We start from the raw sequence: 57671 nt of genomic DNA, 5'->3' as shown, positions 1-57671 counted from the left end.
CAGGCAGGTTGTCACGCTCGCTCTGCCAGCGCGCCACGCTGGCCCAAGCCATGCGGTACTGGGCTTGCAGCGATTGCACATCGGCCTGGTTCTGGGTCTGGTCAAGACGGAACAGCGGCTGGCCTTGCTTGACCAGTTCGCCCTCTTTTACCAGGATGCGGCTGACCACACCGGGGCTGAAGGTTTGTACCGCCTTGCGCTTGCCCGACACCACCACGGTGCCTTGTACCGGGATGCCCTGGTCCAACGGTGCAAGGCTGGCCCAGAGGAAAAACCCACCGGCACCGACGATGGTCATCACCCAGCCCATTTTTACGAAAAAGCCGGCATCGCGTTCTTTAATTTGAGGTTCAACGGTAAGGCTGCTCATGCGCCTGGATTCCTTCCGGCCTGGTACTGACGACTGAAACTGACACCGGTTTTTTCTTTCGGCGCTTCCTGCTGCCCGGACAACGCCCGCAGCACCTCTTGGCTGGGCCCGAACGCTTGCAGTTGGCCTTCGCCGAGCACTAGCAATTTGTCGGCCTGGGCCAATGCCGAGGAACGATGGGTGACCAGCACCACGCTGCTGCCCTGGGCTTTCATCTGCATGATGGCGCTGGCCAATGCGGCCTCGCCGACGGTGTCGAGGTTGGAGTTGGGTTCGTCCAGCACGATCAGGCGCGGCCCGCCGTACAGGGCGCGGGCCAGGGCGACCCGCTGTTTCTGGCCGCCGGACAAGCCACCGCCGTTGTCGCCCAGCACGGTGTCGTAGCCTTGGGGCAGGCGCAGGATCAATTCATGTACACCGGCCTGTTGCGCGGCCTTGACCACCAACTCCGGGTCGGCCTCGCGAAAGCGCGCGATGTTGTCGGCGATGCTGCCGCTGAACAGCTCGATGTCCTGGGGCAAATAGCCGATATGCGGGCCGAGGTCTTCGCGGTTCCAGCGGTGAATATCCGCGCCGTCCAGGCGCACGGTGCCGGCCAGGGTCGGCCATACGCCCACCAGCACGCGAGCCAGGGTGGACTTGCCGGAGCCCGACGCGCCCAGCACGCCCAGCACTTCACCAGCGGCCAGGTTGAAGCTGACCTGATGCAGGGTCGCCATGCGTCGCCCCGGCGGGCCGGCGCTGACCTGCTCGAAACTGACCTGGCCGTGGGGCGCCGGCAAGGCCATGTGCTCGACCTCCGGCGGGAATTCGCGCAGCAGTTCGTCGAGGCGCTGGTAGGCCAGCTTGGCCGAGCTCCATTGCTTCCACACTGCAATCAGTTGGTCGATGGGGCTGAGTACGCGGCCCATCAAGATGGAGCCTGCGATCATCATCCCGGCGGTCATGTCGCCCTTGATCACCAGGTAGGCGCCCAGGCCCAGCACCAAGGATTGCAGGCACAGGCGCAGGGATTTGCTCAACGAGGTGATGATCGAACCGGTGTCGCTAGCCTTGTTCTGCAAACCCAGGAACTGCGAATGCACGCCAAACCAGCGTTGGCGCAGCGCACCAAGCATACCCATGGCCTGGATGGTTTCGGCGTTGTGCAAATGGCTGGTGGCCAGTTGGGTCGACTGCTGCGAAAAACCGCTGGCCTCGCCCAGCGGCTTTTTGGTCAGGTATTCATTCAGGCACGCCAGGCCAATCAACAGCACCGCGCCCGCCGTGGCCAGCACGCCGAGCCACACGTTGAACAGGAAAATCACGAACAGGTAGATGGGGAACCACGGCGCATCGAAAAACGCGAACAGCGCCGGCCCCGTGATGAATTGGCGCAGAGCGGTCAGGTCGCCCAAGGATTGCCCGGCATGCCCCTGGCCACGCTGCAAGTTGCGCTCGAAGGCGGCCTTGTACACGCGCAAGTTGAAACGTCGCTCCAACTGGCTGCCAATGCGGATCACGATAAAGCTGCGCACCACTTCCAGCAGGCCGATAAATGCAAAGAAGCCCACGACCATCAGCGTCAACATCACCAGCGTGGTTTCATTCTGGGAGGACAACACACGGTCATACACTTGCAGCATGTAAATCGAGGGCACCAGCATTAATAGGTTAATCAATGCCGTGAAACAGCCAACGCTGATCAAAATACTCTTGTATTCACCCAGCGCCCTGAATAAGGGCGCCACCCCATGGGACTTCGCCATATTAATTGTTTTTCCTTGCAGCGAATTACGCAAAAGGGTCACCCCTACCGAGTAGGGTACGGCCATCTAATAAATCGAGTTATATGCTTATAACTTTTAATTAAGGCTTGCGTTGCAGCGTTACAACTTCGCCAGTTTTAGTGCGGGCTTGATAGTCGCCCTCTTTCTGGCGATTCAAATGGGTGATCCCCGAGCCTTCAGCGTTAAACAGCCAAATACCATCCGGCGTGGGCGACCACGTCAGCGGCTTGTCGCCCAGCCATTGCTCGGCACAGGCAATATCGCCCTCCAGGGCGTTGGCTTGCTCCACTAACTTGAGCGCGCACACCTGATCCTGCTGCTTCAGCTCCCACTGCCCGGCAAGCTGCGCGGAGGTGGGTAATACAAGACTGCTAGCCATTGCGTGGGCTCCTGCCGACACGAACAACACCTGCACAACACAGGCGATCAAATGGGAAAAACGTGGCATATCCAACTCCAGCCTGGAGCGCGGCGCCGAAGCGCCGCGCGCTTTACATCAGGCTACGATGTCACTGGCAGCCGCCTGGCCAACGGTGGTGACGAGGAAATCCGCCACGCCGTGCCCGGAGAAGTCCACCGCCAAGGTGCCCAGGTTGGTACCTGAGGCATAGGTCAGTACAGCATCGCCGGCATGCCCGGTAAATGTGTTGACGAAGGTCACGCCCGCACCCTTGGTGATACCGGACAGGTCGATCTTGTCCGAACCGGAGGTGAAGTCGAAGATCTTGTCCGCAGCCCCTGGCTTGGAGTCGGAACTGGCACCGTACACGAAAGTGTCGCTGCCAGCGCCGCCCCACAGCTGGTCCGCACCGCCGCCGCCGTAGATGAGGTCGTTGCCGGCCCCGCCCTTGATGGTGTTGGCGGCTTGGTTACCAATGATCAGGTCGTTACCCGAACCGCCGAACGCGTTTTCGATGGTGACGCCCTTGGCGATGGACACGTTGCCCACCAGGCCGCCCACATCAGAGAACGAGGTGGCCGTGAGGTTGATCTTCTGGTTCTGGGTGAAACCGGAGAAGTCCAGGGTGTCGTTGCCGCCACCGTCCCATACCGAAAACACCAGCTTGTCGGCATTGGAAGTGGCGCTGAGGAAATCACGCCCGGTGTTGGAGTTGAACCCGTAAGTGGTGTCCGTGGCGCGGGTGTTGAAGTTGGCACCGTAGAGCTTCTGGATCGCCGCAATGTCGTCGATCAGCGGGCCGGAAGCGTAAGCCTCGACGCCGCCCTTGCTGAAGTTCTGGTTGGTGTTGCTCTCGCTCCAGTAACTCATGAGGCTATAGCCACGCGTGTCCTGTCCATAGGTTGCGTCGTTATAGGTCGGGTTGCCATTCCCGGCGTTGTAGTCGCCAGGGTGAGCCAGGCCCAGGGTATGGCCGATTTCGTGGGTCAGGGTCTGCCGGCCATAGTTGTTCAGGTCCGGAGTCTTGTTCGGCGTGTAGCTGTTGTTGGTCAGGTACCACGAAGTGCCGTCGTAGCCTGCACCGGTACCGGGCAGGTAAGCGAAGGCCGCGGCGCCGTCCTGGCCGCTGCTGTAGTTGCCGAAGGTCATGTGGCCGTCACCGCCGGAAGCCTTTTCGGTAAAGGTCACGTTGGCAACATCCGCCCAGGATTGCATGGCCAGCGCGGCCTGTGCTTTCTGCTGGGTGTTGAATTGGCTGAACCCCGAGATGCCATGTTTGTTCATGGTGCTCTGGGTAGCCGAGGTGAGGAAGGTGTAGGTCAGATCGATCTTGCCGTTGCCATCAAAGTCCCGGTACGCAGCACCATCCCGCAGCAGCTGGGTCGCTGCCTGGTCCACGGTGTAGGACGGTTTGCCATTGACCGTGAGGTTACCGCCACGGTCATACAAATGGCTGAAGCTATCGATTTGCGAGTAAGCAGTGCTGGCTTGCGCGGCAGATACAATAGCCTTGTCTTTTACTTTTGACATAAACGTACTTCCTTGTTTGCAAGTGCATCAGTCTTTGTTCGATAGGAACCTCGCGGGCGAGGATAGTCCTATCACTCACCTCTTTTGAAGGCGTAAGAAAACTGACACAACTTGAAATCTTTCGTCTACATCTATTTCCATCGCACAATTGTGACGCAGGTTCAAGTTGCAGAAGTCGAGTGCAGTGTTTATTGGGGGCCGTTGCGTTTGCGTGGCCGAATCGGCACAGCGCACTATTTAAATATTAAATACAAGTAAAGCCGCTCTAAGCGAACGGCCCACTTAATTAATGGATCCAATATATTGTCACGGTGTCATTAGCAACATTAAAGAGCCACTATTCGCACTATTAAAGTGCGCTGTCCCCCATTACCGGGACATACTCCAGCCACACTGTTGCAGGGCTGCCAAGAGGGTATCACCAGCCAGGCCCGGCACCTCGACGCCGTCTTGGGTGGTCATGTCTTCACCTGCCAGAATGGCGTTGATGATCGCCTCCTCCACCGCCTCTGCCGCCGCGCTGAACAGCGGCGAAATATGGTCGTTGTTGACCATCTGCAACCCGGTACTGAGGGGCAGGTCCTTGCGCCCATAGTCGGCTGGCGGCAAATCACGGTTGCCGGTGGCAAACGCCAGGAACAGGTCGCCGCTGGAATCCTCGGTGCCGCCACCGGTGCGCGCAATGCCGATGGACGCGCGCTGTGCCAGGCGCTGGCATTGGTGGGGCAGCAAGGGGGCGTCCGTGGCGATGATCACCACGATGGAGCCCATGCCAGGGGTGCCTCGCTCGGCAAAGGGCGAGGCAATGCCCATCAAGTGACGGCCCACCGGGTAGCCATCGACCCGCAGCTCCTGGCGCTTGCCGTGGTTGGCCTGCACCAGTACGCCGACGGTCCAGCCGCCCTGCTCCGCTGGCAACCGCCGTGACGCGGTGCCGATGCCACCCTTGAACTCGTGGCAAATCATGCCGGTGCCGCCGCCCACCGCGCCTTCCTGTACCGGGCCGCTTTCTGCCTGCTCCAGGGCCTGGCGCACATGCTCAGGGCGCACATGCTGGCCCCAGATGTCGTTGAGCAGGCCGTCATAGGTCTCCATGACCACCGGCATGCACCAGTACACCGCAGGGTCTGCCACGCGCTCACGCTCCAGGGCAATCAGGGTGTCGCGTACGATGCCAATACTGTGGGTGTTGGTGATAGCCATCGGCGTGGTCAACAGCCCCGCCTCGCTGATCCACTCAAGACCGGTGGCGTCGCCGTTGCCGTTGAGCACGTGGTAGCCGGCAAAACACGGTTGCTGCCGCGCTTCCCCGGCACGCGGCTGGATCAGCGTGACGCCGGTACGCACCTGCTTGCCGTCGACATGCGCCTTGAGCGTGGCGTGGCCGACGCGAACCCCGGGAACATCGGTGATGGCATTCAATTCGCCGGGCATGCCCAGCCCCAAGGTGATGCCCAATTGACGTGCACGCATACCCACTCCTTACAATTTCTGAAACGCCGGACTCAACCGGCCACTGATGCAATACAAAATCACCGACAGGGCCAGCAAGCCGATGATGATCATGATGTCGCGTACCGAGGCCTCCAGGATCAAGGTCACTAGCAGGTAACCGGCACCCAGTACCGCCAGCAATGCCGGCAGCGGCCATAACGGCATGCGATAGGGATGCTCGCGATCACGCAGCAGCACCCGGCTCATCAGCGCGCTCAGCGCCACTACCAGGTACACCAGCATGATCAGCAACACGCTGAACGAGGTCAGGTCGGCCAGGTTCGAGCTGAAACTCAACAGCGCCGAGGGTATCGCCAGGAACAGTGTTGCCAGCCACGGCGAGTCCCAGCGCGGGTGGATACGTGTGAACAGCTTGTTGATGCTCGGCGTCCACAGCGCATCGCGCCCGCTGCTGAACACCACCCGGCCAATCTGGATCACGATGGCAACGATGGCGTTGAACACCGACAGGAAAATCCCGGCACTCACCAGCCGCGACAAGGTTTCATTGCCATGACTGGTCAACAGATAGCCGATCGGGTCGGGGCTGCTGATCATTGCGCTCAGGGACGGCGCGCCGATCAACAGCGCAGTGATCGGCACCAACTCGATGACCACCACCAACCCCAACGACCATAGCACCGCCTTGTGCACGCCCTTGCCGCCGCACTTCATGTCTTCGGCCAGCAACACCGCCGGGCCGTAGCCGTTGAACGAGAACAGGCCGATGCCGACGGCGCCGATCACCAAGGCCCAGGGTGCCAGGTGCAACACACCGTTTTCGACGATCTGCGGCTGCAACAACACACTGGCCGGTTGCACCGGGTTACCGAAGCCGATCACCACAATCACCAGCAACGCCGCCACTTCCAATAGCAGGCAGGTGCCGGTGATCCAGGCGTTGAGCTTGATGTTGAGGATGCCCAGGGCGTAGCTGCACACCACGATCACCAGGGCGACGGTTTGCGAATCGAATGTCGTGCCCAGGGCGTTATTCAGGTAAGTCGCCGCACCGGTCGCCAATACCGGCGGGATAAACAGCAACATCACCAACACCGTCAGGAAGGTGGCGTAACCGGCCATGCCGCCAAACACGCGCTTGGCATACACATACTCGCCGCCGGCGCTGTTATGGGCGCGGCCGAGTTCGGCGTAACAGAAGGCGAACATCAACGCGAGCAACGCCGCCATCACAAACGCCAGGAACACGCCACTGCCCGCCTGCTGGATGGCAAACGGGGCGATCACGAAGACGGAACTGGCCGGCGTTACCGCTGAAACGGTAATCGCCACGACATCAAAGACGCTCAGGGTGGGCTTGAGCACGCCATCGGGCGCAGGGGTGGCACTCATATCGTTATCCTCTGTCGTTGTTTTTGGTGTGAGGCAGAAACGAAAAATGATTGTTCCTCGGGATATGCTTCCCGTTGGACAGTGTCGACGTTATCGGCTGGTGGGGCTGCCGGCCAATTCCCCTATTGGCGTACTCCCCTTGACGGTGCCCGGCAGAAGCCTAACCCTTGGCCGATCATTTGAGGGTGGGGATGTTGAGATGAGCCTGTTCCGGGAAATCGGTATGCACGCGGGGTTGGGCCGCACCCTGTCACAGATCGGCACCGAGCGGTTCTGGAAGCAACTGGTGCTGTTATTGCACCAGTGCCTGCCCTTCGATAATGCCTTGGCGATTTTCTACCCGCTGGATGGCCCGCCCCAGGCCCTGGAGGAGTACGACGCCCAGCCCAGCAGCAAGCCGGCGTCGATGCTGGTGTACCTCAACGGCCTGTACCTGCTCGACCCGTTTTACCAGGCCTGCCGCGAAAACTATGCCAGCGGCGTATACCGCCTGGAGGAAGTGGCGCCGGACCATTTTCGCCAGAGTGAGTACTTCCTCAATTACTTCCACGACAATGTGCTGGAAGACGAAGTGCAAGTGATCCTGCAACTGCCCGGCGTGGGCACGCTGTCGCTGTCGCTGGGCATGCAGCGGCGCTTCAGCTTCGAAGAAACCGGGCTGTTGACCACGCTGTCGGCGTGGGTGTTGCCGCTCATGCACCAGCATTGGCAGCAAAGCACCCAGCGGGCACCGGCCATGGACAGCCAGATTCGCGATGCCCTGAGTCATTTCGGCAGCGGTGTGCTGTCGGACCGCGAGCTGGAAATCGCCCGGCTGGTGTTGCGTGGGTTCTCCTCCAAGGCCATGGCCGAACGCTTGAAGATCTCGCCGGACACCGTAAAAGTGCACCGCAGGCATTTGTACGCCAAGCTGGACATTTCCTCGCAGCCCGAGTTGTTTTCATTATTCATCCAGTCATTGGGGCATGACCTGGAGAACCCATGAACATCATTCGGGCTGAAAGCGTGGTTGGCGCCTGTCAACGCCCCGTCCGTATGGTATTCCATACCCGAGTACGCACCCGGTCGATATTCAACGGCATGGCTTGCAGTGCAAACAGCTTGCCCATCATCTCCGGGCTCGGATACACCTTGGTGTCGGCCTTGATCGCCGGGTCTACCAGGCTGTCGGCCGCCGCGTTGCCGTTAGCGTAGTGCACGTAGTTGGTGACACTCGCCATCACGTCGGGGCGCAGCAGATAGTTCATGAAGGCATAGCCGGCTTTCTCATCCGGCGCGTCGGCGGGCATGGCGACCATGTCGAACCAGATCGCCGCGCCTTCCTTGGGAATGTTGTAGCCGATATTCACGCCGTTCCTGGCTTCCTTGGCGCGGCTTTCGGCCTGCAGGATGTCGCCGGAAAAACCGACGGCTACACAGATATCGCCATTGGCCAGGTCGGCGGTGTATTTCGAGGAATGAAAATACGCCACGTAAGGCCGCACTTGCATCAGCAGGGCTTCGGCCTTCTTGTAGTCCTCGGCTTTTTTGCTGTGGTGCGGCAACCCCAGGTAATTCAGCGCGGCTGGCAGCAGTTCGGGGCCGTTGTCGAGGATGGCGACCCCGCACTTTTGCAGCTTGGCCATGTTTTCCGGCTTGAAGATCAAGTCCCAGGAGTCCACCGGGGCGTTGTCACCGAGTACCGCCTTGACCTTGTCGATGTTGTAGCCAATGCCGGTGCTGCCCCACAGGTACGGAAAGCCGTGAGCATTGCCAGGGTCATTGTTTTCCACGGCCTTGAGTAGCACCGGGTTGAGATTTTTCCAGTTGGGCAGCTGGCTCTTGTCGAGCTTTTTAAGGGCGCCGCCCTGGATCTGCCGCGCCATGAAATGGTTGGAAGGAAACACCACGTCGTAACCCGATTTACCGGTCATCAGCTTGCCATCGAGGGTTTCGTTGCTGTCGTACAGGTCATAGGTGAAACCGATGCCGGTGTCTTTCTGGAAGTTCCTGGTGGTATCCGGTGCGATGTAGTCCGACCAGTTATAGATCTTCACGGTCTCGGCAGCCTGGCTGATAGTAGCCAGCAACATCAAGGGCAACAGGGCAATGGCTTTCATGGTTCGATTTCCTGGCGGTTTTAGGGTGTTTTTATGGCAGGCGATCAAGGATCAAAGCGTTACAGAATCAGGACGTAGGTCTTGCGCACAGTTTCCTGGATATCCCAGATACCGGTGCTATTGGCTGGCAACATCAGTGCGTCACCGGCTTGTATGTACAGGGTTTCCCCGTTGTCGGGCGTGAAGGTGCAGCGCCCTTGGATGAAATGGCAAAACTCCTGGGATTTAATCTGCCGACGCCAGCGCCCCGGGGTGCACGCCCAGATGCCGGTCTCGACCCCGTCGTTGCGCTCCACGCTCAGTGTCGAGGCCACGGCGATGGGCTCGCTCAGGGGCACCGCCACCGGTGATGAATCTGGCAGAGCGGTGTTCAGCGTGTCTTTGAATTGCGTGATGCTCATGGGTTTTCCCCTGTGGGTGGAACGAGTCAGTGCATGAAGCCTTCCATGAAACCGGCAACGCCGGTTGCCAGCTTGCGGCGCCAGGGCGGAGTGTTGGGGTTGGCCAACACCTGGTCTTCATGGACAAAACTGCGAATGATCGCGTTGTAACCCAGCCAGCGGCACGGCTCGGGCTCCCAGGCCTTGAGCGCCTGGAGTCCGCCTTCGCGAATCACCCAGGGTTGTCGGGTCAACGGGGTGTCGCGGCCCAGGATCAAGTCGGCCAGGGTGCGGCCGCCGAGGTTGGTGGCGCCCACGCCCTCCCCGCCATAACCGCCGGACAGTGCGATGCCAGTGGCGTGGTCACAGAGCATGTGCGGACGAAAACGGCGCGACATGCCCAGGTTGCCGCCCCAGGAGTGGGTAATCCTGGCCTTTTTCAGCTGTGGGAAGAGTTCACCAAACAGGTAGCGACGCAACTCTACTTCGCTGTCCGTCAGGTCGAAGTTGTGCCGTAACTTGCCGGCAAATTGATAGCCACCACGGGCGCCGAACACCAGGCGATTGTCGGCCGTACGCTGGCCGTAGGTGACTTGTCGGCTGCTCTCGCCAAAGGCCTGGCCCTGGCTGAGCCCGATGCCCTCCCAGGTGCTGGCCGGCAGCGGTTCGGTGGCGACAATCAAGCTCTGCACCGGTAACTGGTAGCGGCCCAACGGCGGCAAGGTATTGGCGTAACCCTCGACAGCAGGCACCACCCAGGCGGCGCGCACGCAGGCCTTGGCAGTGCGCAGGCTGCCGGACTGCCAATGGGTCACGGGGCTGTTTTCGTAAATGGTCACGCCCAGGCTTTCAACCGCCCGCGCCAGGCCACGCACCAGCTTCGCCGGGTTGATCGTCGCGACGTGGGGGGCATAGATGCCGCCATAAGGCTTGGCAATGCGGACCTGCTCGGCCAATTGCTGCGGGCTGAGCCAGCGGTAGTCGTCTTCGGTGAGGCCCTGGGCGTACAGCTTGTCCAGATAGCGGCGCAGGCTGCCTTCCTGCTCGGGGTAGCGTGCGGCGCAATACAAGGCGCCGCCTTTGCGGTAGTCGCAGTCAATGCCTTCGCGAACCAGCACCTGTGCCACTTCATCAGGAATGCCATGCAAGAGGTCAAACGAAGCGCGACGCTGCTGGGGGGCAAGCTCAGCCAGCAGGCGGTCTTCCCCCAAGAGGTTGCCCATCAACCAGCCACCATTGCGACCGGATGCGCCGAAACCGGCCGTTTGCGCCTCGATGACTGCAATTTTCAGCTCAGGGGCTTGGCGCTTCAGGTAATAGGCGGTCCACAGGCCGGTATAGCCGGCGCCGATAATCGCCACATTGACGTCCAGGTCGTGCTCCAGCGACGGGCGCGCGACCAGCGGGTCGTCCAACTGGTCCATCCATAAACTGATACTGCGCCATGCCGGCATGCCAGGTTCCCCTACCTCGGTTCGATAGGGCCGATCCTAGAGTGCAGCGTCAGGAACTGTCTTGCGCGCGTGCACGCACAGAAATTTGTTTGAGGTACGCCTTGGGCGATTGCCCGGTGTGCTGGCGAAAAGCGCTGTAGAACGCCGAGAGTGAATTGAAACCGGCGGCAAAGGCCAACTCATCGACTTTGACCGGCGCGGTGGCGTTGTCCAGCGCGGCCAGTACATGCTGGAGTCGCGCCTGGTTGACGTAGCGATAGAAGCTCTGCCCCAGCACCTGGTTCAGCAGGTAGGACATCTGGTTGCGACTGTAGCCACAGGCTTTGGCGACCCGCTGCAGGTCCAGCTCTGGGTCCAGGTACGGCTGCTGACGCTCGAAATATTGTTGCAGGTCATTGGCCATATAACCCAACTGCTGGGGCGACAGGCCCAGGCGGCTGACCGTAGGACGCAGTGCCTGGGCCGGTTGCTCGTGCACCAGAGATGCATATTCATTCACCCGCCAGATCAACCCGTCGCGCACCGTAATGGCCTCACTGGTACGAAACGACACCAGGCCCTGGCCGCCACGCAAGGTAATGCGGTACTGGATAAACGCGGTATCGCCATCGGCGCGGATGCGATCAGTGTGTTCAATCGCCTCATCCGCCTCACGAGGCATGCTGGCCTGCAAGTACTCGCGCAACTCGGCATAGCCCACCACACGGTTCTGGAAGAAATCGTGGTACAGGATCTCGGGGTGGTAGTAAGCCATCACCCCGTCCAGATCGCGATGTCGCCAGCACAGGTGATGGCGCAGCACCAGCGCGCCGGTAGCGTGGGAATTGTGACACTCATCGTCTGGAGCGATGTCGGACATATCGGGCTCTACGGCGGGGAAAATTTTTGAGAATGCCGAAGTTTACCCTTGCCTTCAATGGTCATATCGAGTGTCTGACTAATGGCCTTTTGCCTATTCCTTTGTAGGACATGATCTATATCAAAACCAGGCGAAAGAACCGCCGAACGGGCCGAAAAAAGTCACCTTGCAGTTGCGAACGAATGCTATTTTTAAGCCCTTAGCTGTCATGACCAGTGAAGGTCCTGGCCTCTGCCGCGAGCTAAAGGAAGCGCTCAATGAACAAGGTGGGCAACATGAACAAAGTGACATTTCCCAACGCCTGCCAGCTGATGCGCTGGCATTTTCACCCGATGGGCTTCGAGGGCAGCATGGACGCCCCCGGCAGCATGATCGCCCGCCTGTTCGACCGGGCCAGCGGCGAGACATTGATCGCCATCGCGGGGATCCCGTGCGCTACGGTGATGAACGCGGCTGATGTGGAGCGCATCATCGAGGCAGTGGAGGATGAATTGGAGAGTTTCGTGCCGCCGGTTTCGTTGCGGGCGTGAGGCGGGGCTAACAGCCCACTCTGACGGTAACCACGATGCGAAGCGAGTCGCTCTTGATCTGCTTTTGATCTCAGGCGCCCCGTTCCAACTGTGTCGCCTGTCAGGCCGCCTTCGCGAGCAAGCCCGCTCCCACAGTTGGATCGTGAAGTGTCAGGTAGATAGGCGTCGGCGGTCAGGCAGCCATCGCAGGCAAGCCAGCTCCCACATGTTCGATCCCGTGTTGTCAGGTAGAGACGCGTCGGCTGTCGGGCTCTTATCGCAGGTCAGCCAGCTCCCTTCGGCGCACGCTGATCATCAAAAAACACCTTCCTGCCATCCACCCGCTCAGACGCCCTGGGCACATTCACACCCTGGCCTTCCGGCTTTTCCACATACCAATAACAATGGCTGACCGCCCGGGTAATCCCCACATAGGCCAGACGCAACACTTCGTCTCTCTGGGCATTGTCATAAGGCTCGCTATCGCCATCCTTACCCAAGCCCGCCATGCGATATACCTGGTTCTTGTACGGCGAGCTGGTCACATGCTGACAATCGCCCAGCAAAAATACCGCGTCCGCCTGCAGCCCCTTGGCACTGTGATACGTGAGCTGTTTCAACCTGCGCGCCTGAGGCGCCAAGCTAGAATCCACATTAACGACAGACTGAATATGCTCATTAATCAATAACTTATCGCTACCTTTTCGATAAAGCATCAGGATCGAATCGCCCCGCTGATAATGCTCCAGCAACCGCTGCGCCAGTGCCGCGTCGTCACGTTCCAACACCGTGACGGGCACCAGCGCCTTGGGCTCGCCACTGGCCCTGGCCTTTTTGCCCGGGATGGCCGGCGCGCTACGGACGATATGTTCGGCAGCGTCGATGATGTGCTGGTGGCTACGGTAGTTCTCCCCCAGCATCACGCGGGTCGTGCTGGGCGAAACGAACTCCTTGTTGAACTCCATGAAGTACTTGGGCGAACTGCCACGCCAGCCGTAGATGGATTGCCAGTCGTCCCCTACGCACAGCAACGATGAGCGTTGTGCACCGCGCCCGACGTGCATGGCCGGCCCACGGCTGCGAATTTCCCGCAGGCTGGCGCGGATCCAGGACACGATCTGCGGCGATACGTCCTGGAATTCATCGATCATCAGGTGCGACATCGGCCGCAGCAAGGGATCACTCAGCAGCTTGAGGTTCTCAGGGGTGCTTTCACCAAACAGGGAAAACATCCGGTTGTAGGTCATGATCGGCGGCGACTGCTCCAACAGGTGATCTTCCAGGGCCTTCCAGAAAATGCTCAGGGCCTCGAAGAACAGCCGGTCCGGGTCGTCCTTGGCGAAGCTCATCTGGCCAACCGCCGTAGGCACATCCAAGCCGAGGTTCTCGATAAACCCGGCCGCCATGACAAAACTGTCCAACAGGGGGGCTGAAGCGAGTTCACCTTTGACCTTGTAATCAAAGCCTGGCCCGGCCGTGGCATCGCCGCCCAGGCTGCTCAAAAGGCGCTTTGAAGATTCGTAATTATCCAGCCATATCAAAGGCTTACTACAGAAAGCTTGAAACAGAGTGCGCTTCACTGCCCATTCAGCGCGCACCGAGAGTTTCGAGTTCGGCCGACTGATGTGAGGGTTTTCGCGCCCATCGAACCCCAGCACCACCCAGGCATCCAGCTCCGCGATGTAGCCGTGGCAATGAAATTGCGCGCCGTTGATTTCAAAGGTCTGACGGCTGGGTTCGATGCCCTTGATCGGCCAGGCACCGGCGCGAAACCACAGGTCTTCAATCACATCACAGAGTTCTTCATCGCGCTTGGCCGCCAATTCAGTCACGGCCATGCGCTTTTGCACGTCCGGATGATCGCGTTCCAATTCCTTGAGCTGAAGGCCATGGCGGGCCAAGGGTGCAATCAACTCGCGAAAACGCTGATGGCGGCCATACAAGCGGTGATAACAAGCGTTCATCTGCTGCCGCTGGGCGTCACTGATACGCAGGTCGAAGGCGTTGCTGTCGGCGTCTTCAAAAGCACCGCTGAGGTTCTCAAAGGCCTGCAGCCGTTCCAAGCCCGGCAGGCTGCGCACCATGGGCAGGATGCGCGAGTGAAAGGTGCGCACCACCGCCTGGGCCTCCTTGCTGCCAAGAGGTTGGCCCCACAAGCTGAGAATTTCCATGAGTTTGTTGATGAAGTCCTTGCGCGACTCGCGGGTGAAGGTCACCACCGTCATGGAACTCAGTTCAAAGCCCAGGTAATGGCTGAGCAGCAGGATGCGCAGCACCAAGGACGTCGACTTGCCGGCGCCGGCACCCGCAATCACTGAGGTCGAGGGGGTGTCGCTGAAGATCATCTTCCATTGCGCCACGCTTGGCTGCGCATGGGCTGGCAGCAGGCGCGCGACATCGGCCTTCATGCGCTTCTTCACCTCTGCGATGAGCGGCAATCGCCAATCGTCGAACAGGCTGTCATCTATGCCTGGTGCGCGGTGCTCATCAGGGCGAAAGTCTCGAATCAGCAGGACTTGCCGGCCCTCCTCGATGCCATCGGCCTTGCCCTCGCGGTAACCGTATTCAACGCCCGCCTCATGCCCACTGCGAAAACCGTCGGCCTGGCCATGTAACCAGGAAAACCTGTGCTGCGCGCGCAAACGGGTGAGGCCATGGCCGAACAGGCGCGCGGCCAGCCGTTTCAGCAGCGGCATTTCAGCCAAGGGGCGCAGTTCGGGGGGCAGATCAGGCTGTTGTTGCGACACGCGGACTCCTGCGGTGAGCTTGTTTTGACCAAGGCGCCATGGTCGCCGGAAACGCCGCTCAGTTCCAGCCAATTGCTTTGCTGTCATGCAGTTAGGCGATGAAGTGAAAGTGAACACCAGGGTTAATCATCGAGTAAATGGATAATTAACCGGCAGTTTTTACGCTTTTTATCGATCATGCGCTGCAGGATGATGAGGCCATCAACAGGAGACGATCATGCTTGAACTTCGACCTTTCACCAGCCTGGGCGGCGCCCACCATGGCTGGCTTGACGCTCATCACCACTTTTCCTTTGCCGAATACCACGACCCCCAGCGCATGCACTGGGGCAACCTGCGGGTATGGAACGACGACATCATCGCCCCCGGCAGCGGCTTTCCCCAACACCCGCACCGCGACATGGAAATCATCACCTACGTGCGCGAAGGGGCGATCAGCCATGCCGACAATCTGGGCAATAAAGGCCGCACCGAAGCCGGCGATGTGCAGGTAATGAGCGCGGGCACCGGCATTGCCCACAGCGAATACAACCTGGAGGCCACGCCAACCAAAATCTTCCAGATCTGGATCATTCCCAATGAAGCCGGCTTGCCACCGTCCTGGGGCGCCAAACCGTTTCCGCAAGGCAACCGCGAGGGCTTTGTGACGCTGGCCAGCGGCAAGGCTGGCGACACTGAAAGCTTGCGGATTCGTGCGGATGCACGTTTGGTGGCAGCTAACCTGAAAGCTGGAGAAAGCGCGGAGTACCGGCTGGACAGCGGCCGCCGGGCGTACCTGGTGCCAGCCACGGGCGTGATTGACGTCAATGGTGTGCGGGCACAGGCGCGGGACGGCGTGGCGGCTGAGGATGAACAAGTGTTGCGGGTGACCGCAATCGAGGACAGCGAAATCGTGCTGGTGGACCTGGCCTGATCATGTAGGAGCGAGCTTGCTCGCGAAGAACTCACCGGCACCGCGTTCACTCAGGAAGCACGCGTTATCGTTGACGTTTTTCGCGAGCAAGCTCGCTCCTACATACAGTGTCAGTTATTGGCTGATTGCACCGTCAACCAACACCTGCGCCTCTTCCACCAGTTGCTTGAGGTGTTCTTCGCCAATGAAGCTCTCGGCGTAGATCTTGTAGATGTCCTCAGTGCCCGAGGGGCGTGCGGCAAACCAGCCGTTTTCGGTCATGACTTTCAAACCGCCAATCGCCTGGTTGTTGCCCGGCGCATGGCTGAGGATCTGTTGAATGCTCTCACCGGCCAATTGCGTGGACGTGACCTGCTCCGGTGACAGTTTGCCAAGCAGAGCTTTTTGCGCGGGAGTGGCCTTGGCATCGACGCGAATGGCGAAGGGCTCACCCAGGGCATCGGTCAAGCCACGGTAGATCTGGCTTGGGTCCTGGCCTTTGCGCGAGGTCATTTCTGCGGCCAGCAAGGCCGGGATCAGGCCGTCCTTGTCGGTGCTCCACACGCTGCCGTCCTTGCGCAGGAACGAGGCACCGGCGCTTTCTTCGCCGCCAAACCCCAACGAACCTTCAAACAAGCCATCGGCAAACCATTTGAAGCCCACTGGCACTTCGTACAGGCGACGGCCGATGCGCGCCGCGACGCGGTCGATCAGGCCGCTGCTGACCACGGTCTTGCCCACGGCCGCATCGGCACGCCAGTCCGGGCGGTTCTGGAACAGATAGTCGATGGACACCGCCAGGTAGTTGTTGGGCGCCAGCAAACCACCGGAAGGCGTGACGATGCCGTGGCGGTCGTGGTCCGGGTCGCAGGCGAAGGCAACGTCGAAACGCTCCTTGAGACCGATCAGGCTTTGCATGGCATAGCTGGAGGACGGGTCCATGCGAATCTGGCCGTCCCAGTCGACGCTCATGAAGCGAAAGGTGGCGTCGACCTCGGTATTCACCACCTTCAGGTTCAAGCGGTAGTGCTCGGCAATCGCCGACCAGTAGCGCACCCCTGCTCCGCCCAGCGGGTCCACGCCCAAGCGCAGGTCGGCGCTGCGGATCGCGTCCATGTCGATCACATTGATCAGGTCGGCCACATAGCTGTTGAGGTAGTCATGGCGATGGGTGGTGTCGGCCTTGAGCGCCTGGGCGTGAGTGATGCGCTTGACCCCGGCCAGCTTGTTGGCGAGCAGTTCGTTGGCCTTGGCTTCGATCCACTTGGTGACGTGAGTATCGGCTGGGCCACCGTTAGGCGGGTTGTACTTGTAGCCGCCACTTTGCGGCGGGTTGTGGGACGGTGTAATCACAATACCGTCCGCCAGACCGCTGGTACGGCCACGGTTATAGCAGATGATGGCGTGGGAAATCGCCGGCGTCGGCGTGTACTCGTCGCCCTCGGCCAGCATCACGTGCACGCCGTTGGCCGCCAGTACTTCCAAGGCGCTGGCACCGGCTGGCGTCGACAATGCATGGGTATCCAGGCCGACAAACAATGGCCCGGTGATGCCCTGTGCTTCGCGGTACAGGCAGATCGCCTGGCTGATAGCCAGAACGTGCCACTCGTTGAAACTCAGTTCGAACGAACTGCCACGGTGCCCGGAGGTACCAAAAGCCACACGCTGAGTGGAGATCGCTGCATCAGGCTGGCCGGTGTAATAGGCCGTGACCAGTCGCGGGATATCCACCAGCAACTGGGCTGGTGCCGGCTTGCCCGCAAAAGGACTGATAGTCATGCATAAACCTCGAAAAGAAGGATTCGGAAAAATGACAGTTTACTGAGACTTGGACTACTGCGCGACGGTATCGATCCGACGGCCTGAAGAGAAATTTCACGCATTAATCAGTCTGCGCCTGCAGGAGCGTCTGCGCCAGCGTATCCAGGGCGATGTCCAGGTTGGGATGGCCGCTGAAGGTATGGCTCAAGCGCATATGCTGGTGATGCAAACCACTGAGGCTGAACAGTTCGCCTGGAGCAATCACCACCTGCTGGGCGAGCATGCGCTGAAACACCAGGCGCATATCCACCGGCGCCGTCGACTGCAACCAGAAACTCGCCCCGGCCACAGGCATGCGGTAATGCACACACCCTTGCATACGCGCATCCAAGCGGTGACTCATGGCGTGCGCCTGCTCATGCAGGCGCTGGCGCAGCGTGTGCAGGTGCTGGTCGAACCGACCGCTTTCGTACAGCCGCGCAATGGCGCGTTGACGAATGGCGGACAGTCGAAACGAACGCAGCAAGAACTGGCGCTGCAATTCATTGCTCATCTGCCGCGCCAGCAGGTAACCAAAGGGCGCTTCCGGGCCCAAAACCTTTTCGAACGAAGAAAACACGATCAGCCGCTCTGGGTTGACCAGGCTGCGCAAGGCCGATCCGGGCGGCGCAAAGCTCAGGTCACCAAAGGTATCGTTCTCCAGCAACCAGCAGCCGTGCTGGTCGAGCAGACGCGCTACGTGCAGCCGCTCGGGGTCGGTCATGGCGTTACCCGAGGGCATGCTGACTACAGATGAGAGCAGCACGAGGTGCACTGGTTCATGACGCAGCAGGTGCTCCAATGTGGTCAAGTCCGGGCGGCCGTCGGCACGCCAGGGCCATTCAATGACCCGCACGCCAGCGGCCTGTAGCAGGCGCAGGACCAGGTAATCGCACGGCGATTCAACTACCACCACCGTGCCTTTAAGATCCAGGGCGTCAACGAGGATTTCCAGGACGCCCTGAAGGTCGGCACCGATATACACCTCATCAGCTTGCCAACAATGGGTGGGCGACGCGGTATAACGAGCTGCCAATGCAGCACGCAACTCCCACACGCCACAAGGTTGCGACGGTTGCAGATGATGGGGATACCGGCGCACCAGTTGGCGCTCCAGCGCCAGCAACGCGCCATCGAGGGACCCCAACAGCGCCGGTTCATCATTGCTGAGCACAACCATCGCCGGGCGCCGGGCGGCTGTATACAGGCGCTCGAGCAAGTCCGTACCCGCCATGATGGGCATGGTTGCGGCCACGGGCCAGGCGAAGTAGCCGGACTTGGCCACCGAATACACTCGCCCTTCTTTTTCCAACAGCGAGTAAGCGTACTGAATCGTCGAGATTGACACGTTCAACCGCGTCGCCAACTGGCGCAGGGACGGTAGCTTGACCGGTGCTTCCCGGCTGACTTCATTGATCAGGTTGATCATGTAGCGATACACCGCCTGATAGGCGAAGTCTGCCTGTCGCTCTCCCCTCAGGTTCATCGCTGATCACCCGCTTGCATAGGCGAGTACACGCGACTAGCGTCCCGACACTTGAGGGATACGAGACTTGGACCGCGTGAAACGAGGCTGGCATACACGCGCACTGCGTTTGCCCGGCAACGGGCATTTACGGTACAGATGCTGCAACAACGGCAGCGACAACCCGCTGATATCCGTCAGCCACTGGTGCAGCATGTCCGCGACGGGCTTGCCCTGCAGGGCCTTATGGAGCTCGGGGAGCGCTACCAGCATGCCGGGATGGCATTGACGCAAGTAACCCTCCAGACGTTCGCCATGCTGGACGAAGGGCGCGAACACCAGGCAGGTCAATTGGCTTTCGTCCAGGCCAGAGAACGCCTGAGCACAAGCTGTAGACAGTACCTGGCCCTGCAGAGCACACCCTTCGGTGATCAACGCAACAGGCACCTGTCTTCGATGCAGGTAGTCCGCCGCCTGACGCAGGAACCCTTCGACGCCATGTTCGTAGGAGAGTTCGCGCAGGCACTGGGCCTGCAACCCATGCAAATGCGCCATGAGCAAAGGGTTAGGGTAAGCAGGATGGCTGAAGTGGAACTCGAATGGGTCCCGCTTATGGGCGAGGAATTGAGTGAGCAGTGGCGCTTGGGCAACGTCCACGTCGTCAAGCAGGTCGGCAATGCCGATATATGCCACATGACGGTGCCCGCCCCGGCCAGGACTCTCAGCGCCTGCGTAGTGCTCGCCATACAGGTGGCGGTAGCAACCGACACTCCATTCCTCCATGCGTGCAAACCATGCACTGAGCGACGACGGGTTACCAGGTGCGAATGTCAGGCCGGTTGCCAAGGCGCTTTTTTTCAGCCACGCGATATATTGGCTTTGCTTGCGCACCGAGTCGCCGCTGACCAGAGCATGCACACCGCCGCTCCAGGTGGCGACCCGCTGGTAGAAATCGCCGAGGGCCAAAAAAGTGTCGTTGCACAGGGTGGCGCGAATGTCGCCGGACGTCAGGTGCCCGATCATCAGCTTGTTGCGCCGGCTCACTTCACGCCCGGCACTGGCCGCAGGCCGTTGATGATTGAAGGGCAGCACTTCCTGGTTTTCCACCATCAACAGTTCCACCCGTGGGTCATCGTGGAAAAATAGCGCGCCGTAGCCGTGGTGCAGCGAATCGAGCGTGGCCTGAGTCATACCCGCGTGCCGCAACGTGGCCACGCGCAAATGAAAAGTCTTGGGTGCTCGCCCAGCAATGGTCAGTTGCGCAGCGCGCAGCATCGCCAAGGTGTAGCTGCTGACTGCGCCGCCGCCGTGCCCGATCAGTACTTTGTAATTCCCCACTTGCTCCATGCCACCGGCGGCCACCACGATTCGCTGGATCAGCAATTGAAGCACCGTACGTTCAGCACGGGTAAAGTTCCCCACTAAACGTTGCAAAACTTGCTGGTAAACATAGCTCATGGCTTGTTCGTGAATAGTGCTCATCGTTCTACTACCTGAGTTGAAATATTAGTTTCGAGCAACTACCACACAGGAGCGCTCGACCTATTACACTTGTAGGCTTGTCATCCGTTGCGCAGCACGACATGGATTCAACATTAGCACTCTGCAACAAAAGTGCAGGTGCAACCAAAAGAACAGTCGATGACTATCCCAGGACAGAATCGCGTAGCTGCGCGCCTTACAGCGCCCAAGACCGTCAGCCCTAGGAAGGCTCTGACAACGTCCTACACTGCTTTAACTAAGCAATTAGAGAAGCATCCGACAAATATTAATCATCCACTCATCCTGGCTTCTTGCAAAACGACAGGGTGCACACTTTGTACTTTTCGAAAAAAAATCAGACCACCGTTAGTTCCGCAAGCGCGAGATGTTAATGCCCGGCATTCAATCATGGCTCAATCCTTGAGATGAGAAAGAAGGCTCAATTATCGGCACTCAAACAATGATTAACAGATACAGAACAGCGTCGAAAAGCAGTTCAGATGGCCTGCCAACCCAACTTAAATGACGCCCACACAACAGCGCCGCACTGGGTTTCAGGGCGGCGTAGGGCAATAACGGTATTGTTTACGGGGCGCAGCGCCCGTGCGGCGGCTCAACCCCGGTGCGGGTTAAGCCCTGTCAAATGGCGCATTTGCCTCATCAGCTCAGGCACCGGAGTATTCATTTGCGAATACTCCTACAGCTCAAACAGCTTCAACCTGCAACGCCACCCGTTCGCGGCAAGGGCATTCATCCATGTATCGGTGCGCTTCGACGAACTGACTGAACGGAAATACCGTGGTTTTCAGTGGGACAAGCACACGGTCGGCTGTCAGCTGGTTGATATCGCGCAATGCACGCTGCAACGCCACCTGGTCCTGGATAATGCCCAGCTCCGGCTTGCCGGTGAAGTTGCCGATACAGTGCACAAAGAACTGAATGTTCTTTTGGAACGCCGCACAGGCCGGAAATGGCGTCTGGTTGCCACCTTGCAGGCCATACAGCACCAGGCTGCCACGCGGCGCCAGGACGTCACCGAGCAGCGACATCTGCGGGCCACCCAGGCCATCGAACACCACGTCGACGCCACGGTTGTCCGTGAACTTGTTGATCTGCATCAGCAGGTCCTGCTCTTCGGTAACGATGACCTTTTCCGCCCCGAGAGACAGCAGGTATTCGCGCTCAGCACTGTCTTTGGTGGCAGCAATCACCCGCACACCCAGGGCCTTGCCCAGCTGCACAAACGAAGGGCCGGCACAGTGGCTGGCGTCGGTCACCAGGGCAAACTGACCGGGTTTGACCCGCGCCAGGTCCATGTAGGCAAAGTACGCGATGAGCAACGGCGTGTAATGCACGCTGGCTTCAATCGGGCTCAAGACATCCGGGTACCGGGTCAGGGCCGAACGGGGCAAGACGATCTGCTCGCCATACACCGGGTAATCATTGGGGCTCTCGGCCGGAAAACTGGCGACTTTATCGCCGACCGCCAAGTCATCCACGCCATCGCCCAGGGCAACCACAACCCCGGCCATCTCATGGCCCAGGCCAGAAGGCAGGCGTGCGTGGGAAGACGCCAGGTTCTGGCGCCACAGAATGTCGTACCAACTGATGCCGATCGCGTCGACACGCACCTGCACTTCGCCCGGTGCGGGCTGCGCGGCCGCATGCTCTTCGCATTTGAGCACCTCGGCCGGACCAAACTTGTGAAAACGGATCGTGCGGGACATCGCAAACCTCGTCAAAGTAACCTCTAATGCCATGAACTTTATCTGGGCTTTGGGGGTAAGACCACCGGTCACCATTAATAGTCGACATGCCTGTCATTGATTCCGCGAGCGAGGAACACACCTCAACTATCGTAGGAAAAATCAATTAGCCGGTGCAGAGTACCAGCCTTTCCCCGTAAGATTCATGCCGGTCATCCTTCTGAAGCGAACCTCAGGGGGTTGCTACGTGACCGCTCACATCAAGTTTGCTGACTCTTCCAGGACACAAGATGAACCGTAACGACCTGCGTCGTGTCGACCTTAACCTCTTGATCGTATTCGAAACCTTGATGCATGAGCGCAGTGTGACCCGCGCCGCCGAGAAATTGTTCCTCGGCCAGCCGGCCATCAGCGCAGCGTTGTCGCGCCTGCGCGGGCTGTTCGATGACCCTCTGTTCGTGCGCACCGGGCGCAGCATGGAGCCCTCGGCCCGCGCCGTGGAAATCTTCGCCCTGCTCTCCCCGGCGCTGGACTCAATCTCCACCGCCGTCAGCCGCGCCGCCGAATTCGACCCGGCTACCAGCACCGCCGTGTTTCGCATTGGCCTGTCCGACGACGTGGAGTTCGCCTTGCTCCCGCAGTTGCTCAAACGCCTGCGTTCCGAAGCCCCCGGCATTGTGCTGGTGGTACGCCGCGTCAATTACATCCTGATGCCCGGCCTGCTGGCCTCCGGTGAAATCTCCATTGGCGTCAGCTATACCGCCGACCTGCCCGCCAACGCCAAGCGCAAGGTACTGCGCCGCAGCCTGCCCAAACTGCTGCGCGCTGACAGCGTACCGGGCTCGCTGAGCCTGGACGACTTCTGCTCACGGCCCCACGCGCTCGTGTCCTTTGCCGGTGACTTGAGCGGGTTTATCGATGAAGAGCTGGAAAAACTCGGCCGCAAGCGCCACGTTGTGCTCGCGGTGCCCCAATTCAACGGCCTGGGTACGTTGCTGGCGGGTACGGACATTCTGGCCACCGTGCCGGATTATGCGGCGGAAGCGCTGACCTCGGCGGGTGGTTTGCGTGCCGAGGATCCGCCGTTGCCGGTGCGCTCGTTTGAGCTGCATATGGCGTGGCGGGGGTCGCAGGACAATGATCCGGGGGAGCGGTGGTTGAGGTCGCGGATTCAGATGTTTTTCGGCGATCCGGATAGCCTATAAACAGCCCTTGCAGGCCGAATAGCGCCTATCGCCTTGGCCAAGGCGCTCAGTCGCTCCTTCTCATGCTGCAGTGTCAGTGTGGCATGCGCGCGCGTGATCAGTTGGTCCGCCTGCCTAAGGCACGCCGTTTTGAACAGAACAGGGTTTATTTCGGCAAGGCTGATAAGGGCTTTCAACAGGCGAGCATCCACTTCGAACACACCTGCACCGTCTCTGCTGATCGGGGCGAAGAAATCCTCAAACAGATCATCGACGTTCAGCCCTCGAACAAATACCTGCTCACACTGCTGATCTGTCTGCCGGCCAGACCCGCCGGGCTTACCCCAGCATGCCAACGTTCTCACTCCCCGGCCAATCACATCAATAGCGGTACCTGGATCGTTGACGGCAGGTGACAACGCGCGCGAAGCGATTTCAGAGAGGACGCAGAGCCCGAAACGGGGATCGTGTTCGAATGTGCGACGGTTACCGATGGTCAGCGTAGACAGGATCTTTTCCCTGGTGGCCTGTGTGCCATCGTCTTGCCTGGTGCCCAGGCTGACAACGTGCAACAGCGGCATGCCTTCGTGTACGAAGGTTCCCGGCACCACCTCCAGGTAAATATGCGTGCAGTCGTGCTGCGCGATAGCGCCCAAGGCCAACACGTCGATATGTTGCACATAGCCCGTCTGCCCACTTTCGATGGTCATTGCGCCGGGTGCCAGAGCGTGATCGGCCGGGTAGGCTGCAGCGCCAAGGCAGGGCCATTGGGCGCGTTGGCTGATGGCCGCCATGGCCGCTTTTTCGACGCGGTCGATGGTTTCTCCTACCCTGCCGAGCTTGGACAAATGATCGATCCACCGCAGCAGGGTGTAGACCACCAGTACAACCACGGCGATGGTCACCGCGAACAGCAGCACGCGACCCTGCGCGCCGTAGGCGCCGGTGCTCAGGGCAATGATGCCTACCAGGCTGAAAAGAAATGAGCCAATAAACGTAGCGAGGGCGTTTTGCGTCGTAGTGTCTTCCATCACCAAAGTGGTGGCTCGCGGGGTCACACCACTACTTGCGGCACCGTACGCGGTGACCATCGTGCTCAACGAAAAGGTCGTGACGGCCAGCATGCTGGACGCAATGATGCCAAGAATCTTGTCCACCGCATCTGCACCGATGCGCGTTGGCAGGGACTCGGGAACGAAGTCTTTGAACACAACGGCAAGCAGTGCCGTAGCGACCCCTAGAAGCGAGAACAAGGAGGCTCTGAACCACAATCGCTTGGTGAGACGATGGGTTGCCCAGCGCAAACGGTCGATCATGTGGCGCCCTCGGTGACTGCGTCGATTTGAACGGAGTGTACATGGCTGTCGATACTGGCTAAGTTGAATTAATCTTGGCCATCTCAAAAATGGAACACTGCCCATGTTCGACCTCAACGAACTCTTCCTCTACGCCAAGGTGGTCGAGCACGGCGGCTTTGCGGCGGCGGGCCGTGCGCTGAACCTGCCCAAATCGACCTTGAGCCGCAGAGTCAGCCAGCTTGAAGCCAGGCTGGGGGCGCGGCTGATACAGCGTTCGACGCGCCAGTTCCAGGTCACCGATATCGGCCAGGCCTATTACCGCCATTGCGTGGCGATGATTGCCGAAGCCGAGTCGGCCGAAGATGTGATTGCCTTCAATAAATCAGAGCCGCGGGGCGTGATCCGCTTGAGTTGCACCACTGCGCTGCTCAACTATTGGGTGGCACCGATGCTCGCCCAATTCATGGCGCAATGCGCCAGCGTCGAACTGAACGTGAAAAGCTTCAACCGCAAGGTCGACATCATCAGCGAAGGCTATGACATGGCCTTGAACCTGTGTTTCCCACCGCTGGAAAGCAGCGAGCTGGTCATGAAGGTACTGGCGAAAAGCCCTCAGGTACTGGTGGCGAGCGCGACTTTTCTACAGGACGCTCCCCTGCCCTCGCTACCGGCTGATCTTGCCGGGCTGGCGACGATCCATTGGGGCAACCCGTTGCTTCAGTACCTGTGGGACCTGACCGGGCCGGGCGGCGCGACGGCCCAGGTCGCGCACACGCCACGCCTGGTAAGTGATGATATGTCGACCCTGAAAAACGCAGCACTGGCGGGCGTGGGCATCGCCAACCTGCCGAAGGTAGTCGTCAAAGACGAACTGGCCGATGGCCGCTTGATTGCCGTATTGCCTGAATGGCAACCCGCTGAAGGCGTGATCACCGCCGTGTTCCCCTCCAGGCGTGGGCTGATGCCGTCGGTGCGGTCCTTGATCGACTTTCTGGGTGATGCGTTTGAGGCGCCGTGATGCTCCCACGGGTTGCTGGGAAAGTTCCTTGCACCCTCAGCAACAGTCTTTTGTCATCAATCACATTGATAGCTCCCTAACAAAACCCCCATGCTAGAGGGCTGACTCCGCGCTTATATCATTCCGAATGATAGTTACCTTTGCTTCATTCGATTCGTGACATAGCACCTCCCCGCGCATGATCCGCCCATCTCAAATACATTGGCGGATGCACCTCATGGAACAGTCACTCAAACTTTTGCGCTTCCCCTTGGCGATCTTGGCCGTGGTGGTGATGAGCGCGTGCGGCAAGTCTCCCGAACAAGCGGCCGCCATGCCCCCAGCCAAGGTCAGCGTGGCCAAGGTGCTGGAACAGCCGGTCAACGAGTGGGACGAGTTCACCGGGCGCCTTGAAGCGCCGGAAACCGTGCAGATTCGTCCTCGGGTGTCCGGCCAGATTGACCAAGTCGCTTTTACTGAAGGCGCTTTGGTCAAGAAAGGCGACCTGCTGTTCCAGATCGACCCGCGCCCGTTCCAGGCCGAAGTACGCCGCCTGGAGGCCCAGCTGGCTCAGACCAAAGCCGCCGCCACCCGCAGCGAAAACGAAGCACAACGCGGCGAACGCCTGCGCCAGAGCAATGCGATCTCCGCCGAACTGGCCGACTCGCGCACCACCGCCGCCCAGGAAGCCCGTGCCGCGATGGCCGGGATCCAGGCGCAGTTGGACCTTGCCAAGCTGAACCTGAGTTTCACCCGCGTGACCTCGCCCATCAGTGGCCGCGTCAGCCGTGCCGAAATCACCGCCGGCAACCTGGTGACCGCCGATACCACTGCGCTCACCAGCGTGGTCTCCACCGACAAGGTCTATGCCTACTTCGATGCCGATGAGCGCGTATTCCTCAAGTACACCGAACTGGCCCGTGAAGGCCGGCGTGGCGCAACCACCCCTGTGTACCTGGGCCTGTCCAACGAAACCGGCAACCCGCACCTGGGCCAGATGAACTTTGTCGACAACCAGGTCAACCCATCCACCGGCACCATCCGCGGCCGTGCGGTGTTCGACAACAGCAAGGGCGAATACACCCCTGGCTTGTATGCGCGCTTGAAGCTGGTCGGCAGCGGTACCTATTCGGCGGTGTTGATCAATGACGAAGCCGTCGGCACCGACCTGGGCAAGAAATTCGTGCTGGTGATGGACGGCGACAAGCCGGCTTATCGCGCGGTGGAACTGGGGCCGAAAATCGAAGGCTTGCGCATCGTGCGCAGCGGCCTGACCAAGGACGACACCGTGATCGTCAAGGGCCTGCAGCGTGTACGCCCAGGCTCGCCGGTCGCACCGGAAACCATCCCGATGGCCAGCAAGGAAACCCTCGCCGCCTTGGCCCAACAACGACAAGCGCTTGAAGCCAGCAACCTGGAGCAAGTGGCGCCGGAAAAACCCGCGCCCAAGCTCGCAAGCGTCGCGACTCCACGCGGTTAAGGGATACGACTCAAGATGAATTTTTCCAAGTTCTTCATTTCACGGCCGATCTTCGCAGCGGTGCTGTCGCTGTTGATCCTGATCGCCGGTGCAATCTCGCTGTTCCAACTGCCGATCAGCGAATACCCGGAGGTGGTGCCGCCGACCGTGGTAGTGCGCGCCAACTTCCCGGGTGCCAACCCCAAAGTCATCGGTGAAACCGTGGCCGCGCCGTTGGAGCAAGCCATCACTGGTGTCGAGAACATGCTGTACATGTCCTCGCAGTCCACCGCTGACGGCAAGCTGACCCTGACCATCACCTTCGCCCTGGGCACCGACCTGGACAACGCGCAGGTGCAGGTGCAAAACCGTGTGACGCGCACCCAGCCCAAGCTGCCGGAGGAAGTGACGCGCATCGGTATTACCGTGGACAAGGCCTCCCCCGACCTGACCATGGTGGTGCACTTGACCTCCCCGGATCAGCGTTATGACATGTTGTACCTGTCCAACTACGCGATCCTCAATATCAAGGACGAACTGGCCCGCCTGGGCGGCGTCGGTGACGTGCAGTTGTTCGGCATGGGCGACTACTCCCTGCGCGTGTGGCTGGACCCGAACAAGACCGCCTCACGCAACCTGACCGCCACCGATGTGGTTACGGCGATCCGCGAGCAGAACCGCCAGGTGGCAGCCGGTGCCCTGGGCGCCCAGCCTGCGCCGAGTGACACAAGCTTCCAGTTGTCGGTCAACACCCAGGGCCGCCTGGTCACTGAGGAAGAGTTCGAGAACATCGTGATTCGTGCCGGCGCCAACGGTGAAATCACCCGCCTCAAGGACATCGCCAGGGTCGAACTGGGCTCCAGCCAATACGCGCTGCGCTCGTTGATCGATAACCAGCCCGCCGTTGCGATTCCGATTTTCCAGCGTCCAGGCTCCAATGCCATCGACATCTCCAACGATGTACGCAGCAAAATGGCCGAGCTGAAAAAGAGCTTTCCGGCGGGCATGGATTACCGCATCGCCTATGACCCGACTATCTTTGTGCGCGGTTCCATCGAAGCGGTGGTGCATACCCTGTTTGAAGCACTGATCCTCGTGGTGCTGGTGGTGATTCTGTTCCTGCAGACCTGGCGCGCCTCGATCATTCCATTGGTGGCGGTACCGGTATCCTTGATCGGTACCTTTGCGGTGATGCACCTGTTCGGGTTCTCGCTCAACGCCCTGTCATTGTTCGGCCTGGTGCTGGCCATCGGTATCGTGGTGGACGACGCCATCGTGGTGGTGGAGAACGTCGAGCGTAATATCGAGCTGGGCCTGGAGCCGTTCCCGGCGACCGAAAAAGCCATGAGTGAAGTGACCGGCCCCATCATCGCCACGGCGCTGGTGCTGTGTGCGGTGTTTATTCCAGCCGCCTTTATCAGTGGCTTGACCGGGCAGTTCTACAAGCAGTTCGCCTTGACCATCGCGATCTCAACCGTGATCTCGGCGTTCAACTCCCTGACCCTGTCCCCTGCCCTGGCCGCTGTGCTGCTGCGCGGTCACGACGCGCCGAAGGACCGTTTCTCCAAGTTCCTCGACAAGGTCTTCGGGGGCTGGCTGTTCCGTCCCTTCAACCGCTTTTTCGAAAAGGCCAGCCATGGCTACGTAGGCACCGTGCGCCGTGTGATTCGCGGTAGCGGTATTGCCTTGTTCGTCTACGCCGGTTTGATGGTGCTGACGTTCTTCGGCTTTGCCCACACGCCGACCGGTTTCGTACCGGCCCAGGACAAGCAATACCTGGTGGCCTTCGCCCAACTGCCCGACGCCGCGAGCCTGGACCGCACCGAAAACGTGATGAAGCGCATGTCGGAGATCGCCCTTAAACAACCCGGCGTGGAAGCTGCGATTGCCTTCCCGGGCCTGTCGATCAACGGGTTCACCAACAGCCCGAACAGCGGCATCGTGTTCGTGACCTTGAAGCCCTTTGATGAGCGCAAAGACCCAAGCATGTCTGCCGGTGCGATTGCCGGTGCACTGAACGGCCAATACGCCAATATCGAAGAAGCCTACATGGCGATCTTCCCGCCGCCGCCGGTACAAGGCCTGGGCACCATCGGCGGGTTCCGCCTGCAGATCGAAGACCGTGGCAACCTCGGCTATGACGAGCTGTACAAAGAAGTGCAGAACGTGATTGCCAAGAGCCACGGCGTGCCCGAACTGTTCGGCCTGTTCACCAGCTACACCGTAAACGTGCCGCAAGTCGACGCCGCCATCGACCGCGAAAAGGCCAAGACCCACGGCGTGGCGATCAGCGACATCTTCGACACGCTGCAGGTCTACCTGGGTTCGCTGTATGCCAACGACTTCAACCGCTTTGGGCGTACCTACCAGGTCAACGTGCAGGCCGAGCAACAGTTCCGTCAGGACTCCGACCAGATCGGCCAACTGAAAGTGCGTAACAACAAAGGCGAAATGATCCCGCTGGCGACCTTTATCAAGGTCAGCGACACCTCGGGCCCGGACCGCGTGATGCACTACAACGGTTTCATCACCGCAGAAATCAACGGCAACGCCGCGCCGGGCTACAGCTCGGGCCAGGCTCAGGCCGCGATTGAAAAACTGCTCAAAGATGAACTGCCCAACGGCATGACCTACGAGTGGACCGACCTGACCTATCAGCAAATCCTCTCGGGCAATACCGCGCTGTTCGTGTTCCCGCTCTGCGTACTGCTGGCGTTCCTGGTACTGGCCGCCCAATACGAAAGCTGGAGCCTGCCGCTGGCGGTGATCCTGATCGTACCGATGACGCTGCTGTCGGCCATTACCGGGGTGATCATCTCGGGCGGCGACAACAACATCTTCACCCAGATCGGCCTGATCGTACTGGTGGGCCTGGCGTGCAAGAACGCGATTCTGATCGTCGAATTTGCCAAGGATAAACAGCAGGAAGGCCTCGATCCGCTCGCCGCGGTACTGGAAGCCTGCCGCCTGCGACTGCGGCCGATCCTGATGACCTCGTTCGCGTTCATCATGGGTGTGGTGCCGTTGGTGCTCTCCAGCGGTGCCGGCGCCGAGATGCGCCATGCCATGGGCGTGGCGGTGTTCTCCGGGATGATCGGTGTGACCTTCTTCGGTCTGTTGCTGACACCAGTGTTCTACGTACTGATCCGTCGCTATGTCGAGCGCAGTGAAGCGCGCAAAGCGGCCAAGGCCTTGAAGCTGGAGACACAGCAATGAGTGTGAAAGTATTCCTGCCGAGCCTGTTGGTGCTGGCGCTCGCCGCCTGTGCCGTAGGCCCGGACTACAAGACCCAGCAACTGGAGGCGGCCAATATCACGGCCGCCGCCGACACCAAGAGCTACGACCACGCCAAATACGAAGGCATCTGGTGGCAGCAGTTCGACGACCCGACCCTCAACCAACTGGTGACCCAGTCCCTGAGCGGCAACCGCGACCTGCGCGTGGCCTTCGCCCGTCTGCGGGCGGCACGGGCCATCCGTGATGATGCGGCCAACGACATCATGCCGGTGGTCACCTCCCGCGCCAGCAGCGATGTGGGCAAAGGCCAGATTCCCGGCCAGACCACCAAACGCGTCAACAGCGAGCGCTACGACCTGGGCCTGGACATGGCCTGGGAAGTGGATTTGTTCGGACGTATCCGCCGCAACCTGGAAGCCAGTGACGCCGACCAGCAGGTGGCCGAAGCCGACCTGTACCAGCTGCAAGTCACCATGATTGCCGAGCTGGTGGATGCCTACGGCCAACTGCGCGGTGCGCAACTGCGCGAACGTATTGCCCTGGACAACCTGAAGAACCAGCAGGAGTCGCGCACCATCACCGTCAGCCTGCGAGATGCCGGCGTAGGGGACCAGCTCGACGTGGAGCGTGCCGATGCGCGCCTGGCGGCGGTGGAAGCCAGCGTGCCGCAACTGCAGGCCGAACAAGTGCGCGAGCGCAACCGCATCGCCACCCTCCTCGGCCAGCGCCCCGACAAGCTGAGCGTGGACCTGAGCCCGAAAGACCTGCCAGCGATTGCCAAGGCGTTGCCGATTGGCGACCCTGGCCAACTGCTGCAACGACGCCCGGACATCCTCAGCGCCGAACGCAAACTGGCCGCCGCCACCGCACGTATCGGCGTGGCCAAGGCCGACCTGTTCCCACGGGTGAGCCTCAGCGGTTTCCTCGGCTTCACCGCCGGGCGCGGTTCGCAGATCGGCTCGGCCGCCGCGAATGCCTGGTCTCTAGGGCCGAGCATCACTTGGGCCGCGTTTGACCTGGGCAGCGTACGCGCGCGTTTGCGTGGCGCGAATGCCGAAGCCGATGGCGCACTGGCGACCTATGAACAGCAAGTGTTGCTGGCATTGGAAGAGTCTGAAAACGCCTTCAGCGACTACGGCAAGCGCCAGCAACGTTTGGTCTCGCTGATCCGCCAAAGCGAATCCAGCCGCGCCGCCGCCGACCTTGCGGCGATCCGCTACCGAGAAGGCACCGTGGACTTCCTGGTCCTGCTCGACGCCCAGCGCGAACGCCTGGCCGCCGAAGACGCCCAGGCCCAGGCCGAAGTCGACCTGTATCGCGGCATCGTCGCAATCTACAAGGCCCTCGGGGGTGGTTGGCAGCCGGATACAGTGGTGGCTAGCAGCAAGTGATGTAAAGAGCTCCTTTGGTTGGTCGCATCCAGCCAATTTTTAGCCCTGCGATCCATTCGGTCGCGGGGCTTTTTTTTAGACTGGCATTAGCGGATCAAGCAATTTGGCCTACGTGTAATACTTATCTGAAAGAAGTTTCCCAAATATTTAAACAGGTTAAATATCTGTCGCAAGGGGTCGATAGCAGGGTGAACCTTTCATCCTATAAGGAGACGAGCATGGATATGAGATTGGTAATCCCCAATACACTTTCCAAACAGACAGATGCTTTTGTTATCAAAAATCCAGAGAAAACGACGAACACATTTACTTTTACTGAAGAGTCCAAAGCCGTTGATGAGCTGCGAATGTGGCAGCAAAGGGAGCTTGCCGATCTGAAGCAGTTTTTAAAGGGCTATGACATGACATCTATTAGTACTGACGAACTAAAGGTGGTCGGAAGGCGGTTGTACGAAAGCAATATCATTGATGCAAGCACTTTCGGCATATTCACATTTGGAGATGGTGCATTTGATGCCAACGGAAAACAAACAAACACACAGGTAAAATTCAACGCAATCGCTCTATTCAACGAAAAGCTGGATGACTACCTTGACTTTGTTAAAAGCAACCCAAGCGTGGGCCGTTCGCAAGGCATTCCTGAATACATAAAAGGGATGGTGGATGCTAATCGCGCAATTAATGCGTTGGCGTACTTCTCGAACTCCTCGAAAAATGATCTGTCGGTCGAAGAGCGTGCCTGATCCCGACGCAGAAACCCAAATCGAAGTGTGCCAGAACCTCTGGCACACCTTATTTATCTATGGGTCAGCGACTCAAGCGAAGAGCGCTGTCAGTTATTTCCTAATCCCGCCTGTAACGCCACTTTCACGCAAGTCAGGTGCCGTCCTGGCCGCCCATTCTAAAAAGAACCTTTTTTAAAATACCAAGTGCTCTTGCACATAGGCCTTGAACGCCTGGTCACGTGCCGGCTGATGCGTGGGCGGGCGCTCGGGAAGCACTGTACCGGGAGGCTGCTGCATTAATCGGTAAACTCCGATCAGCTTCCTGGAGCCCTGGTCCATCGCGTAGATCAACCCTGGCGCGGGGGCGCGCGCAGAGCGTTTGCTGACGATTCTTATGGGTACCTGATCGGTGATCGGTAATTCCCCAAAAGCCGCCTGCGCGGCTTCAATTATCGCGCGGTTCTGCTTGAACAAGTTGGGGTCTGTCTTGAGCTGAGACAGCAGGGCAACACTGGTCATCGTGGACTCCGCGTTGAGATTGCCGGCGCGGGAGCCATACATGTTGACGCCCGTCTTGCCCACAAGGACTGGTGCATCTTCACCTGGCAGGACCAACACTGCAGGGTCGGTATGCCCGTTGGCCAGGTTGAGCAAACCTGCCGCATTTTCTTCATCTGTTCTCAACCGCGTGAGGTAGGCGAGATCAAGCGTACCTCGGCTCACAGGGCCTGGCAGGTGGTCGAGTTCATGAATCAACGCGTTGCTCATAGCGCCTTCGTGGGAGCCGAAATGCTGGTAATAGCGCTTGGCACCATCAATGTTGACCTCCATGAATTTCCCTGTCTTATCGATCTCGAAATCTTCAGCGCTGACCTGCGCAACCCATCGTTGGTCCCGGGAGCGCATGAACCTTATATTTCTGGTAGTCAGCGCTTGAGCGTTGGTCTTGAGCCGTGTAAGGCGAGAGGTCATCAGTTTTCGTGCCTGATCAGGTCTAATGCCCTGGAAGCTCTTGAGCACAAAATCCACGTCTTCAGTCAGCGCAGGGTCTGCTAGCGCTTTAAGTGCATCGTCCACCTTGGACACCATCAGCGGCTGCGAACGCTCGATGAGTTCCTTGACCTCTGCGCGTGTGGCTCTCGGCCCTGGCTTGACCTTGCCTTCGTTCGGTTGCGTCTCCACCGGGCGCTCTTCCTGCGGTTTTTCTGTGCTTTTTAGCGAGTCGCGGCGCATTTGCCGAACGCGCCCGACCCGCTGTTCTTCGAGTTGCGCTTTCCAAGCGGCGCGCACCACGCTCTGGGACTTCTCTCCAAGCCGAAACAGGCGGCTTCCTACCCACTTGGCGACTTTGAGCAGAGGTTCAGAGAGGCCGGCGAATGGATTGAGCAAACCGTTGGTGACTGTCCCCACCGCCCGGGTAGCCGCCGCCAGCCTGGAAAAGCCGGCTTGCGCCTTATCGAACGCTGCAGCCCCCTCCGCTGCACCTCCTGCGACGACAGTAATGGCTACCGCAACGTCGGTGGCGCACCCTGTCAACGCTCTCAGGTCTTTTTTGACGTGCCCGGAGACAATGTCGTCGTAGCAAGCCTTGAAGGGAATCAATGTATTTACAAGTGTTTTACTGACCCGTTTGACCCGATCATCGAAACGCTCCGAGGCCGTTTGCCCCATTGCGGTAGTGAGGAGTTGTTCGGGATCCAGCACCAGATTGCGTTGGGCTACGTAGTCCGCAATCGCATTGGCCCGCTCCGAAAAAAAACCAAGCGGTGCCAGCGTTTGTGAAGATGTCGCCGCCGGCAGTGTTTCGCGCAATGCCCTGATCTGTACCTCGGATGCCCCCGCCCGTGGACCGTCCACGTGGGACTTCATACGGGTCACCCACAACCGCGCGACGATTGCCTCGCCTTTGTCCAACATCGCCTTGAAGTCGTGCCGTTCGACATAGGTCCCGCTCATGGGAAAAAACTCATAACACTTGGCATCTTTGCCCTGCCCGACGCCGATCAGGAAGCCATAGCGCCCCCTCACCGCCTGGAGTTGCTCATCGGCATCTGTTATGGAAGTACCTGCGCCATTAATGGACTCGGCCTCGACTCGATAAAAGGTCAGTTCCTGAGTGGCCAGTGCCTGCCGGTCCGCGTAGGGCATTTTGCTGAGAATGTCTTTCAGGCCCGTGGAGACGGCCTTTTGAAAACGCTCGGTATCACCCTTGACAGCCTCGGCAAGGGACTGCCCGGAATGTTTCAACCTCGTGAAGTGCACCCGCAGGGAAGCAAGCCTGGGGTCATATTCATCTTTGAACAACGTGGCGCCAGTCATATCCACAAGCCTAGTCGAGGCAAATTCACCGTACTTGAGATTGCCGCTCATGTGCAGGTCAACCAGGCTTTCCTTAAAGCCGAGACTGCGCTGCAACCAGGGTAACCCGGGCACCATATTAGACAGCAACTGGGGAAACCGGTACGCCACGGTATGCATCGGCTCGTTCAGATCGTGCCCCGGAAGCACGCGTTCGAGGTCAGCCCGCGCTCGCGCTCGCCGGTCTTTTATCGGGGTGCTCAGTGTTACAAGCGCCTGATGAGAGCTCTCGATATAGTCGTTGTATTTTGTCGCCGCGACTTGCAGGTCTTGGGCGGTGTACTGATCGTCCGCTCGCCGAGCAATGACCCCGTGCATCGTTGCCCAATCAAGCAGCGGTTCTGTTTCGATGGCATGAAACAACACCACTTGCTCCGGCGTCAGGGCCTGGAAGATGGCGCGCTCCAGCACCTGATCATAGGTGAGGGTGCGGCTGGAGCCCTCTGCTGACTCCTCCAGCAACGCGACAGTTTTCCTGAGTACCACCCAGGCAGGAGAGCCGATGCGCAACGTACCCGGCGTGTCTGGCAGCACAAACTCTGGAGCGACACTGGCCAGCATGATATGCACAGTGGCATCCACCGCCTCGGGCCGCACGCGCCCATTGCGCACCAGATGCGCCTTCAAGTCGCCCTTGACTTCTGCCAGGGTACGCCCGGCGTTAGCCGGTGAGTACAGGTCATAACCTGCGATATGGTTTCTACGCTGCCCCAGCTCGGGGTCGATGCTCAACATCAGGGCAGTCAGCAGCAGTTGGTTGCGCTGGTCGTTTGAAAACCCGGCAGGATCACGCCCAATCGCAGCCAGCAATGTGTTCTGCCGATAGCGATTGAGCGGTGCATGGCTACTCAGATGCCTAGTGATCTGATCATCCATGTTTTGCGTGGTCACGTTCATGCTGGTGAGGATGCCGTCGCCGACATAGGTTCTTAACGCCTCGACCAAGCGTTGGCGTTCGTCAAGGCTCAGGCTTGGGTGGCCTGGCTCGGGTGCCTGCGCAGATGCCCAGGTGTAGTTGCCCAAGGCAGGGCTCGATGGTAGCCCAAGACGCTGCCAATTGATCAGGTTACGCACCTGCGCGGCCGTTCGCGGCAGGTTTTCACCACTCAGCCCTGGAAAACGTTGTTGCAGAAACGCCAGCGCGGTGGTGTCTTTGTCGACGGCGCCAGGACGGGGTGCCAGGTTAAACCGCAGGTTCGCCAGGTCGACGAAGGCATAGTCAGCCTTATCGAGCACACTGCGCTCCAACACGGTCAACCAGGCTTGCCGGTCAATCGCGTCCGCCTCGGCTTGAGTGAGTCTGTGTTGCGCGGGATCCGACCCGGCAACCCACGATGACGAGACCTCAGGGGGGGTAACAAAAGGTGGGGGACCGAAACGCGCTGAAGAGAGAAGAGGTATTGCTGCAGGAACTTTTGATAACACGTCCATGACCCAGCGTTCAATAAGGGTTTCCAGACTGAGAGAAGGTCTGCGCTGGCTCCATAGGAAAAAGACGAGGCGCAAGCCAGACCTTTCGCTACGCTAATTGCCGCCGATTCAACTCGCGTCGCGCAGAATCAGGCTGCGCAAGTGCCCCGGATTGGACCCGGACCACTTGCGGAACGCCTTGTAGAACGAACTGGTATCGGCAAACCCCAACCGCGACGCAATCTCGGCAAAACTGATCTGCGGTTCAGCCAGCCACACAATCGCCAGCTCCTTGCGTACACCGTCTTTGAGGCCCTGATAAGTCTGCCCCTCCTCTGCCAGGCGGCGGCGCAGTGTGGAAGCGGAAATGCACAAGCTGGCCGCAAGGCCCTCGGTTTCAGGCCAGGTATGGGGCGGCATCTGGCGCAGGTCGTGCTTGATGCGGGTGGCGAGGCTTTCGGGATCGCGGTATTTGACCAGGATGTTGGCCGGCGCACGGGCAAGGAAGCGCTTGAGTTCTTCCGGACTGCGCTTGATCGGCAGGTCGAGACAATCGGCTGAAAAAATCATGCGTGTGCGTGGTCGGTCAAAGCGCAGGTTGTCAGAAAACATCACCCGGTAATCGTCACAGAAGTCCGGCTGCGCGCAACGCAGTTCAATGGCGAGGATCGGGATGCGCCGCCCCGCCAGCCAGCAGGCGACGCCGTGGACGATCATCCAATAAGTGAAATAGGTAAAAGCGCGTTTTGGCTCATCAGGTTCGAGCAGGACAATCTCCGCCAGACTCTGTTGGCGAACCAGTTGGGCCGGCAGATGCTCCAGCATCAACGAGAGAAACCCCAAGCCTGTTTCCAGGCCGGCCGCCAGGCTGGGTTGCGCCATGGAGGCGCGACACAGGAACGCCAGGCTACCGGACTTGAGTGTGCGTGGGTCCATGCCAAAAAACTCGTCGTCCCTGCGCCGCGCCAGCAAGCGCCACAGGCGTGCATAGGCCGTGGCCGCCACGCGAGCGTCGGGCTGCTCAAGCAACGCCGGGTCAATCCCGACTTTGCTCAATGCCTCAACGGTGGCCGCTCCCGGCGCGCAACTATGCAACAGCGCTTCGCGCACAAGGTGGATGGAGATAGTGTCTTTTTCCGACATGGGGCGTTGAACTGTCCGGCTGCAGTCTGGGTGGTCTGCATCATAAAGGCGGTTGCGCTTCGCCACCACCGTTCAGCCCACGTTCAGCAAAGGTCAATATTTCTTGTTTAGCAATGAGTATCATTATGTTACAACTTAGCTCCCTAACTAGTTGTGCCCGGGTGCCCGATGCTCGTTCCTTTTTTAATCATGCTGCGTGAAGGCATTGAAGCGGCATTAATCGTTGGCATTATCGCCAGTTACCTGCAACAGACCGGGCGTGGCCAGTGGATGCCTGCGGTGTGGATCGGCGTATTCCTGGCGGCAGCACTGGCGCTGTTGGTGGGCGGCGGCCTGGAGTTGGTCAGTGCGGAATTCCCGCAAAAGCAGCAGGAATTGTTTGAAGGTGTCGTCGGGCTGGTGGCCGTGGGCATCCTCAGTTCCATGGTGTTCTGGATGCGCAAAGTGGCGCGCTCGATTAAACACTCGCTGCATGAATCCCTCGACCATGCGTTGGCCGGCTCCAGGCACCAGGTGTTCGCCCTGATCGCCATGGTGTTTTTCGCCGTGGCCCGCGAAGGGCTGGAGACGGTGTTCTTCCTGTTGGCCGTGTTCCAGCAAAGCGAAGGTCCGGGCGCTCCGGTGGGCGCCCTGCTTGGCCTGGCCCTGGCCATTGTCGTGGGTTTGCTGATTTATTCCGGCAGCATGCGCCTGAACCTCAGTGCGTTTTTCCGCTGGACCGGCCTGTTCATCCTGGTGGTCGCGGCCGGCATTCTCGCCAATTCGGTGCAAGCCCTGCATGAAGCCGGCGTGTGGAATCACTGGCAGACCGTGCTATTCGACTTCAGCGCTGCGTTGCCCATGGACAGCCCGCTCGGTTCGGTACTGGCCGGTATGTTCGGTTACCAGGAGGCGCCGACCGTGAGCACCCTGGGCGCCTATCTGATTTACCTGGTGGTGGCCCTGGTGATGTTCTTCCTGCCCTCGGCCACCTCCCAGCCCGTTGCCAACACTTCTTCCGTTTCCAACCAGTAAGGACCGTCTCTTGTCCAACCCAACCCCTCAATCGGCCCCGCCGTCCCGCGCCCTGCGCTGGGGCGTGGCCGGCTCGGTGGTGGTGATGATCGCCGCCGGAGGCCTGTTCTACTACGCCTCGCAATTGGCCGCCGGCAAGCGCCAGACCAACCACAATGAAATCGCGGTGACCATCCACGGCCACGCCTGCGAACCCAACGCCCTGACGGTACCAGCCGGGCATGCCAGCTTTCGCATCATCAACCGCTCCGACCGCGCGGTGGAGTGGGAAATCCTCGACGGCGTGCTGGTGGTCGAAGAGCGGGAAAACATCGCCCCAGGCCTGAGCCAAGTGATCAACGCCAACCTGCTGCCCGGCGACTACGCCATTACCTGTGGCCTGCTGAGCAACCCGCGCGGCACCTTGCATGTCACGCCCACGGCAGAGTCTGACGCCCAGGCCAAGGCCAAGCCGTCGATGGTGGCCTTTATCGGCCCGTTGTCGGAGTTTCGCGTGTACCTGAGCAGCCAAGGCGGTGCGCTGGTCAAGGCCGTAACGGTCCTGCAACAGGCCATCGCCGCCGGCGACCTGGCCCAGGCCCAGGCGCTGTATGTACCGGCGCGCGAGGCGTATCAGCGCCTGGCGCCGGCGTCTCAGCGTCTGGCCGAATTGGATAACGCGATCAATGCCCGCGCCGATTATTTTGAAAAGCGCGAGCAGGACCCCGCCTTCAGCGGCTTCCACCGCCTCGAATACAGCCTGTTCCAGCAACACAGCCTTGATGGCCTCGCGCCGGTCGCCCAACGCCTGGTTACCGACGTCACCACGCTCAAGCAGCAATTACTGGCCCAGTCCCTGCCCCCGGAGCAACTGGTGAGCATCGTGGTCCGCAACCTCAACAGCCTGGCGGACGTGCGGGCGGCGAGCGGTGAAGAGGAACGCTACAGCCACATCGACTTGAACGGCTTTGCCGCCAATCAGCAGGTCGCGCGCAAGGTGGTCGACCTGATGCGCCCGTTGCTGGTCAAGTCCGCCGCCGACCTGTTGCCCGCTATCGACAGCGCGCTCAACGCCTTCGACAGCGAACTCGACGGGCTCAAGGTGAATGACCGCTACCCCAGCTACGACAAGGTTACAGCTGATCAGCGCAAGCAGATCGGCGACAAGGCCAAGGCACTGGCCGTTGCACTCGATGGAATCGACCCAGCCCTTGGCCTTTCCGGCCTGCAGTGAAGACGACCGCATACATGAGTGATACAGAACAGTTTGACCTCCAACGTCGCCGCGTCCTGTTGGGCATGGCGGCCACCGGCGCTGCGATTGCCGGCGGCAGCCTGACCTGCCCGGCGATGGCGGCAGCGGCTGAGCAAGTCACCACCGCACCGCGCAGTGACAAGACCCAGGACCACCAGGCGTTTTTCGGCAAGCACCAAAGCGGCATCGTCACCCCGCGCCCGGCCTGCGGCATGGTCGTGGCGTTCGATGTACTGGCCAGCGACCGCGAAGACCTGGAACGTCTGTTCCGCACCCTCAACGAGCGCATCGCATTCCTGATGACCGGCGGCACCGTGCCCCAGGTCGACCCGAAATTGCCGCCCACCGATTCTGGCATCCTTGGCCCTGTGGTCACACCGGATAACCTGACCATTACAGTATCGGTCGGTGAGTCGTTGTTCGACGAACGCTTCGGCCTTGCCGCCGCCAAGCCCAAGCGACTGAGTCGCATGGTCGGCTTTCCCAACGATGCACTGGAACCGGCGCAGTGTCACGGCGACCTGAGCCTGCAGTTCAGCTCCAACACCCCAGACACCAACATCCACGCGCTGCGCGACATCGTCAAAAACCTGCCCGACCTGCTGCTGGTGCGCTGGAAGCAAGAAGGCAGCGTGCCGCCCCAGGCACCGGCCAAGCCCGGCGAACCGGCACAGAGTGCGCGCAACTTCCTGGGCTTTCGCGATGGCTCGGCCAACCCCAACTCCAACGATGACAAGGCCATGGACCAGATCGTCTGGGTACAGCCCACCAGCGACGAGCCGGCCTGGGCCGCCCATGGCAGTTACCAGGCCGTGCGCATCATCCGTAACTTTGTCGAGCGCTGGGATCGCACCCCGCTGCAAGAACAGGAAAGCATCATCGGCCGTATCAAACCCACGGGCGCGCCCATGGACGGCCAGCACGAAACCCAGGTCCCGGACTACCGCAAGGACCCGCAAGGCAAGTTGACCAAGCTTGATGCCCACATCCGCCTGGCCAACCCGCGCACCCCGCAGACCCAGGCCAACCTGATCCTGCGGCGGCCGTTCAACTACTCCAACGGCGTCAACAAAAACGGTCAACTGGACATGGGCTTGTTGTTCATCTGCTACCAGGCTGACCTGGAGAAAGGCTTTATCAGCGTGCAAACCCGGCTCAACGGCGAACCGCTGGAGGAGTACCTCAAGCCAGTGGGTGGCGGGTATTTCTTTACCTTGCCGGGTGTCACCGGGCCCAAGGATTTCATCGGACGCACGCTGCTCGCCGCAACGCACCCTCACCCCCCTGCCAAGACCTAAAACACCCCACAGCGGAATGTCTCCCATGAAGAAGTCGTCTATCGCGTTGTTGTTACTCAGCCTTTCGCCACTGGCAAGCTTCGCCGCTACGGCGCCGTTGGACCTGGTGGGCCCGGTGTCGGATTACAAAATCTACGTCACCGAAGAAATCGCTGAGCTGGTCACCCAGACCCAGGCGTTTACTGACGCCATCAATAAAGGCGACCTGGCCACCGCCAAGAAGCTCTACGCGCCGACTCGCGTGCACTATGAGTCCATCGAGCCGATCGCCGAGCTGTTCAGCGACCTCGACGCGTCCATCGACTCACGCGTCGACGATCACGAGAAAGGCGTGAAGGCCGAAGACTTCACCGGTTTCCACCGCATCGAGTACAGCCTGTTCTCCGAGAACACCACCCAGGGCCTCGCCGCCCTGGCCGATAAACTCAACAAGGACGTGCTGGACCTGAAAACCCGGGTTGACGGCCTGACCTTCCCGCCGGAAAAAGTCGTCGGCGGCGCCGCAGCGCTGCTTGAGGAAGTCGCCGCCACCAAGATTTCCGGTGAGGAAGACCGTTACAGCCATACCGACCTGTACGACTTCCAAGGCAACATCGACGGTGCAAAGAAAATCGTCGACCTGTTCCGTGGCCAGATCGACCACCAAGACAAGGCATTTTTGGCCAAGGTCGATAAAAACTTCGCCGCCGTGGACAAGATCCTGGCCAAATACAAGACCTCGGATGGCGGCTTCGAGACCTACGACAAAGTCAAGGAAAACGACCGTAAGGCTTTAGTGGGCCCGGTCAATACACTGGCGGAAGATTTGTCCACTTTGCGTGGGAAGTTGGGACTCAACTGATCGAAAGCGCCCCCCGTACGTCACGGCGAGGGCGCTGCCTGAGTATTTCAGGTCGTCATGCGGGCAGTGCTTTAAACCCGTCCAGCGGCGTACCGGTCGGTAACCCGGTCTTTGGATGGGTCGCGTACCAACGTCCATCGGTCTGTACCGCGTACACCGGTATCGAATGATTGTGTCCGTTGTGAATAGCAGGCTGAACCGCCTGCTCCTGGACATTGTGCGGCGCCTGCAACTGGTTTGATACACCCAGGCAAGTGCGCAGTTTTTCTTCCACCACGCCAAGCTTTAAAAGCACTGAGGGGTTCGATGCCCTGCCTAACGCTTTAGGCAGCGCGACGAGCCCTTTCCCTCCAGCGGCCATCAAATCTGCCGCGCCATCCAGTGGGTTCAAGAAGCCACTGACCACCTCAACCCCCTTTTCCAGTACGCGAAACGCCTTGACGCCGAAGGGAGCCACAGCTTTTGTGGACTTGACGAGCGGTTTCAAGGTTCCAAATGCCCCACCTGCGAATGCCCCGGCGGTGTCGATGATCAGCCCGCGCATCCCTTCAACGATGTTGCCTTTGGTCAGGTCAATGACGGCCCCGACAAACGGGATCATGCTCAACAAAATACTGTCGTTGCGGCGCAACATTTCGCGCTTTTGTTCCAGCGGCAACATGCCGTGCGCGACCTTCAGCACGCTGGCACGATGATGGATAAAATTGCCCTGCATGATCCGATCGACAATTGACCGGGTGCGGGGCGACGAAAAACTGTTAGGCACCTGGTTGGATGCCTCGCCCTGTACAGAGACCGGCGTAGCGTGCAGGGTCTCGCCCAGCTTATCAATAATGACACCTGGCGAGGTCACACCGGGCCTGGGCAAGGCATTGGAGCTGTAAGCGGCAAAATCAAATGGTTCCACCGCGCCCAGCCGCACGGGAAGCTCTGACACCGCCCAAGGCCCATACGTCTTCGGCACCGTTTGAAAGGTCCCCCCGAGGGCCAAATCACGCGGCAGGTCTTCGCGCTTGACGATCAACAGCTTGTCCGGGAACACCTCGAAGTAGCTGATTACCCCGTTGTAATTACAGCGTATCAGCGTGCCCTTTCGCCCTCTGCGCTCCTCCACCTGCTCCGGTGTTACATCTATCTCAGGCACGCTATCGGTTGCCTCGCGCAAGGCAAACAGGTCCACGTCCCCCCACTCCAAGGCTTGGCGATCAGCCAACGGCAGTTGGGCGATCATGCGTCTTGTGGCGATGCTCAAACCCTGCTTGAGTTTGTCCAGGTAGGCATCGACTTCACCGGGCAACTGGGCCTGCACATCCGGTAAATGGGCGATCCTGGCGTTCAACGCTTGCACGTTGGCATCAACGGCTGCCTGGTCGGATGCGCTCAGCCGCGGTATGACAAATGGAGAGGTGCGCCGGGCTGGTTGTGGCGGCTGCTCCCCGGGCGCCAGCAGCATCCACCGGTCCCTTGTAAGGTCGCCGGTCATGTACGTCTCGATCAGCGTACGCGTTCTCGGCTCGGACAGCTTCATGTTGCGGCGTTCATCCGGGTCTGCGATGTATACCCGCATAGCTTTCAACTGTTCCGCGCTCAGGCCTGGAAATACTGTCTGCAAGTTCCTGATCGCCGAGTCTTCTCGTATAGGCAGCGGCAGGTTGAACTGCTCCAACGCATAAACGAGTTGCTCGCACTCCTCATTGAAAGCCGTGATGGCCTGCAGATGGTGCTGCTGTGTGTAGCGGCCATCCACTGGCTTTTCATAAAGCCCGCGCATCAAGCCCCAATCGAGTAACACGTCGATCCCATAATTATCCAATACCGCCGCTTCGCCCGGCGTACTGGTGCTCAGCCGGCTGAGCCCCATAATTTCGGTGTAGCTCATGCGCCGCGAGCAACCAGGCCCACCTTGACGCTCGGCAAACGTGACCCCCAGGCGAAAGTCGGCCCATTCCACCGAGCCTATCCGCATCGTGGAAGGGATATCCCGGACCAGAAACTCGGGCGCGCTACTGGCCAACAACAGATGCGCGGCCAGCGGTACCGTCTTTGGATCGAGCAAGGTGTTCTGAGCCAGTTGGGTCTCGATTTCAGCGCGTACCGACGCCATCGTCCGTCCACTGTTGGCGGGCTGATAGATGTCATAACCGGCAACGTTTCCAGGGCGCCGAGGCATCTCGGGGTCGATCTGCAGCAGAGCCGCCGTGAGTTCCCACTGCTTGGCTTCGAGGGTCGATAAGTCATAAGTACCGGACGTGCCCTGAAAATACAGACTGCGAGCAGCGGCCTTGCCCCAGTTCAGGGCTGACGGGTGGTCGAGGATCCGCTCCAGTATCTTGTCGGCGTTGGCAGGCACTTCTTGCGGGGTGTGCTCATCGAGTACGCCGCGAAAATCCAAGGCGCGCAATAGACTCGGTTCGCTGCGGCTGATGGCATCGTCGCGCATGAACTGAGCTACCAAACGTTTGTCATTTTCAGACAACATGCCCGGTGCCCATGGTCGTGCAAGCAATTGCGCGTAATTACCCAGCGCGGGGGCAGGCGCCACCGCAGCTTGCAACCAGCGAATGACATTGCGCACTTCCTTCGCGGTCTTGGGTACGAGGAAGCCGTGAGAAATCAGTACATCACGCACGGCTGCCTTGTCGGCACCGTCTGTGGCAAGCACCGACGTGGCGCCGATCGGCGTCTGCGCATCGGCCAGCGACACCTCTTCGTCGTCGGGTCGATTGCGAACCAGATCAGCCAGGCAACCTGCCAGGTATTGACGCTCATCCAACCGGTCGATGGTTTTTCTTGCCGCAAGGCTGCTGCCCTGCAGCCGGCCTTTTGTCTCGGTTGACCAACCGGACCATTCCTCCGCCAACAGATGTCCACGCACCAACGCCAACTCATCGGCATTCTTTGGCGGGGTGATGTCATGCCACTGCAAGACAGCATTGCGAGAAAACCGGTCGGACTGTTCCGGCACATAAGCCCCCCCATTACCCGCCCTATCCAGCGCCGTGGCAGCGGCGCGCAATCGGGCCCCGACCTGCCACCAGCCAGAATCGTCGTTCAGAGTGAACGTCTTTCGCGTTCCCACGCGACCGCTTAAGACCAGCCCTGTGATCGAATCCGGTTTTACCACCACGGTGTCCAGGGCCATGCCTTTGCTCATAATCCACGCCTTGACTTCATCAGTATTGAACGCACTGCGCAAAGCGGCAAAGCCTGCGTAGAAAGTGCTGTCGGTGGGGATCTGGACGAGGGAATCCCACGCGTGGCGCGTGGCTGATGTCGCCAGCTCGTTACGCAGGCGCTGATCACCCTCGCTCGACGCCAAGGGCACAGGTTGCAGCGTCCATCGGCGGGGACTATCTACAGCAGGATTTGAGGCTGCTTCGCGCTTGCTGCGAACAACGGGATCGGGGAAGGCGTTTGCCGCCGGGCTCACAGAATGTAGCGGCGGCGTAAACGCAAGGGTGTCGCGACTAGGGCTGATACTCGACATGTCTGTTTTCCTCTGAACCAATCAAGGGCAGAGTTCTCGTCCTAAGAACCGTCGAGAAGTAACGTAGCAACCAACGCAAGCTATGCGAGTAGGTAAACTCCTAAGGCGGTGAAAACAGTCCTACAGAATACGGTACAGCAACCGCTCGATGCGCACTCGACTGACCCGGCGCAGGAACTTGCCCACCGCGGGTGGATAATCCACCAGCGTTTGCAACTGTTGGTAGCCCTCGATACGGGTTACGTGCTGGAAGATCTGGGCCAACTCGGTACGCCGCGGCGCTAGCCACTGCCCTTGTGGATCATCGATCAGCAAGCCGTTTTCCAAATCGAGGCGAAACGCCCGAGGGTTGAGGTTGTTGCCAGTGAGCAAGGTGTAGCGCTCATCCACCCACATGCCCTTTACATGGTAGGTGTTATCGCCGTCGCGCCATAAGTGCAGGTTCAACTGGCCGCTGTTGATCATCGGCTGATGCCGCTTGGCAAAGCGTCGCAGACTGATCTCGTACAGGTACGGCAACGCCGCAATCACCTTGAAAGGTTCGGTGGGCGGAATGTAGAAATCGTTGGCGGTCTTGTCGCCCACCACGATGTCGATCTTCACACCGCGTGCCAGAGCGCGGTTGATCTCACGGGTCACCGGCAATGGGAGGTTGAAATACGGCGTGCAAATAGTCAGTTGCTGCTGGGCGCTGGCGATCAATTCGAGGATTACCCGGCTCAACGGGTTGTTCTTGCCGACGCCCAGCAATGGGCTGACCGACAGATGGCCGTTGGGCAACTGCCCGGCCGTAGTGTCGTAGGCCGCATGCTTGAGACGGCTGCGCAGGTCGCCGATATCGTTGCGCAGGCTGCGAGTGGTGGGCGGGTTCGGCAGGTCCAGGCGATGCACGGCCTTGGACGCCACCAGGCCGTGCTCCACCAGGTGCTGCATCGAATCGGCCAAGGGTTGGCTATGGATCAGATGGTAACGGTCGAAGCGGTATTTATCGAACTTGTGCAGGTACACATTGTTCAGGCTGGCGCCGCTGTACAGCACGCTGTCATCGATCACGAAACCCTTGAGGTGCAACACGCCGAACAGCTCGCGGGTTTGCACCGGCACGCCGTACACCGGTACTTCGGTGGCGTGGCGCTGGGTCATCGCCTGGTACCAGGCGCTGTTGCCCGGTTGCTTGCCCGCGCCGATCAACCCGCGCTGGGCGCGCAGCCAATCAACCATCACCACGATGTCCAGTTCGGGCCGTGCGGCCTTGGCGGCATGTAGCGCGTCGTAGATTTCCTGCCCCGCCTCATCCTGCTGCAAGTACAAGGCAACGATGTAGATACGCCGCGTGGCCTGGGCGATTTTCTCCAACAAGCAGCGACGGTAGGCGTCGGTGCTGGGCAGCACCTCAATGGCCTCGTTGGACAACGGGAAACCGCGCAGCTTGGGCAACAGGGAGCGTTTGAAGAACGACGGCATAGGGCTCGCAATGGGTCGAATCCGAAGAGGCCTAAAGCTTACACCATGAGGCTGCTCAGGTCTCGCAGTGGGCAATTCAAAAAACCAGTTGACCATGAAGAACGATCGTTCTACTGTGCGAAACATGAACGATATCACTCAGAATGAAACCCGCGACATCATCCTCGACGTCACCGAGAAATTGATCTATCGCCACGGCATTGCTGCCACCGGCATGGACTTACTGGTGAAAACCGCCGGTGTGTCGAGAAAGAGTATCTACCGCTACTTCGCCAACAAGGATGAGTTGGTGATTGCTGCCCTTCAACGCCGCGACGAGCGCTGGATGCAGTGGCTGCGCAGCGAAGTGGAACGCAGCGACGACAGCGGCGAGCGCCTGCTGGAGCTGTTCAGCGCGCTCAAGCGCTGGTTCGGCTCGGCGGACTTTCGCGGCTGCGCCTTTATCAACACCAGCGGTGAAACCGGCGACGCCCAGGACCCGGTGCGCCTGTTGGCCAAGGCCCATAAACGCAAACTGTTCGAGTACGCACTTGAACTGTGCCAAGCACATGGCACTCCCGACCCGGAGCAGCAGGCCGCGCAACTGCTGATCCTGATCGATGGTGCCATTACCGTCGCTCTGGTCATGGGTGATTCAACAGCTGCCGATAATGCGCAATGCATGGCGCGGACCTTACTGCAACTTTGAACTCACAGACCAGGCAACTTTCGACCCAACCTTAATTACTTTGAGGAGCCGCCCATGTCAGCCCAAGAAGAAGTCCGTCCACCCCTGCCGCCGTTTACCCGCGATTCGGCCATCGAAAAAGTCCGCCTGGCGGAAGACGGCTGGAACTCCCGCGACCCACAACGCGTGTCTCTGGCCTACACCCTGGATACGAACTGGCGTAACCGCGCCGAATTTGCCCATAACCGCGAAGAAGCCAAGCAATTCCTGAGCCGCAAATGGGCCAAGGAGCTGGATTATCGACTGATCAAGGAGTTGTGGGCCTTCACGGATAACCGCATCGCCGTGCGCTACGCCTATGAATGGCACGATGATTCGGGTAACTGGTTTCGCTCGTACGGCAATGAGAACTGGGAGTTCGATGAGAACGGCTTGATGGCCAACCGCTTTGCCTGCATCAACGATATGCCAATCAAGGAAAGCGAACGCAAGTTCCATTGGCCGCTGGGGCGGCGCCCGGATGAGCATCCAGGCCTGTCAGAACTGGGGCTATAACCCCGACTCTGCAGACCGAATGAGATCCAATGTGGGAGCTGGCTCGCCTGCGAAAGCGGTCGTGCAGTAACAGATTCAGCGCCTGACACACCGCCTTCGCAGGCAAGCCAGCTCCCACACTTGGATCGCGGGGCATCAATTAGATCAGCGTCTGCTGTCAGCGCCCTCCCACACGTTTAGTCCTGATTCAGCCAGACCTACGGCAACGAAAACTGGGAATTCGACGAGAACGGCTTGATCGCCAACCACTTTGCCTGCATCAACGATATGCCGATCAAAGAGAGCGAGAGCAAATTCCATTGGCCGCTGGGCAGAGCCCGGATGAGCATCCGGGCCTGTCAGAGCTGGGGCTATAACCCCGATTCTGCAGACCGAATGAGATCCAATGTGGGAGCTGGCTTGCCTGCGAAAGCGGTCGTGCAGTAACAGATTCAGCGCCTGAAACACCGCCTTCGCAGGCAAGCCAGCTCCCACACTTGGATCGCGGGGCATCAATTAGATCAGCGTCTGCTGTCAGCGCCCTCCCACACGTTTAGTCCTGATTCAGCCAGACCTACGGCAACGAAAACTGGGAATTCGACGAGAACGGCTTGATGGCCAACCGCTTTGCCTGCATCAACGATATGCCAATCAAGGAAAGCGAACGCAAGTTCCATTGGCCGCTGGGGCGGCGCCCGGATGAGCATCCGGGCCTATCAGAGCTGGGGCTATAACCCCGACTCTGCAGACCGAATGAGATCCAATGTGGGAGCTGGCTTGCCTGCGAAAGCGGTCGTGCAGTAACAGATTCAGCGCCTGACACACCGCCTTCGCAGGCAAGCCAGCGCCCACACTTGGATCGCGGGGCATCAATTGGATCAACGTCTGCTAACAGCCCCCACATTTCTAGTCCTGATTCAGCCCAACCCGATACAACACGCCGTCATCCTCATCGGTCAGCACATACAGAAAGCCATCCGGCCCCTGCCGCACATCGCGAATTCGCGCTTTCAATTCGCCCAACAAGCGTTCTTCGTGGATCACCTTGTCCCCCTCGAACTGCAACCGAATCAGCTCTTGGCTGGCCAGCGCGCCGATAAACAGGTTGTGCTGCCATGCCTTGAATCGGTCGGCGTCGTAGAACGCCATGCCACTGATGCCCGGCGATTTCTCCCAGACATGATGGGGCGCCACTGTGCCCTCTGCCGTTTTGCCCTTGGCTTCGGGAATCGGCAGCAGGGAATAGTTGATGCCATGGGTTGCCAACGGCCAACCGTAGTTCTTGCCACGCTCGATGATATTGACTTCGTCGCCGCCACGGGGCCCGTGTTCATGTTCCCAGATCGTGCCGCTCCAGGGGTTCAGGGCCAGCCCCTGGGGGTTACGCTGCCCGTAGGACCAGATCTCCGGACGCACGCCGGGTTGACCGACAAAGGGGTTGTCATCCGGCACGCGCCCATCCGGGTAGATGCGCACCACTTTACCTTGCAGCTTGTCCAGGTCTTGGGCCGTGGGGCGGTCGTTGTTCTCCCCCAGGGTCACGAACAGGTAGCCATCACGGTCGAAGGTCAGGCGCGAGCCGAAGTGGTTGCCAGTAGACAGCTTGGGCTCCTGGCGCAGTATCACCTTGAAGTCCTCCAAGCCGCTCAAGTTGGCCGCCAAACGCCCACGCCCTACGGCTGTGCCGGCCTTGCCACCCTCGCCGCCGCCTTCGGCGTACGACAGGTAAACCAGGCGGTCTTGCTTGAAGTCTGGCGACAGCACCACATCCAGCAACCCACCCTGCCCTTTGGCCCATACCTGCGGCACGCCCTTCAAGGGCGCAGACAGCTTGCCGTCCGGGCTGACAAAACGCAGGTTTCCAGGCAGTTCGGTCACCAGGAAACCTTGCTGGTCCGGCAAAAACGCCAGTGCCCACGGATGGTCAAGGCCCTTGGCAACCGGCGTGGCGGTGATGCTGCCTTGCTCGCTGGGGAACTGTTGGCTATCGGCGGCATACACCGCGCTCAAAGGCAGCAACGCGCTGGCGCACAGGGCGGCTAACAAGGTTTTACGTACAAACATAAGGCGAAATCCTTAGCGGCGATTGCCGTTGGCATCATAGGTGGGCGCTTTGGGTGCGGTGGCTGGTCGGCTGGGGGCCGCCTCCTGCTTGGGGTAGCGGTTGCCGATGCCGCCGTTTTCCAGCGTCGGCCGCGGGTTTGCCGGGACAGGCTGGATACTGCGAACCGCCGGTGCATTGGGCTGGGTGCCCTGCATGCTATTGGGGTTGGCCCGGTGAATAGGGCCGTAGTCGCTACGCCCTGGCAGGTTTTGCGCCTGGGCCAATGGCGCAAGGGCCAGGCCCAGCGCCAATGCTGCAAGATGACGTACACAACGGTTCATGGCCAAACCTCTCTATGCCAAGTACTACGTGCTTTCGATAACACGCTACGCCGTGGGTTCGCGTTGCGACACTAAATAGTTTCTCATCAGGTGTAACACGATCTGTCCGAGCATCTATCCGCCGAAACTTTTGCCGTGCTCTGCGAGTCACCAGCACACAGGCTCTTCGTTGAGGAATCACACCTATGCCACGGGCAATCTGGAAAGGCGCCATCAGTTTCGGCTTGGTTCACATCCCGGTATCTCTGGTCTCGGCGACCTCTTCACAAGGCGTCGACTTCGACTGGCTGGACAAGCGCAGCATGGACCCGGTGGGCTATAAGCGCATCAACAAAACCACCGGCAAGGAAGTCACCAAGGACAATATCGTCAAGGGCGTGGCCTTTGAAAAAGGACGCTATGTGGTGCTCAGCGAAGACGAAATTCGCTCGGCCCACCCCAAGTCCACCCAGACCATCGAAATCATCGCCTTCGTCGCCAGCGACCAGATCCCGCTGCAAAACATCGACACGCCCTACTTTCTCGCCCCGGATAAACGCGGCGGCAAGGTCTATGCACTGCTGCGCGAAGCGCTGAAAAAAACCGGCAAGGTCGCCCTGGCCAATGTGGTGCTGCACACCAAGCAACACCTGGCTGCGCTGATGCCGCTGGAGTCGGCGCTGGTGCTGGTCATGCTGCGCTGGCCCGCCGAAGTGCGCAGCCTGGATGAGTTGGAATTGGGCAGCGATGTGACAAAGCCGACCCTGGCCAAAGGTGAATTGGACATGGCCAAGCGCCTGGTGGAAGACATGAGCGCCGATTGGCAGCCCGATGAGTACCGTGACAGCTTCCAGGACAAGATCAGGGCGCTGGTGGCGAAGAAGGCCAAGGCCGGCAAGATCGAAGATGTGGAAACGGCCGAAGGCGGCGAAGAGCGAAAATCCGCGGATGTCATCGACCTGACCGAACTGCTCAAACGCAGCCTGGCGGGTAAACCTGCGGCGAAAAAGAGCGTCGCGAAAAAGTCCAATAACAAGGCCTCTTGAGCCTGCCATAGACGGGAGAACGACATGGCAAAGCCCCTGAGCGAGTACAACCGCAAGCGCGATTTCAAGATCACCGCCGAACCCGCCGGCAGCTCCCCCGCCAGCAAACGTAACGCTTCGGCCCTGAGCTTTGTGATTCAAAAGCATGATGCGCGCAACCTGCATTACGACTTTCGCCTGGAACTGGATGGCGTGTTGTTGAGCTGGGCGGTGCCCAAGGGCCCAAGCCTGGACCCGAGCCAGAAACGTTTGGCGGTGCATGTTGAAGACCACCCACTGAGCTATGGCAGTTTCGAGGGCAGTATCCCCACCGGCCAATACGGTGCGGGGGATGTAATCGTGTGGGACCGAGGCATCTGGCAACCCCACGATGACCCGCGCAAAACCTACGCGGCGGGTAAACTCAAATTCACTCTGGTGGGTGAGAAACTCTCCGGTGACTGGGCGCTGGTACGTACCCGCCTCAAGGGCAGCGGTGACAAGGAGCAGTGGCTGTTGATCAAGGAAAACGATCAGCAGGCGCGCCCGGCCTCTGAGTTCGATATTGTCGAGGCCGAGCCCGCCAGCGTGCTCAGCGACGCGGTCGTGGGCAAGCCAAAAGCCAAGGCCAAGGCCAAACCCAAGGCCGCGCCAAAAACCAAAGCGCCCAAGCGCAACGCTGCCCTGCCTGACGAGTTTGCCCCCCAACTGGCAACCTTGGTCGACCGCGCCCCCGAAGGTGATTGGCGCTACGAAATCAAGTTCGACGGCTACCGCATCATGGCGCGCATTCGCGACGGTGAAGTGCGCCTGTTCACCCGCAACGGCCACGACTGGACCGAGCGCCTGCCGCGTCAGTGCAAAGCTTTGCAAGCCCTCAAACTCAAAGACAGTTGGCTGGACGGCGAAGTGGTCAGCCTCAATGGTGACGGGCTGCCGGATTTCCAGGCGCTGCAAAACGCATTCGATATCGGCCGCAGCCTGGACATCGTCTATTACCTGTTCGATGCACCCTTTTTGAATGGCCGCGACCAGCGCGAAGAGCCGGTCGAAGAGCGTCGGGCTGCGCTTAAATCCGCACTGTCCGCCAGCCGAAGCAAACTGCTGCGCTTCTCCGAAGCCTTTGCCGCCAGCCAGCGCGATATTTTCGAGAGCGCCTGTGACCTGGCGCTCGAAGGCGTGATCGGCAAGCGCGCCGGCAGCCCCTACGTGTCGCGGCGCAGTGCCGACTGGATCAAGCTCAAATGCCGCCTGCGCCAGGAGTTCGTGATTGTCGGCTACACCCGCCCCCAAGGTTCGCGCAGCGGCTTTGGGGCGCTGCTGTTGGCGGTCAACGATGACACCGGCCTGGTATATGCCGGGCGCGTGGGCACGGGCTTTGATCAGGCGGCGTTGAAAACTATCTATGCCAAGCTCACGCCGCTCGAGCGCAAGGACTCGCCACTGCAAAAGCCATTGACCAGTGCCCAGGCCCGCGGCGTGCATTGGGTTGAGCCGAGCCTGGTAGGCGAAGTGCAATTTGCCGAATGGACCCGTGAAGGCGTGGTACGCCAGGCCGCGTTTGTCGGCCTGCGCACCGACAAGCCAGCCTCGCAGATTATTCATGAACAGCCGCGCGCGGCCAAGTCGGTCAAGGCACCCGAAACATCGAAAGCCGGTAAAGCGCAGGCAACGGTGAAGAACGTGAAAATCACTCACCCCGAGCGCATTATCGACAAGCACAGCGGCGCGCAAAAACAGCAATTGGCACAGTTCTACACCGATATCAGCGAATGGATCCTGCCCTTTCTGCGCGCACGTGCCGTGTCCCTGCTGCGCGCGCCAGAAGGGATCGAAGGTGAGCAGTTCTTCCAGAAACACTCAGAGCGCATGGCAATCCCCCACATCAAGCAATTGGACCCGGCGCTGGATCCGGGCCATGCCCGCCTGATGGAAATAGACAGCGTGGACGCACTGGTCGGTGCGGTGCAAATGGGTACGGTCGAGTTTCACACCTGGAGCGCTACCGCAGACAAGATTGAAACGCCCGACCTGTTTGTGCTCGATCTCGATCCGGACCCGGCCTTGCCCTGGAAAGCCATGCTGGAAGCGGCCCAACTGACCCTGTCGGTACTTGATGAGCTGGGCTTGCAAGCTTTCGTCAAAACCAGCGGCGGCAAGGGCCTGCACTTGATCGTGCCATTGGCCCGGCGCGATAACTGGGACACCGTCAAGGCATTCGCCAAAGCCATTGCCCAATTCATGACCCGCCAACTGCCCGAACGCTTTACCGCCACCAGTGGCCCCAAGAACCGCGTAGGCAAGATATTTATCGATTACCTGCGCAACGCCCGCGGCGCCAGTACTGTGGCGGCGTATTCAGTGCGGGCCCGCCCGGGCCTGCCAGTGTCGGTGCCGGTGAGTCGAGAGGAGTTGAAAGGATTGCGCGGCGCCCAACAGTGGACAGTGGCGAACCTGCACCAGCGGTTGCAGGCTTTGAAGGACGACCCGTGGGCGGGGTATGCCAATCGGCAGAAGATCAGCAAAAAAATGTGGGACAAGTTGGGCGCGCAACCCCCTGGGTGATCCGCGCCCTGAGCCAGGTCAGATAAGAATGAAGATCAGCGCCAGACCGGCAAAGATCGCCCACTTTTCCAGGTAGTAGCGCGTGCGGTTGCGCTTTTTGAGCTCCTTGCCACGCAGGCGAATCTTGTACAGCCGGGTGAAGGCACGGTTGAGGCCGCCGGTCTTGTCACCCTCATCGTTGGGCGAACCCGCGGCCGCCATCACATTGCGGCTGAACCAGCGGTTGAACGCAGCCGCCCAGCGGTACTTCATCGGCCGTTCGATATCACAGAACAGAATGATGCGGTTCTGTTGGGTGGTGTTTTCCGCGTAGTGAATGTAGGTCTCGTCGAACATCACCGCCTCGCCGTCGCGCCAGTAATAGCTTTCGCCGTCCACGTTGATGTAGCAGCCTGGATCGTTAGGCGTATCCAGCCCCAGGTGATAGCGGTACGAGCCCGCATACGGGTCGCGGTGACGCACCAGCTTGGAGCCCGGTGGCAGTTCGGCGAACATCGCGGCCTTGATCGAGCCGATGCTTTGCACCAGCTCGGTGGTGCGTGGGCACAGCTTCATCGCCGAGGGGTGACTGTCGCCGTACCACTTGAGGTAGAAACGCTTCCAGCCGGTCTTGAAAAACGAGTTGAACCCTACGTCGTTGTATTGCTCCGAGCGTTTGATCTCACCCGCCCGCATCAGATTCTGGCCTTCTTCGCGGATCTCTTCCCAGTGCTCCTGCAATGGGCTCAGGTCTGGAAAGTCGCTGGGCGAGAGGTAGGGACGGCTGGGCTGCTTGGAGAACAGGTACAGGAAACAGTTGATCGGCGCCAGGAACGTCGAGTGATCGCTAAGTTGGCGACCCAGCTTGTGTCGCACCCGACCGCGCAGGTGTACATACGCAATGGAAGCAACGTAGAGAGCAACAATGATGAGTTTCAAGGGATTCGTCACACGTCAGGGAGAGAACAGGCTGCTCCTGCGGGCCCACAACGGCCGAGGATGGATAAGCAGCACCTGAAATCACAATTCACATACAGGTGACACGGCTGGCGGGATAACCACCTGCGTGCGACCATTGGCAGTTATTTAGCCACACTTTGTAACCAAAGGTTAACTAAGAATTGTGAAAAGCTGTCTATTGAGTGTGATGGGGGTAGGAGCAGGCAGGCCCTTGAGCCTGCCTGTTTGAGGGCGTTTGAAGGGTTAAAGCGGCGAATCTTTACCCTCGCGGCGATCCCCTAATGCCGTATAGGGCACGGCCTGAGTGCGGTTGCGCACCAAGTAGCGGATCAGCGCAATCATCAGGCCCAGCAACAGGCCACCGACGAGGCTCAACGCGATAACCAGCGGCTTTTTCGGCTTTATCGGTGACAGAGGCTCCTGGGCTCGACGGTCAATCGTCACCAGCTTGAGGTTGCTCATATCGATATTCAAACCACGCAACCTGGCGACTTCAGCGCGAAGCGGCTCGACGTCCTGCAAGAAGATGTCTTCATTGCCACGCTTGCGCAGTACCTCAACCTCGCGGTTGCTTTCCAGCAGTTGCAGGTCTTTGCCGATCTCGGCAATGCGCGGGTTGGTGAAATCGTCGCTGGTACGCTGCTGCAATGCAGCGCGTTCGGCTTCCAGCGCCTCGGTCCCCATGAAATACAGCGGGATCTTCTGGTTGTTCACCTCAGTCCGCATGACCTGGCTCGAACCCGTGCGGGTGGAGTCGGCCATTGAGGACGGCGTTGTTGGTGTACGAATGCCCATGGACTTGGCAATGCTGATAGCTTCGGCCAACTCGGCGAGGCGGTTGGTGCGTTCCATCTTCATCTGCAGGCGCAGGGCGCTGAGTTCATCCTGCAGTTGGGCACGCTTGAGCCGGTCAGCTTCCAGCAGCTTGGCGATTTTCGATTCTTTATCGGTATCGTAGTTGGCGCGGGCAGCGTCGATCTTGCCCTTGAGCTCGCTCAAGCGGTTATTGACGATAACCTTCAGGTCGGCACCCACCTGCTGACGCTCGGCGGCAATGGCGTAGTCCACAAAACCGTTGAGGATCGCGACACCATCGACGTCGGTCGGGTATTGCAGCTCCAGACGGATATAACTGCTCAATGAATCGGATTTCTTGGGGTCGGGCAGAATCAGATTGACGGAATTGCGGTTGAACGCCTCAAAGCTCTGCTCAAGGGTTTGCCCCGGTTTCTTGAACGCCTTGAACAACTCCTCATGATCCTTGAAGAACCCCAGGCGCGCATCATAGGAATCCAACTGCGCGCCCACTTTCAGCAGCGCATCGGCAGGCGGCAACTTATACACTTCCGAACGGTTCAAGGCGTCCAGCTCGTTGATAGCCGCAGGCCGTAACACACTGCTGACCTCATAGGTCTTGGGTGCCAGGAAGGCATACCCCGCACCCAACACCCCTGCTAAAAGCGTACACCCGATCACCAGCTTCTTTTGTCGCCAGATGGCGTGAAACAATTCGAACAAATCAATTTCGTCAGACGCTGCGGAAGGCGGGAGCGGGGAAGTTCGATTCAAAATAAGAACACCTTAAAATAATACTAAAAGGCCATCACTTTCATAAGTCTGTATGACTTCGAAAATCAGGGACAACGCCCTGAATACGGCTGATCGATGGCGATGTGACCACTCAGTCCTCTGAAATATCCCACAGACTTAGGGATTATTTCGGTTTCATTTCGGTGAGTAAGCAAAATCACACAGCCATATCAGACTAATCTGGCTGCAAGCGTAGTCAATCCAACATGAAAAAGCTGTCAAATGCCTGTCTTATAAAGAAAAAAATTTCGCCTTCATGTGGGACAGTGGCAGCCTCAATACAATTGAACATTTTTTTGAACAGCAATAAGGAGTTTGCATGTCACCGCTTTCAGCCTCGGACTTTCACGCACTGCAAGGCACATGGGAACAAACAGCCCTTGAAGACAGTGGCGTGCTCAACCCCGTGGATGCCCACAGCGCACCGGGAGCGATGACGACAATTGCGGGGGATCGCTTCGAAGTGACCACGGTCAGTGGCGAAATATTATTGGCGGGACGGTTCGTACTGGACGCCAGTACCACGCCCAAAAGCATCACCTGGACGGACGCCATCGGCGAAGATGCAGGCAAGCAACTCCCCGCCAGTTACCGGCTCGACGGCGATGATTTCGTGTTTATCGCAGCGGATGAGGGCATGCCCAGGCCCACTGTATTCAGCACCGGCCCTGGGCAAACCATGCGCACCTTTGTGCGGCGGTCTTGATCAAATGTGGGAGCTGGCTTGCCTGCGATAGCGGTGGGTCAGTCAACTAATCTGTCACTGATACACCGCTATCGCAGGCAAGCCAGCTCCCACATGTTGGAACGCGGGGCGTCAAGCAGATAGACGGTGGCTGGCAGGCCGTTACGGGAGCAAGCTCCCTCGCCACAGGTGGACATATAAGACGTGGCTATCCGATTTGATCACGGCATTTTCACAAGGCCTTCACTTTTCGACCTATAAGGTCAGGCCTACCTACTCCAGTGAATCACTTGGCCCGCCCTCTCCTCGCGGGCTTTTTTTTGCGTGCTCCCACATGTTGGAACGCGGGGCGTCAAGCAGATAGACGGTGGCTGGCAGGCCGTTACGGGAGCAAGCTCCCTCGCCACAGGTGGACATATAAGACGTGGCTATCCGATTTGATCACGGCATTTT

42 protein-coding genes and 2 pseudogenes (1 of these 44 running past the window's edge) are annotated in these 57671 nt (G+C 59.6%); 20 read left to right on the top strand and 24 right to left on the bottom strand.

Going from position 1 to position 57671, the window contains the following annotated elements:
* The 6 genes from JJD66_RS19250 to JJD66_RS19225 form a co-directional block, all read right to left on the bottom strand.
* Positions 1–370, bottom strand: partial view of an HlyD family type I secretion periplasmic adaptor subunit gene (locus JJD66_RS19250; RefSeq protein WP_200648781.1) — the 5' end (the start) only. It extends 944 nt beyond the left edge of the window; only the first 370 of its 1314 coding nucleotides appear in the window; it begins with the start codon at positions 368–370; the stop codon falls past the left edge of the window.
* A complete protein-coding gene (locus JJD66_RS19245) occupies positions 367–2118 on the bottom strand; it encodes a type I secretion system permease/ATPase (RefSeq protein ID WP_200648780.1) in 1752 nt (583 codons plus the stop codon). Before JJD66_RS19245 ends, JJD66_RS19250 begins: the two co-directional genes overlap by 4 nt.
* A gap of 100 nt (positions 2119–2218) precedes the next feature.
* Entirely contained in the window at positions 2219–2587 is a 369-nt protein-coding gene (locus JJD66_RS19240; protein WP_200648789.1) for an AprI/Inh family metalloprotease inhibitor, read from the bottom strand.
* A gap of 48 nt (positions 2588–2635) precedes the next feature.
* Positions 2636–4069: a serralysin family metalloprotease gene (locus tag JJD66_RS19235; protein WP_200648779.1), complete on the bottom strand. Its 1434-nt coding sequence runs from the start codon at positions 4067–4069 to the stop codon at positions 2636–2638.
* A gap of 369 nt (positions 4070–4438) precedes the next feature.
* Positions 4439–5542: a DmpA family aminopeptidase gene (locus JJD66_RS19230; RefSeq protein ID WP_200648778.1), complete on the bottom strand. Its 1104-nt coding sequence runs from the start codon at positions 5540–5542 to the stop codon at positions 4439–4441.
* A 9-nt stretch (positions 5543–5551) separates the two neighbouring features.
* Positions 5552–6916 (bottom strand): APC family permease, encoded by a 1365-nt coding sequence (locus tag JJD66_RS19225; protein WP_034127698.1) that lies wholly within the window; start codon positions 6914–6916, stop codon positions 5552–5554.
* 199 nt (positions 6917–7115) lie between these two features.
* On the opposite strand from JJD66_RS19225, the gene JJD66_RS19220 reads away from it, so the two are divergent.
* Positions 7116–7901, top strand: a complete 786-nt coding sequence (locus JJD66_RS19220) for a helix-turn-helix transcriptional regulator (protein ID WP_054898104.1) — start codon at positions 7116–7118, stop codon at positions 7899–7901.
* A 34-nt stretch (positions 7902–7935) separates the two neighbouring features.
* On the opposite strand, the gene JJD66_RS19215 is transcribed toward JJD66_RS19220, so the two are convergent.
* From JJD66_RS19215 to JJD66_RS19200, 4 genes are read right to left on the bottom strand one after another with little or no spacing between them, the layout of a single operon-like run.
* Positions 7936–9015, bottom strand: a complete 1080-nt coding sequence (locus tag JJD66_RS19215) for a polyamine ABC transporter substrate-binding protein (protein ID WP_034127700.1) — start codon at positions 9013–9015, stop codon at positions 7936–7938.
* Positions 9016–9074: 59 nt separating this feature from the next.
* Positions 9075–9416: a cupin domain-containing protein gene (locus JJD66_RS19210; protein ID WP_105226789.1), complete on the bottom strand. Its 342-nt coding sequence runs from the start codon at positions 9414–9416 to the stop codon at positions 9075–9077.
* A 26-nt stretch (positions 9417–9442) separates the two neighbouring features.
* Complete coding sequence (locus JJD66_RS19205) at positions 9443–10849, bottom strand: NAD(P)/FAD-dependent oxidoreductase (protein ID WP_200648777.1); 1407 nt, start codon at positions 10847–10849, stop codon at positions 9443–9445.
* Between the two features lie 49 nt (positions 10850–10898).
* Positions 10899–11708, bottom strand: coding sequence for a helix-turn-helix domain-containing protein (locus JJD66_RS19200; RefSeq protein WP_200648776.1), 810 nt, complete (start codon positions 11706–11708; stop codon positions 10899–10901).
* Between the two features lie 257 nt (positions 11709–11965).
* Here JJD66_RS19200 and JJD66_RS19195 point away from each other — a divergent pair, with 257 nt between their 5' ends.
* On the top strand, positions 11966–12238 hold the full coding sequence (locus JJD66_RS19195) for a DUF1652 domain-containing protein (protein ID WP_014718395.1): 273 nt from the start codon (positions 11966–11968) through the stop codon (positions 12236–12238).
* 263 nt (positions 12239–12501) lie between these two features.
* On the opposite strand, the gene JJD66_RS19190 is transcribed toward JJD66_RS19195, so the two are convergent.
* Complete coding sequence (locus JJD66_RS19190; protein ID WP_200648775.1) at positions 12502–14964, bottom strand: UvrD-helicase domain-containing protein; 2463 nt, start codon at positions 14962–14964, stop codon at positions 12502–12504.
* Positions 14965–15181: 217 nt separating this feature from the next.
* Here JJD66_RS19190 and JJD66_RS19185 point away from each other — a divergent pair, with 217 nt between their 5' ends.
* Positions 15182–15877, top strand: a complete 696-nt coding sequence (locus JJD66_RS19185; RefSeq protein WP_200648774.1) for a pirin family protein — start codon at positions 15182–15184, stop codon at positions 15875–15877.
* Positions 15878–15991: 114 nt separating this feature from the next.
* Here the strand turns inward: JJD66_RS19185 and pgm are convergent, their stop codons facing one another.
* The 4 genes from pgm to JJD66_RS19165 all read right to left on the bottom strand — a co-directional run bounded on the left by pgm (position 15992) and on the right by JJD66_RS19165 (position 22330).
* A complete protein-coding gene (pgm, locus tag JJD66_RS19180) occupies positions 15992–17635 on the bottom strand; it encodes a phosphoglucomutase (alpha-D-glucose-1,6-bisphosphate-dependent) (protein ID WP_200648773.1) in 1644 nt (547 codons plus the stop codon).
* 103 nt (positions 17636–17738) lie between these two features.
* Positions 17739–19142 (bottom strand): aminotransferase-like domain-containing protein, encoded by a 1404-nt coding sequence (locus JJD66_RS19175; RefSeq protein ID WP_105226784.1) that lies wholly within the window; start codon positions 19140–19142, stop codon positions 17739–17741.
* A 36-nt stretch (positions 19143–19178) separates the two neighbouring features.
* Entirely contained in the window at positions 19179–20603 is a 1425-nt protein-coding gene (locus JJD66_RS19170; RefSeq protein ID WP_200648772.1) for a hypothetical protein, read from the bottom strand.
* A gap of 704 nt (positions 20604–21307) precedes the next feature.
* Positions 21308–22330: a zinc-dependent alcohol dehydrogenase family protein gene (locus JJD66_RS19165; RefSeq protein WP_032891964.1), complete on the bottom strand. Its 1023-nt coding sequence runs from the start codon at positions 22328–22330 to the stop codon at positions 21308–21310.
* Positions 22331–22599: 269 nt separating this feature from the next.
* Between JJD66_RS19165 and JJD66_RS19160 the strand changes: the two genes are divergently transcribed.
* Positions 22600–23514 carry a LysR family transcriptional regulator gene (locus JJD66_RS19160; RefSeq protein WP_014718389.1) on the top strand — a complete coding sequence of 305 codons (915 nt, stop codon included), beginning with the start codon at positions 22600–22602 and terminating at the stop codon, positions 23512–23514.
* Here JJD66_RS19160 and JJD66_RS19155 read toward each other — a convergent pair.
* Complete coding sequence (locus tag JJD66_RS19155; protein WP_200648771.1) at positions 23481–24809, bottom strand: DUF2254 domain-containing protein; 1329 nt, start codon at positions 24807–24809, stop codon at positions 23481–23483. The two genes, JJD66_RS19160 and JJD66_RS19155, sit on opposite strands and share 34 nt — an antisense overlap.
* Before the next feature lie 103 nt (positions 24810–24912).
* Here JJD66_RS19155 and JJD66_RS19150 point away from each other — a divergent pair, with 103 nt between their 5' ends.
* From JJD66_RS19150 to JJD66_RS19130, 5 genes are all read left to right on the top strand, one after another.
* On the top strand, positions 24913–25809 hold the full coding sequence (locus JJD66_RS19150) for a LysR substrate-binding domain-containing protein (RefSeq protein ID WP_198715469.1): 897 nt from the start codon (positions 24913–24915) through the stop codon (positions 25807–25809).
* A gap of 217 nt (positions 25810–26026) precedes the next feature.
* Positions 26027–27268 (top strand): multidrug efflux RND transporter periplasmic adaptor subunit MexE, encoded by a 1242-nt coding sequence (mexE, locus tag JJD66_RS19145; protein WP_105229134.1) that lies wholly within the window; start codon positions 26027–26029, stop codon positions 27266–27268.
* Between the two features lie 15 nt (positions 27269–27283).
* Entirely contained in the window at positions 27284–30463 is a 3180-nt protein-coding gene (locus tag JJD66_RS19140; RefSeq protein WP_034127367.1) for an efflux RND transporter permease subunit, read from the top strand.
* Positions 30460–31875, top strand: a complete 1416-nt coding sequence (locus tag JJD66_RS19135) for an efflux transporter outer membrane subunit (RefSeq protein WP_198715467.1) — start codon at positions 30460–30462, stop codon at positions 31873–31875. Before JJD66_RS19140 ends, JJD66_RS19135 begins: the two co-directional genes overlap by 4 nt.
* Before the next feature lie 218 nt (positions 31876–32093).
* Complete coding sequence (locus JJD66_RS19130) at positions 32094–32618, top strand: hypothetical protein (RefSeq protein ID WP_200648770.1); 525 nt, start codon at positions 32094–32096, stop codon at positions 32616–32618.
* A gap of 174 nt (positions 32619–32792) precedes the next feature.
* Here the strand turns inward: JJD66_RS19130 and JJD66_RS19125 are convergent, their stop codons facing one another.
* Both JJD66_RS19125 and JJD66_RS19120 read right to left on the bottom strand, forming a co-directional pair.
* Entirely contained in the window at positions 32793–36194 is a 3402-nt protein-coding gene (locus tag JJD66_RS19125; RefSeq protein ID WP_200648769.1) for a hypothetical protein, read from the bottom strand.
* A 303-nt stretch (positions 36195–36497) separates the two neighbouring features.
* Positions 36498–37511 (bottom strand): AraC family transcriptional regulator, encoded by a 1014-nt coding sequence (locus JJD66_RS19120; protein ID WP_054895923.1) that lies wholly within the window; start codon positions 37509–37511, stop codon positions 36498–36500.
* 168 nt (positions 37512–37679) lie between these two features.
* Here JJD66_RS19120 and efeU point away from each other — a divergent pair, with 168 nt between their 5' ends.
* From efeU to efeO (JJD66_RS19100), 4 genes are read left to right on the top strand one after another with little or no spacing between them, the layout of a single operon-like run.
* The gene (gene efeU, locus JJD66_RS19115) at positions 37680–38525 is read left to right on the top strand and encodes an iron uptake transporter permease EfeU (RefSeq protein ID WP_105226766.1); all 846 of its coding nucleotides are present in this window, start codon (positions 37680–37682) and stop codon (positions 38523–38525) included.
* A gap of 10 nt (positions 38526–38535) precedes the next feature.
* On the top strand, positions 38536–39738 hold the full coding sequence (gene efeO, locus JJD66_RS19110; RefSeq protein WP_200648768.1) for an iron uptake system protein EfeO: 1203 nt from the start codon (positions 38536–38538) through the stop codon (positions 39736–39738).
* A 14-nt stretch (positions 39739–39752) separates the two neighbouring features.
* Positions 39753–41057, top strand: a complete 1305-nt coding sequence (efeB, locus tag JJD66_RS19105) for an iron uptake transporter deferrochelatase/peroxidase subunit (RefSeq protein ID WP_200648767.1) — start codon at positions 39753–39755, stop codon at positions 41055–41057.
* A 25-nt stretch (positions 41058–41082) separates the two neighbouring features.
* Positions 41083–41898, top strand: a complete 816-nt coding sequence (gene efeO, locus JJD66_RS19100; protein ID WP_034127360.1) for an iron uptake system protein EfeO — start codon at positions 41083–41085, stop codon at positions 41896–41898.
* A 55-nt stretch (positions 41899–41953) separates the two neighbouring features.
* Here efeO (JJD66_RS19100) and JJD66_RS19095 read toward each other — a convergent pair whose 3' ends face one another.
* Positions 41954–45385: a hypothetical protein gene (locus tag JJD66_RS19095; protein ID WP_200648766.1), complete on the bottom strand. Its 3432-nt coding sequence runs from the start codon at positions 45383–45385 to the stop codon at positions 41954–41956.
* 120 nt (positions 45386–45505) lie between these two features.
* Positions 45506–46849, bottom strand: a complete 1344-nt coding sequence (gene pssA, locus JJD66_RS19090) for a CDP-diacylglycerol--serine O-phosphatidyltransferase (protein ID WP_198715460.1) — start codon at positions 46847–46849, stop codon at positions 45506–45508.
* A gap of 124 nt (positions 46850–46973) precedes the next feature.
* Between pssA and JJD66_RS19085 the strand changes: the two genes are divergently transcribed.
* The 4 genes and pseudogenes from JJD66_RS19085 to JJD66_RS19070 form a co-directional block, all read left to right on the top strand.
* Positions 46974–47537: a TetR/AcrR family transcriptional regulator gene (locus tag JJD66_RS19085; RefSeq protein WP_200648765.1), complete on the top strand. Its 564-nt coding sequence runs from the start codon at positions 46974–46976 to the stop codon at positions 47535–47537.
* A gap of 54 nt (positions 47538–47591) precedes the next feature.
* Entirely contained in the window at positions 47592–48071 is a 480-nt protein-coding gene (locus JJD66_RS19080; protein ID WP_060764364.1) for a nuclear transport factor 2 family protein, read from the top strand.
* A 192-nt stretch (positions 48072–48263) separates the two neighbouring features.
* A pseudogene (locus JJD66_RS19075) lies at positions 48264–48427 on the top strand (DUF1348 family protein); the annotation flags it as partial.
* Between the two features lie 192 nt (positions 48428–48619).
* Positions 48620–48784 (top strand): annotated as a pseudogene (locus JJD66_RS19070) (DUF1348 family protein); the annotation flags it as partial.
* A 172-nt stretch (positions 48785–48956) separates the two neighbouring features.
* On the opposite strand, the gene JJD66_RS19065 reads toward JJD66_RS19070, so the two are convergent.
* A complete protein-coding gene (locus tag JJD66_RS19065) occupies positions 48957–50114 on the bottom strand; it encodes a PQQ-dependent sugar dehydrogenase (protein ID WP_200648764.1) in 1158 nt (385 codons plus the stop codon).
* Positions 50115–50126: 12 nt separating this feature from the next.
* Positions 50127–50435, bottom strand: coding sequence for a hypothetical protein (locus tag JJD66_RS19060; RefSeq protein ID WP_105226759.1), 309 nt, complete (start codon positions 50433–50435; stop codon positions 50127–50129).
* Between the two features lie 185 nt (positions 50436–50620).
* On the opposite strand from JJD66_RS19060, the gene ku reads away from it, so the two are divergent.
* Together ku and ligD are read left to right on the top strand one after the other, a co-directional pair.
* Positions 50621–51460, top strand: coding sequence for a non-homologous end joining protein Ku (gene ku / locus JJD66_RS19055; RefSeq protein ID WP_057977282.1), 840 nt, complete (start codon positions 50621–50623; stop codon positions 51458–51460).
* A gap of 24 nt (positions 51461–51484) precedes the next feature.
* A complete protein-coding gene (gene ligD / locus JJD66_RS19050; RefSeq protein ID WP_200648763.1) occupies positions 51485–54004 on the top strand; it encodes a DNA ligase D in 2520 nt (839 codons plus the stop codon).
* A gap of 18 nt (positions 54005–54022) precedes the next feature.
* On the opposite strand, the gene lpxO is transcribed toward ligD, so the two are convergent.
* On the bottom strand, positions 54023–54922 hold the full coding sequence (lpxO, locus tag JJD66_RS19045) for a lipid A hydroxylase LpxO (RefSeq protein ID WP_200648762.1): 900 nt from the start codon (positions 54920–54922) through the stop codon (positions 54023–54025).
* Positions 54923–55186: 264 nt separating this feature from the next.
* Entirely contained in the window at positions 55187–56512 is a 1326-nt protein-coding gene (locus JJD66_RS19040; protein WP_127882275.1) for a Wzz/FepE/Etk N-terminal domain-containing protein, read from the bottom strand.
* A gap of 340 nt (positions 56513–56852) precedes the next feature.
* On the opposite strand from JJD66_RS19040, the gene JJD66_RS19035 reads away from it, so the two are divergent.
* Positions 56853–57239: a TIGR03067 domain-containing protein gene (locus JJD66_RS19035; protein ID WP_198791634.1), complete on the top strand. Its 387-nt coding sequence runs from the start codon at positions 56853–56855 to the stop codon at positions 57237–57239.
* The last annotated feature ends 432 nt before the right edge of the window (positions 57240–57671 follow it).

It is taken from the genome of Pseudomonas sp. MF6751, from assembly GCF_016613265.1.
In the GTDB taxonomy this organism is placed as follows: domain Bacteria; phylum Pseudomonadota; class Gammaproteobacteria; order Pseudomonadales; family Pseudomonadaceae; genus Aquipseudomonas; species Aquipseudomonas fluorescens_BV.
The sequence above is the reverse complement of the archived record's forward strand: the minus strand, read 5'-3'. Positions and strand labels throughout refer to the sequence as shown.

Bases quoted from the DNA above. Each gene is read 5' to 3' on its own strand.
- JJD66_RS19245 (WP_200648780.1), bottom strand. From the start codon at position 2,118: ATGGCGAAGTCCCATGGGGTGGCGCCCTTATTCAGGGCGCTGGGTGAA.
- JJD66_RS19240 (WP_200648789.1), bottom strand. From the start codon at position 2,587: ATGCCACGTTTTTCCCATTTGATCGCCTGTGTTGTGCAGGTGTTGTTC.
- JJD66_RS19235 (WP_200648779.1), bottom strand. From the start codon at position 4,069: ATGTCAAAAGTAAAAGACAAGGCTATTGTATCTGCCGCGCAAGCCAGC.
- JJD66_RS19230 (WP_200648778.1), bottom strand. From the start codon at position 5,542: ATGCGTGCACGTCAATTGGGCATCACCTTGGGGCTGGGCATGCCCGGC.
- JJD66_RS19225 (WP_034127698.1), bottom strand. From the start codon at position 6,916: ATGAGTGCCACCCCTGCGCCCGATGGCGTGCTCAAGCCCACCCTGAGC.
- JJD66_RS19220 (WP_054898104.1), top strand. From the start codon at position 7,116: ATGAGCCTGTTCCGGGAAATCGGTATGCACGCGGGGTTGGGCCGCACC.
- JJD66_RS19215 (WP_034127700.1), bottom strand. From the start codon at position 9,015: ATGAAAGCCATTGCCCTGTTGCCCTTGATGTTGCTGGCTACTATCAGC.
- JJD66_RS19210 (WP_105226789.1), bottom strand. From the start codon at position 9,416: ATGAGCATCACGCAATTCAAAGACACGCTGAACACCGCTCTGCCAGAT.
- JJD66_RS19205 (WP_200648777.1), bottom strand. From the start codon at position 10,849: ATGCCGGCATGGCGCAGTATCAGTTTATGGATGGACCAGTTGGACGAC.
- JJD66_RS19200 (WP_200648776.1), bottom strand. From the start codon at position 11,708: ATGTCCGACATCGCTCCAGACGATGAGTGTCACAATTCCCACGCTACC.
- JJD66_RS19195 (WP_014718395.1), top strand. From the start codon at position 11,966: ATGAACAAGGTGGGCAACATGAACAAAGTGACATTTCCCAACGCCTGC.
- JJD66_RS19185 (WP_200648774.1), top strand. From the start codon at position 15,182: ATGCTTGAACTTCGACCTTTCACCAGCCTGGGCGGCGCCCACCATGGC.
- pgm (WP_200648773.1), bottom strand. From the start codon at position 17,635: ATGACTATCAGTCCTTTTGCGGGCAAGCCGGCACCAGCCCAGTTGCTG.
- JJD66_RS19175 (WP_105226784.1), bottom strand. From the start codon at position 19,142: ATGAACCTGAGGGGAGAGCGACAGGCAGACTTCGCCTATCAGGCGGTG.
- JJD66_RS19170 (WP_200648772.1), bottom strand. From the start codon at position 20,603: ATGAGCACTATTCACGAACAAGCCATGAGCTATGTTTACCAGCAAGTT.
- JJD66_RS19165 (WP_032891964.1), bottom strand. From the start codon at position 22,330: ATGTCCCGCACGATCCGTTTTCACAAGTTTGGTCCGGCCGAGGTGCTC.
- JJD66_RS19160 (WP_014718389.1), top strand. From the start codon at position 22,600: ATGAACCGTAACGACCTGCGTCGTGTCGACCTTAACCTCTTGATCGTA.
- JJD66_RS19155 (WP_200648771.1), bottom strand. From the start codon at position 24,809: ATGATCGACCGTTTGCGCTGGGCAACCCATCGTCTCACCAAGCGATTG.
- JJD66_RS19150 (WP_198715469.1), top strand. From the start codon at position 24,913: ATGTTCGACCTCAACGAACTCTTCCTCTACGCCAAGGTGGTCGAGCAC.
- mexE (WP_105229134.1), top strand. From the start codon at position 26,027: ATGGAACAGTCACTCAAACTTTTGCGCTTCCCCTTGGCGATCTTGGCC.
- JJD66_RS19140 (WP_034127367.1), top strand. From the start codon at position 27,284: ATGAATTTTTCCAAGTTCTTCATTTCACGGCCGATCTTCGCAGCGGTG.
- JJD66_RS19135 (WP_198715467.1), top strand. From the start codon at position 30,460: ATGAGTGTGAAAGTATTCCTGCCGAGCCTGTTGGTGCTGGCGCTCGCC.
- JJD66_RS19130 (WP_200648770.1), top strand. From the start codon at position 32,094: ATGGATATGAGATTGGTAATCCCCAATACACTTTCCAAACAGACAGAT.
- JJD66_RS19120 (WP_054895923.1), bottom strand. From the start codon at position 37,511: ATGTCGGAAAAAGACACTATCTCCATCCACCTTGTGCGCGAAGCGCTG.
- efeU (WP_105226766.1), top strand. From the start codon at position 37,680: ATGCTCGTTCCTTTTTTAATCATGCTGCGTGAAGGCATTGAAGCGGCA.
- efeB (WP_200648767.1), top strand. From the start codon at position 39,753: ATGAGTGATACAGAACAGTTTGACCTCCAACGTCGCCGCGTCCTGTTG.
- efeO (WP_034127360.1), top strand. From the start codon at position 41,083: ATGAAGAAGTCGTCTATCGCGTTGTTGTTACTCAGCCTTTCGCCACTG.
- JJD66_RS19095 (WP_200648766.1), bottom strand. From the start codon at position 45,385: ATGTCGAGTATCAGCCCTAGTCGCGACACCCTTGCGTTTACGCCGCCG.
- pssA (WP_198715460.1), bottom strand. From the start codon at position 46,849: ATGCCGTCGTTCTTCAAACGCTCCCTGTTGCCCAAGCTGCGCGGTTTC.
- JJD66_RS19085 (WP_200648765.1), top strand. From the start codon at position 46,974: ATGAACGATATCACTCAGAATGAAACCCGCGACATCATCCTCGACGTC.
- JJD66_RS19080 (WP_060764364.1), top strand. From the start codon at position 47,592: ATGTCAGCCCAAGAAGAAGTCCGTCCACCCCTGCCGCCGTTTACCCGC.
- JJD66_RS19065 (WP_200648764.1), bottom strand. From the start codon at position 50,114: ATGTTTGTACGTAAAACCTTGTTAGCCGCCCTGTGCGCCAGCGCGTTG.
- JJD66_RS19060 (WP_105226759.1), bottom strand. From the start codon at position 50,435: ATGAACCGTTGTGTACGTCATCTTGCAGCATTGGCGCTGGGCCTGGCC.
- ku (WP_057977282.1), top strand. From the start codon at position 50,621: ATGCCACGGGCAATCTGGAAAGGCGCCATCAGTTTCGGCTTGGTTCAC.
- ligD (WP_200648763.1), top strand. From the start codon at position 51,485: ATGGCAAAGCCCCTGAGCGAGTACAACCGCAAGCGCGATTTCAAGATC.
- JJD66_RS19035 (WP_198791634.1), top strand. From the start codon at position 56,853: ATGTCACCGCTTTCAGCCTCGGACTTTCACGCACTGCAAGGCACATGG.